51 protein-coding genes, 2 tRNA genes and 5 pseudogenes are annotated in these 57,671 nt (G+C 36.8%); 18 read left to right on the top strand and 40 right to left on the bottom strand.

Annotated features, from left to right (window positions below):
* The 6 genes and pseudogenes from FTT74_RS00005 to FTT74_RS00030 all read right to left on the bottom strand — a co-directional run.
* Window positions 1-407 (bottom strand): annotated as a pseudogene (locus FTT74_RS00005) (transposase); the annotation flags it as partial.
* Between the two features lie 56 nt (window positions 408-463).
* Window positions 464-763, bottom strand: a complete 300-nt coding sequence (locus FTT74_RS00010; RefSeq protein ID WP_179988450.1) for a hypothetical protein — start codon at window positions 761-763, stop codon at window positions 464-466.
* Window positions 764-825: 62 nt separating this feature from the next.
* The gene (locus tag FTT74_RS00015; protein ID WP_179988449.1) at window positions 826-4,209 is read right to left on the bottom strand and encodes an integrase; all 3,384 of its coding nucleotides are present in this window, start codon (window positions 4,207-4,209) and stop codon (window positions 826-828) included.
* Window positions 4,206-6,509 carry a hypothetical protein gene (locus tag FTT74_RS00020; protein ID WP_179988448.1) on the bottom strand — a complete coding sequence of 768 codons (2,304 nt, stop codon included), beginning with the start codon at window positions 6,507-6,509 and terminating at the stop codon, window positions 4,206-4,208. The genes FTT74_RS00015 and FTT74_RS00020 overlap by 4 nt, the downstream gene beginning before the upstream one ends.
* Window position 6,510: 1 nt before the next feature.
* Window positions 6,511-7,050: a hypothetical protein gene (locus FTT74_RS00025; RefSeq protein ID WP_136144442.1), complete on the bottom strand. Its 540-nt coding sequence runs from the start codon at window positions 7,048-7,050 to the stop codon at window positions 6,511-6,513.
* A gap of 217 nt (window positions 7,051-7,267) precedes the next feature.
* Entirely contained in the window at window positions 7,268-7,474 is a 207-nt protein-coding gene (locus tag FTT74_RS00030; protein WP_005399592.1) for a helix-turn-helix domain-containing protein, read from the bottom strand.
* Window positions 7,475-8,667: 1,193 nt separating this feature from the next.
* Here FTT74_RS00030 and FTT74_RS00035 point away from each other — a divergent pair.
* A pseudogene (locus tag FTT74_RS00035) lies at window positions 8,668-9,034 on the top strand (transposase domain-containing protein); the annotation flags it as partial.
* Between the two features lie 127 nt (window positions 9,035-9,161).
* Here the strand turns inward: FTT74_RS00035 and FTT74_RS00040 are convergent.
* A tRNA-Ile gene (locus tag FTT74_RS00040) sits at window positions 9,162-9,238 on the bottom strand.
* 138 nt (window positions 9,239-9,376) lie between these two features.
* On the bottom strand, window positions 9,377-9,520 hold the full coding sequence (locus FTT74_RS00045) for a hypothetical protein (RefSeq protein WP_154320842.1): 144 nt from the start codon (window positions 9,518-9,520) through the stop codon (window positions 9,377-9,379).
* Between the two features lie 306 nt (window positions 9,521-9,826).
* Here FTT74_RS00045 and FTT74_RS00050 point away from each other — a divergent pair, with 306 nt between their 5' ends.
* Together FTT74_RS00050 and FTT74_RS00055 are read left to right on the top strand one after the other, a co-directional pair.
* A complete protein-coding gene (locus FTT74_RS00050) occupies window positions 9,827-10,405 on the top strand; it encodes a 1-acyl-sn-glycerol-3-phosphate acyltransferase (protein WP_004971428.1) in 579 nt (192 codons plus the stop codon).
* A gap of 100 nt (window positions 10,406-10,505) precedes the next feature.
* A complete protein-coding gene (locus FTT74_RS00055; RefSeq protein WP_096902288.1) occupies window positions 10,506-11,255 on the top strand; it encodes a YebC/PmpR family DNA-binding transcriptional regulator in 750 nt (249 codons plus the stop codon).
* A gap of 85 nt (window positions 11,256-11,340) precedes the next feature.
* On the opposite strand, the gene FTT74_RS00060 is transcribed toward FTT74_RS00055, so the two are convergent.
* Window positions 11,341-11,811, bottom strand: coding sequence for an Lrp/AsnC family transcriptional regulator (locus FTT74_RS00060; RefSeq protein ID WP_004971430.1), 471 nt, complete (start codon window positions 11,809-11,811; stop codon window positions 11,341-11,343).
* Window positions 11,812-12,300: 489 nt separating this feature from the next.
* Here FTT74_RS00060 and FTT74_RS00065 point away from each other — a divergent pair, with 489 nt between their 5' ends.
* Window positions 12,301-13,305 carry a hypothetical protein gene (locus FTT74_RS00065; protein ID WP_218944555.1) on the top strand — a complete coding sequence of 335 codons (1,005 nt, stop codon included), beginning with the start codon at window positions 12,301-12,303 and terminating at the stop codon, window positions 13,303-13,305.
* Between the two features lie 79 nt (window positions 13,306-13,384).
* On the opposite strand, the gene FTT74_RS00070 is transcribed toward FTT74_RS00065, so the two are convergent.
* Window positions 13,385-14,149: a glutathione S-transferase family protein gene (locus FTT74_RS00070; protein WP_096902290.1), complete on the bottom strand. Its 765-nt coding sequence runs from the start codon at window positions 14,147-14,149 to the stop codon at window positions 13,385-13,387.
* 268 nt (window positions 14,150-14,417) lie between these two features.
* Between FTT74_RS00070 and ychF the strand changes: the two genes are divergently transcribed.
* Window positions 14,418-15,509 carry a redox-regulated ATPase YchF gene (gene ychF / locus FTT74_RS00075; protein WP_179988447.1) on the top strand — a complete coding sequence of 364 codons (1,092 nt, stop codon included), beginning with the start codon at window positions 14,418-14,420 and terminating at the stop codon, window positions 15,507-15,509.
* Between the two features lie 127 nt (window positions 15,510-15,636).
* Here ychF and FTT74_RS00080 read toward each other — a convergent pair whose 3' ends face one another.
* Window positions 15,637-16,128 (bottom strand): hypothetical protein, encoded by a 492-nt coding sequence (locus FTT74_RS00080; protein WP_026438320.1) that lies wholly within the window; start codon window positions 16,126-16,128, stop codon window positions 15,637-15,639.
* Window positions 16,129-16,247: 119 nt separating this feature from the next.
* Here FTT74_RS00080 and FTT74_RS00085 point away from each other — a divergent pair, with 119 nt between their 5' ends.
* The 5 genes from FTT74_RS00085 to dapC all read left to right on the top strand — a co-directional run bounded on the left by FTT74_RS00085 (window position 16,248) and on the right by dapC (window position 22,612).
* Window positions 16,248-16,985 carry an AzlC family ABC transporter permease gene (locus FTT74_RS00085; RefSeq protein ID WP_171062558.1) on the top strand — a complete coding sequence of 246 codons (738 nt, stop codon included), beginning with the start codon at window positions 16,248-16,250 and terminating at the stop codon, window positions 16,983-16,985.
* Window positions 16,982-17,329, top strand: a complete 348-nt coding sequence (gene ygaH / locus FTT74_RS00090) for an L-valine transporter subunit YgaH (RefSeq protein ID WP_179988446.1) — start codon at window positions 16,982-16,984, stop codon at window positions 17,327-17,329. Before FTT74_RS00085 ends, ygaH begins: the two co-directional genes overlap by 4 nt.
* Before the next feature lie 181 nt (window positions 17,330-17,510).
* Complete coding sequence (gene purT, locus FTT74_RS00095; protein ID WP_179988445.1) at window positions 17,511-18,728, top strand: formate-dependent phosphoribosylglycinamide formyltransferase; 1,218 nt, start codon at window positions 17,511-17,513, stop codon at window positions 18,726-18,728.
* Between the two features lie 27 nt (window positions 18,729-18,755).
* Window positions 18,756-21,422: a [protein-PII] uridylyltransferase gene (gene glnD / locus FTT74_RS00100; protein ID WP_004971443.1), complete on the top strand. Its 2,667-nt coding sequence runs from the start codon at window positions 18,756-18,758 to the stop codon at window positions 21,420-21,422.
* 20 nt (window positions 21,423-21,442) lie between these two features.
* Window positions 21,443-22,612: a succinyldiaminopimelate transaminase gene (gene dapC / locus FTT74_RS00105; RefSeq protein WP_096902293.1), complete on the top strand. Its 1,170-nt coding sequence runs from the start codon at window positions 21,443-21,445 to the stop codon at window positions 22,610-22,612.
* A gap of 73 nt (window positions 22,613-22,685) precedes the next feature.
* Here the strand turns inward: dapC and FTT74_RS00110 are convergent, their stop codons facing one another.
* A complete protein-coding gene (locus tag FTT74_RS00110) occupies window positions 22,686-23,165 on the bottom strand; it encodes a glutathione peroxidase (protein ID WP_096902294.1) in 480 nt (159 codons plus the stop codon).
* Window positions 23,162-23,581 (bottom strand): peptide-methionine (R)-S-oxide reductase MsrB, encoded by a 420-nt coding sequence (gene msrB / locus FTT74_RS00115; protein ID WP_096902313.1) that lies wholly within the window; start codon window positions 23,579-23,581, stop codon window positions 23,162-23,164. The genes FTT74_RS00110 and msrB overlap by 4 nt, the downstream gene beginning before the upstream one ends.
* Window positions 23,582-23,734: 153 nt before the next feature.
* On the opposite strand from msrB, the gene FTT74_RS00120 reads away from it, so the two are divergent.
* A complete protein-coding gene (locus FTT74_RS00120) occupies window positions 23,735-24,970 on the top strand; it encodes a pyridoxal phosphate-dependent aminotransferase (protein WP_004971448.1) in 1,236 nt (411 codons plus the stop codon).
* Between the two features lie 208 nt (window positions 24,971-25,178).
* Window positions 25,179-25,910: a hydroxyacylglutathione hydrolase gene (gloB, locus tag FTT74_RS00125; protein ID WP_167845939.1), complete on the top strand. Its 732-nt coding sequence runs from the start codon at window positions 25,179-25,181 to the stop codon at window positions 25,908-25,910.
* 41 nt (window positions 25,911-25,951) lie between these two features.
* On the opposite strand, the gene FTT74_RS00130 is transcribed toward gloB, so the two are convergent.
* Window positions 25,952-26,224: a hypothetical protein gene (locus FTT74_RS00130; RefSeq protein ID WP_167845938.1), complete on the bottom strand. Its 273-nt coding sequence runs from the start codon at window positions 26,222-26,224 to the stop codon at window positions 25,952-25,954.
* 418 nt (window positions 26,225-26,642) lie between these two features.
* On the opposite strand from FTT74_RS00130, the gene FTT74_RS00135 reads away from it, so the two are divergent.
* Entirely contained in the window at window positions 26,643-26,846 is a 204-nt protein-coding gene (locus FTT74_RS00135) for a hypothetical protein (protein WP_004971452.1), read from the top strand.
* Window positions 26,847-27,090: 244 nt separating this feature from the next.
* Here FTT74_RS00135 and FTT74_RS00140 read toward each other — a convergent pair.
* From FTT74_RS00140 to FTT74_RS00245, 22 genes are all read right to left on the bottom strand, one after another.
* Window positions 27,091-27,175: transfer RNA gene (locus FTT74_RS00140), tRNA-Leu, on the bottom strand.
* A gap of 357 nt (window positions 27,176-27,532) precedes the next feature.
* Window positions 27,533-28,069 (bottom strand): hypothetical protein, encoded by a 537-nt coding sequence (locus FTT74_RS00145; RefSeq protein ID WP_019836250.1) that lies wholly within the window; start codon window positions 28,067-28,069, stop codon window positions 27,533-27,535.
* A gap of 88 nt (window positions 28,070-28,157) precedes the next feature.
* Window positions 28,158-28,592, bottom strand: a complete 435-nt coding sequence (locus FTT74_RS00150; RefSeq protein WP_019836251.1) for a hypothetical protein — start codon at window positions 28,590-28,592, stop codon at window positions 28,158-28,160.
* 20 nt (window positions 28,593-28,612) lie between these two features.
* Complete coding sequence (locus FTT74_RS00155; RefSeq protein ID WP_019836252.1) at window positions 28,613-29,017, bottom strand: hypothetical protein; 405 nt, start codon at window positions 29,015-29,017, stop codon at window positions 28,613-28,615.
* An 18-nt stretch (window positions 29,018-29,035) separates the two neighbouring features.
* Window positions 29,036-30,262: a beta-ketoacyl-ACP synthase gene (locus tag FTT74_RS00160; RefSeq protein ID WP_019836253.1), complete on the bottom strand. Its 1,227-nt coding sequence runs from the start codon at window positions 30,260-30,262 to the stop codon at window positions 29,036-29,038.
* Window positions 30,262-30,987: a 3-ketoacyl-ACP reductase FabG2 gene (locus FTT74_RS00165; protein ID WP_019836254.1), complete on the bottom strand. Its 726-nt coding sequence runs from the start codon at window positions 30,985-30,987 to the stop codon at window positions 30,262-30,264. The genes FTT74_RS00160 and FTT74_RS00165 overlap by 1 nt, the downstream gene beginning before the upstream one ends.
* Window positions 30,984-31,421, bottom strand: a complete 438-nt coding sequence (locus tag FTT74_RS00170; protein ID WP_019836255.1) for a 3-hydroxylacyl-ACP dehydratase — start codon at window positions 31,419-31,421, stop codon at window positions 30,984-30,986. The genes FTT74_RS00165 and FTT74_RS00170 overlap by 4 nt, the downstream gene beginning before the upstream one ends.
* On the bottom strand, window positions 31,418-32,614 hold the full coding sequence (locus FTT74_RS00175) for a beta-ketoacyl-[acyl-carrier-protein] synthase family protein (RefSeq protein WP_136143697.1): 1,197 nt from the start codon (window positions 32,612-32,614) through the stop codon (window positions 31,418-31,420). Before FTT74_RS00175 ends, FTT74_RS00170 begins: the two co-directional genes overlap by 4 nt.
* On the bottom strand, window positions 32,607-33,164 hold the full coding sequence (locus FTT74_RS00180; protein ID WP_019836257.1) for a DUF3261 domain-containing protein: 558 nt from the start codon (window positions 33,162-33,164) through the stop codon (window positions 32,607-32,609). Before FTT74_RS00180 ends, FTT74_RS00175 begins: the two co-directional genes overlap by 8 nt.
* 3 nt (window positions 33,165-33,167) lie before the next feature.
* Complete coding sequence (locus FTT74_RS00185; RefSeq protein WP_019836258.1) at window positions 33,168-34,454, bottom strand: NAD(P)/FAD-dependent oxidoreductase; 1,287 nt, start codon at window positions 34,452-34,454, stop codon at window positions 33,168-33,170.
* An 18-nt stretch (window positions 34,455-34,472) separates the two neighbouring features.
* The gene (locus FTT74_RS00190) at window positions 34,473-36,797 is read right to left on the bottom strand and encodes an MMPL family transporter (protein ID WP_026438004.1); all 2,325 of its coding nucleotides are present in this window, start codon (window positions 36,795-36,797) and stop codon (window positions 34,473-34,475) included.
* Window positions 36,772-37,359, bottom strand: coding sequence for an outer membrane lipoprotein carrier protein LolA (locus FTT74_RS00195; RefSeq protein WP_227499376.1), 588 nt, complete (start codon window positions 37,357-37,359; stop codon window positions 36,772-36,774). The genes FTT74_RS00190 and FTT74_RS00195 overlap by 26 nt, the downstream gene beginning before the upstream one ends.
* Window positions 37,360-37,414: 55 nt before the next feature.
* Window positions 37,415-37,834 (bottom strand): thioesterase family protein, encoded by a 420-nt coding sequence (locus tag FTT74_RS00200; protein WP_019836261.1) that lies wholly within the window; start codon window positions 37,832-37,834, stop codon window positions 37,415-37,417.
* A 12-nt stretch (window positions 37,835-37,846) separates the two neighbouring features.
* Entirely contained in the window at window positions 37,847-39,382 is a 1,536-nt protein-coding gene (gene hutH / locus FTT74_RS00205; protein WP_136143696.1) for a histidine ammonia-lyase, read from the bottom strand.
* The gene (locus FTT74_RS00210; RefSeq protein WP_019836263.1) at window positions 39,382-40,296 is read right to left on the bottom strand and encodes an acyltransferase; all 915 of its coding nucleotides are present in this window, start codon (window positions 40,294-40,296) and stop codon (window positions 39,382-39,384) included. The genes hutH and FTT74_RS00210 overlap by 1 nt, the downstream gene beginning before the upstream one ends.
* 17 nt (window positions 40,297-40,313) lie before the next feature.
* Complete coding sequence (locus FTT74_RS00215) at window positions 40,314-41,048, bottom strand: glycosyltransferase family 2 protein (protein WP_019836264.1); 735 nt, start codon at window positions 41,046-41,048, stop codon at window positions 40,314-40,316.
* 15 nt (window positions 41,049-41,063) lie between these two features.
* On the bottom strand, window positions 41,064-42,725 hold the full coding sequence (locus tag FTT74_RS00220; protein WP_179988444.1) for an AMP-binding protein: 1,662 nt from the start codon (window positions 42,723-42,725) through the stop codon (window positions 41,064-41,066).
* Between the two features lie 74 nt (window positions 42,726-42,799).
* Entirely contained in the window at window positions 42,800-43,354 is a 555-nt protein-coding gene (locus FTT74_RS00225; RefSeq protein WP_019836266.1) for a hypothetical protein, read from the bottom strand.
* Window positions 43,351-43,599, bottom strand: coding sequence for an acyl carrier protein (locus FTT74_RS00230; protein ID WP_019836267.1), 249 nt, complete (start codon window positions 43,597-43,599; stop codon window positions 43,351-43,353). The genes FTT74_RS00225 and FTT74_RS00230 overlap by 4 nt, the downstream gene beginning before the upstream one ends.
* A 9-nt stretch (window positions 43,600-43,608) precedes the next feature.
* A complete protein-coding gene (locus FTT74_RS00235; protein ID WP_019836268.1) occupies window positions 43,609-43,869 on the bottom strand; it encodes a phosphopantetheine-binding protein in 261 nt (86 codons plus the stop codon).
* Window positions 43,862-44,665, bottom strand: coding sequence for a 1-acyl-sn-glycerol-3-phosphate acyltransferase (locus FTT74_RS00240; protein WP_019836269.1), 804 nt, complete (start codon window positions 44,663-44,665; stop codon window positions 43,862-43,864). The genes FTT74_RS00235 and FTT74_RS00240 overlap by 8 nt, the downstream gene beginning before the upstream one ends.
* On the bottom strand, window positions 44,659-45,279 hold the full coding sequence (locus FTT74_RS00245; RefSeq protein ID WP_019836270.1) for a beta-ketoacyl synthase chain length factor: 621 nt from the start codon (window positions 45,277-45,279) through the stop codon (window positions 44,659-44,661). Before FTT74_RS00245 ends, FTT74_RS00240 begins: the two co-directional genes overlap by 7 nt.
* A 677-nt stretch (window positions 45,280-45,956) precedes the next feature.
* Here FTT74_RS00245 and FTT74_RS00250 point away from each other — a divergent pair.
* Window positions 45,957-46,148: pseudogene (locus tag FTT74_RS00250) on the top strand (integrase core domain-containing protein); the annotation flags it as partial.
* 30 nt (window positions 46,149-46,178) lie between these two features.
* A pseudogene (locus FTT74_RS00255) lies at window positions 46,179-46,577 on the top strand (Fic family protein); the annotation flags it as partial.
* Window positions 46,578-47,556: 979 nt separating this feature from the next.
* Here FTT74_RS00255 and FTT74_RS00260 read toward each other — a convergent pair.
* Both FTT74_RS00260 and FTT74_RS13855 read right to left on the bottom strand, forming a co-directional pair.
* Window positions 47,557-48,839, bottom strand: a pseudogene (locus tag FTT74_RS00260) (McrC family protein).
* 12 nt (window positions 48,840-48,851) lie between these two features.
* A complete protein-coding gene (locus FTT74_RS13855; RefSeq protein ID WP_257221814.1) occupies window positions 48,852-51,026 on the bottom strand; it encodes an AAA family ATPase in 2,175 nt (724 codons plus the stop codon).
* Window positions 51,027-52,077: 1,051 nt separating this feature from the next.
* Here FTT74_RS13855 and FTT74_RS00270 point away from each other — a divergent pair.
* A complete protein-coding gene (locus FTT74_RS00270; RefSeq protein ID WP_179988443.1) occupies window positions 52,078-52,380 on the top strand; it encodes a hypothetical protein in 303 nt (100 codons plus the stop codon).
* Between the two features lie 13 nt (window positions 52,381-52,393).
* Window positions 52,394-53,191, top strand: a complete 798-nt coding sequence (locus FTT74_RS00275; protein WP_179988442.1) for a hypothetical protein — start codon at window positions 52,394-52,396, stop codon at window positions 53,189-53,191.
* A gap of 250 nt (window positions 53,192-53,441) precedes the next feature.
* Here FTT74_RS00275 and FTT74_RS00280 read toward each other — a convergent pair whose 3' ends face one another.
* The gene (locus FTT74_RS00280) at window positions 53,442-55,109 is read right to left on the bottom strand and encodes a hypothetical protein (RefSeq protein ID WP_179988441.1); all 1,668 of its coding nucleotides are present in this window, start codon (window positions 55,107-55,109) and stop codon (window positions 53,442-53,444) included.
* Window positions 55,106-56,839 carry a hypothetical protein gene (locus tag FTT74_RS00285; RefSeq protein ID WP_179988440.1) on the bottom strand — a complete coding sequence of 578 codons (1,734 nt, stop codon included), beginning with the start codon at window positions 56,837-56,839 and terminating at the stop codon, window positions 55,106-55,108. The genes FTT74_RS00280 and FTT74_RS00285 overlap by 4 nt, the downstream gene beginning before the upstream one ends.
* Window positions 56,840-57,262: 423 nt before the next feature.
* On the opposite strand from FTT74_RS00285, the gene FTT74_RS00290 reads away from it, so the two are divergent.
* A complete protein-coding gene (locus FTT74_RS00290; RefSeq protein WP_179988439.1) occupies window positions 57,263-57,508 on the top strand; it encodes an IS3 family transposase in 246 nt (81 codons plus the stop codon).
* Window positions 57,509-57,671 lie beyond the last annotated feature (163 nt).

Consider the following 57,671-nt stretch of genomic DNA (forward strand, 5'->3'; position numbering starts at 1 on the left):
AATGAGTGCATTGTCATCGCTGAGTTTGGCTTGATAGCGGTAGCAGGTTTCACTAATGCCAAATGCTTTACAAGCCAAACGAATACTAATGGCATGCTGGGCAACTGCCTGTTGTGCCATCTTACGCCGGCAAGATGGCTTTACCACTTTTTTGCCATCGCTTCCTGGGTGATTTCGGCCTTTAATCGCTCTTCCGCATACATCTTTTTAAGTCTGGTATTTTCGGCTTCTAGCTCTTTCAGTCGAGCCATTAATGATGTATCCATACCACCATATTTGGCACGCCATTTATAAAAGGTAGCATTACTCATGCCGTGTTCACGGCAAAGGGTCGCTACAGGTGTGCCAGATTCTGCCTGTTTCAAGATGGACATGATCTGACTGTCAGTAAATTTAGATGTTTTCATGCAGAATCTCCTGCTCGTATCTTAAGAGAAAATTCTACTTTTAGATCCTTTTATTTTTAGGGGGGATTACCGCCCCTAGGGTTAAACTCTTTAAATTCATCAGCATTGCTAGCAAATTCTGTAAAAAAGTTATGCCATGTAAATAATGACTCTAATTCCTGTTGGTTTTGAATCGGTTTAGGCAACTTATATCCAATGACCCAATATGGTGCTGTACAGCAAACATGCTCAGGTATAAGGACTTGCTGTAAGGCTGTTTCAGCACTTACTAAATATAAATTATCGTATAAATAAACGATATTTCCTTGTAAAGCTTCTTGAATACAATGATCTACATCTATATGGGTATCCTTCATGTAGTCCGTCTCCATTTTTTGAAATCACATTCTTAAACTTGTTAAATTATTTAACGCAGTAATTAATCATTAATCTGGGCTAAACTCCAACGGCGATAGATGACTGCTAAAAATAAATCACTAAAGATTTTTTGGCAGGTATTATATTTATAGTTGTAATTACTAATTACTATGCTTACCCCTTTCTTACTTTTAGCCGCTTCAAGTTCAGCTTTAATTTCCTTCCATGACAGTTTTGATATTTTAATTTTTTCTTTAAACTGCTTGTATATAAATTTTAACTCACGACAAAATTTATCAAACTCCTGATACTCTACTTCGCTTTGGATATACACCTCCATACGAGCATCTATAAGACGAATACGGCGCTCAAAATAATCTAACGTAAAGTTACTATCCAGCACAGCTGTGAAAATTTCAAAATCAGCTTCGCTAAATACATTTCCAGACTTATTTCTATTGATATGCTTTAACAGCATGTCTAAAGGATTACTTTTAGAAATATCGTTTTTTTGTTGATGGTGTCTATTTTTATACAGGTTTGAGGCCAAGTCTCTCCCAATTTCTTTCAACTTCAGATTTTCATTTTTTCCTGAAATTACATCTATAATATCATTCAATTCTGATTTCAGTTTGAGCCTTTCGGTTACATTATCAGTTTGCTCTACATCTTCACATTTTAATATCTGAGTATGCCACCGATCAGGAAATATTGCGTCTTGAATAATCTTTGAATTGGGAGCTATCTTCTCTAAGATTTCTTTTAATTCAAGCTTTTCTTTCATTTGAGACGTATTCAATTGTTTCTTGAATACTCTACAAGAGAGTAAAGCTCTTACAATATTTGCTGATATTTTACTTTCATCTGGACATAATGCATCCCCGACTAACATTGAACCAAAATGCAGGTAATAGTTGGCTGTCATCTCAATAGATGAATGGCCAATAAAATGTGCCAAAATCTTCCAAACATCCTGACGTCCAGCAATACTGTCCGTATTACCCAATAAATAATTTTTAATTTTGGCAATATGATCGGGTGAATAGCCGATCCAACTTTTAATTAATGTTTCACTGCCTTTCAAAATTAAAGCTAAATTGTTTGTCGCAGTATGCCTAAAGCTATGAAAGGAATAATCGTGTGGTTCGTTATTGAATAAAGTATCAAAAATTTCCTTTGTCTTAGCACTAATAAAACGAGATGAAAAAATTTGACCAAATTCATCTTGGAAGATAAAACAGTCTTCTCCCCCTAACCATTTTTGACCAACTTTTACATTAAGATGCTTTTTGATTAGGCCAATAAATTCATTCAATTCACATTCAGTCAGCAACTCATCAAGACAAATTCCTCGTTTTGCATTCGTCGTTTTAACCTGACGATGATAATTATTATGAATTAAGATTTTGATAAATTGAGGATTGCTTGCTGTTAAATAATAATATTCCTCATTGCCAATTGTTTTAGGATCTAGCTCAATCATGACTAAATCTCTTAACCGTAATCCAAGAATCTCACCAATCCTTAAACCTGTGCGGTAAGCAAGCATACAAATTATTTTGAATATACTTTTTTGTTCTTTACTCAGTTCAACTTGGCGACCAATCAAATTATTAAAATGCGCCCACATCACTGGGGTTATATATGATGATCTACACATCTGAAGATCATCAGATTTTAACTGGTCTAAATAATTTACTCGAGGAGCATCAAAATTATGCATTAAACTTTTATGAAATTTTTTTAAATTTTTTACAGCTTTACCATAGCTATTATATTTCACCTCCCTAACATTATTTTTAGATGCTTTATTTTGTCGTTGCTTATCAACAATAAATTTTTCACTTAAAATATACTCATATGCTCCCTCAAATTGTTCTTCATCCATCTTCAGAAGATCAAGGTCATGAGTAACAACATACATAAAAAGGTCTTCAGCGAATGAGGATTTATAAGTATCCAAGGAACTCAGCGCAATTCCGTCTTTTGCTCTAGAAACATTTGAAGATTGACCGCTCACGAGGTAATCCCGATACCATGTCATCAACGCAATCTGAACACTCACTAGCGCAATATCTTTAGCTATTTTATATGTCTGATTACTATAACTTTCTTTAAGTGACTGAATATCTTCTGACAATTGTTTAATGGTCTCGGGTTTTTTTCTACCTTGAAATTGCCCTATCAATCCTTTTTTAATTTCTGCGGCACAATGATATTCTGTGCTCAGTTTTTGTATATTTTCAGACTTAGGCTTTCGAAAACTCCCGTTCGGATCATCAAATGCATTTTCGGAAGTAATCAATTTCTTTTTTAAAGATTTATTGTCTTTAAATGCATCAAGTGTCTCAAGCATTTTTAAGGTTGACAATGATAGTGCAGCGCTGTCTAACGCCCCCTTAGATAATGCTGTTGTGAAACCATCAAGCGTATTCTTTTGACTAAAATACTGCACGTAATCGACATGCTCAAATAATTGATATTTTTCCTTTGCAAAATAATCACGTAAAACACTATTTTTATCGACATCCAATATAGCCAAATCAATATATTGATCAAAGCCTTCATCATTTTGAGCATCGATAGACTCTATAAGCTGAACGAGCCTTTTTTCTCCCTGACGCCTTTCACTTTGAGTTTCAAACTCAATTATATTGATGAGTCTCACCATCATTAACAAACTAATTGATGTAAGATAAATTTGTTTAATTTGGAATGAATTATCGAGATATACTAAATTCGCATATTTCTCATTTTCTACTGGATAATTATATAAATAACCCGTTTTTGATGAACCTTGACAATATAGGGATACAAGTCCACTCGACAATTCTGATGGTTTTAACTGATCATTTGAAAAATATGCTCTGAGTGATCTTAAAATCGCCATTAAGTCTTTTTTATGACTACACCCACAATCAATAATTAGTGCCATTAAAAATTGTCGAAGAAGTAATTCCTTTTGCTCATCCGTAAAATCAGCATTAAAAACATCAGTTTTAAGCCTTTTCGGTAATTCAGTCTCCCAAAAGAAATGCAACTTGAGCTTAAACTCATGTAACCTTTGCCCTCTAAGCAACTTCATTTGCGTTGATTCAATATCTTTAATATTTGGAGCTGAATATGCTCTTTGAATAAGCTTAATTTCATATTGATCCTTTAACCACGGTAATTGTGACTCTATTTCTTGCTTTTTTTTCACACATAATTCAGACCAAAATCCCCTTAATTCTTCCAAATCTTTTTTTGAGATTTTCCTATTGCGAAAGTATTTCTCTACTTTAGCTCGATTCGAATACATTTCGTTTTGAATAAGATCATCAAGTTTCTTTTTTTCACAAGATTCCGTGATCTCATGGATAAGAAATTCTGAGATTTTTTCAAATAAAAGATTCGTCGAAGACTCTAGCTTAGTTCGAATTTTTTGTAACTCTTCATCTTTCATGATTGGCTCACCACTGATTTTAATCCCAGTCTTTTAAACAGCTGATTTACTGCATCTTGAATTTCAATCATGTAGGTGTAGGGCTGTAAAGATGAATATTTTGAAAATCCGATCTCATTTTGTTGATCGTGCGCATACCAACTCTTAAAAATCGCATCAGGCAATTCCAGAAAATTCCTTACAAAATGGCGCGTCCAATTGGGATATAACTCATCCATTTCAGGAAAGTTTTCTGATAAATAAGATGCTATATGCTTTTGTGTAAGTGGCTCCAATGTGAAGCTCATGAATTCTGAACCTTTCTTCCAATAAGAAAGGTAATAGATATGATCTGCTGTATTAGCTAGCTCTAAGGCATTAATGTTTTTGATAAATTCATCATAATGCTGTAACTCATTAACAACGAATTCGATCAGAGGTGAATAACGACCATGTGGACGAGATCTACTGCTCTTATCATGGATATATGCAATATTAGTAATAAAATCAAAATTTTCTCTGATACTAGATGCACCTATAGCAGGACGTGCACCTGAAGACAATAAACAACAAAACCAAATCCAAACACTGAAAGCATTAAATTTTTCAGCAATGTCTTGTTCTTCTTTTAAAACTTGGACAACTTTCAAGTTTAATGTATTTAAGAATTTTTTCGCATTATCAAATGACCATACACGCTGACTTCCTACGCGGGCTTGCTCTTCTACTTGAATAAATTGCGGACGATCTAAAACATTTACCTCGTTTTTATTTTGAAACCATAGATATATATACTGCTCATATACCTCATTTAACTGTTTATAAGAAAATCCCCCATACGCTAGATCAGGTTGATGTGAAACCTGTCTACCGATTAAGAAATTTTTCGTAAGATCATCTTTACATATACGGTTCAAATGAAAGGAAAGTTGTAAAGCAATTGAAGTAACTGATATCGGGCCTATACGACGATGATAAAACCATTCTGATAAAGACTTTTCGAAATCTGTATTCGTTAGATTGGAAAGGTTAGCCTTTCTAATTCTATCAATCCACATAGCAGGAATTTGAAATGCCCAAGTTGTATGCTCGTTATATTTATTGTCTTTTTTAGCAATTTGACCTTTCAAATTTTTATTTACATTTGCATCAACGATCCACAAATAATAGGCACGATTGGGGCTACGTTTTAATTGCTTAGTTTTTAGCAACTGGTCGATATCTTGAAATATAACGGCACTCTGCCCGGTAAAGATTGACATCAAGCAACAAGCTGCTTTTGCAGATTCCATGATATCTTTGTTTTCATGAAGTTGGTCAAGTAAAACCTGGTTTACAATTTTTAATAAGGGTATGTCCAAATAGTAAATATTACTCACCGTTGGTTGCTGAGTTCTATCTATATGACGATTCAATCTTTGATTTGAGACAAATGGTGCTAGTCTACGCGTATCTTCATTTAGATTATAATCATACTGCTTAGAAGTCTTATCTTCATCGACTTCATCATCAATGTTATCTTTGTCATCTGAGTAATCAGACTGACTCTCGGTGACCAAAGGTGGATTATGATATGTCTGCGGATCAACGTCCAAATCCTCTATATTTTCAATCTCATCCGTCCTTTTAATTCTTACGTTGTGGCGATAACAGATATCCTCAACTGCGATTCTGTACTCGTCTAAATACCTTGTTAGAGATTTGATTATATTTTCTGAAACATTAGCATCAAAGCGCTTACAGAATTCTGTGACATGTACATTTTGGGCTTTTGCATAAGTATTGAATTCTTTAATGGTCTTAGCCGTATGATCGAACTCAATAAGATGATTAAAATATTGAGAAATTATAGGTAAAACTTCAGAAAGAAAACCTTTAAAACTTTTTTCCATCATTTTTAAAATTAGATAGAAATTATAGTTTAGCCTTTCAATTTTAGCTTGAGAGTTCTCCATATTGGACATCAACCCAATTAAAAAATTTACAACATTAAAAATTTTTAAAATATTTTGGTTAATCGAAATCTGTTTTTCTTTATTTACAACATCCAAATCTTCAACATTTTTATATAAAATGCAGATACTTGATGACCCTAAAATACTTTTATACTGGGTTTTAGATTTATTTATGTTTAAATATGAATATATACCTTCACATAAAACTTTTAATTCCCTCATAAATTCATCAGTCATATAAGTATTATGAAAATCTTTTAAATCACATGATTCTAATAGAAGCAAACCTTCTCTATATGAAGATAAAATTTCAGTTAAACAAGCACACCTTGATTTAAAAACTTCTAAATCTAATTTATTATTCATTTCAGCACTCCACAATATCAACTTTCGATTTTTCAAAAATATTTCTAGGTAATTTAAAATAATTTATAAAATCTGTTTTATAAATTTTACTAGGAACATGATATTTATTCCTCTTCAAGATTTCCTTATTAATTAAATAAAATAAATTTTCATCTTCTAATTTAGTTAAATAATCAAAAAGTTCCTTATAGAAGTTAATTCTATATTCACATTTTATTTTGTGACTTTGAAGATAAGTAAATAGCTCTAACCAAAAAATATAGTTAGCTTGATTCTTAAACCAATCTTCATTACTTTTAGCTTCAATAGATAAAAGATACGTATGTTGTGTAAGACTCAAATAGTCTTTCTTAACGCGAGTAATCATTGACTTTTTCAGTCGATCTTTTGCATTTTTTTGATCACCTACCTCAACATTAGTAAGCTTTATTGTCTGGTCGATTATGTCGGAGAATTTTCTTAGCGAACTTTCAGTTAATTTGGCTTGTTGCCGGTCCGATAGCTTAAAACTCTTCTTTGGTTTAGCTTGTTTTTTGGACATTATTAGCTCCAAATTCATCATTCTAAAAATTTCATAAAGGCTTTTTTTGAGCATGAGAAATCTTAGGACCTAAATCTCAATCAAATTTAAGCTAATGATATTTTTAAAAAATCGATTATAAATTTTTTCTGGATGAGCTAGCTTTTCTTGTTATTGCGTGTCTTTTTTATATCAAATGCAATAAGCCTTAATAACAAGAAAAACTGTCTCGATTTTTCTAGGCTTCTTCTTTGACACAAGCAAATTTGTAGACTTCCGCCTTACTCCAACGAAGACTACGTCCATGCCTAATAGGATTAATAGGCCCATTTTCGTACAATGCCCATTTACGCAGTGTTTGTTCTGCATACCCTAATAAACGAGCAGCTTCACTAGTAGATAGCAATAATCTATCTTCGGTAATTTGTTTAACTTTATGTTTCATGTTGATTAAGGTATCTGAATTAATATATTTATATAAAACTAAACTTTTTAAGTAATTCATATACATCTGAAACTTTTTTATGATTTCATAATACTAAAGAAGATTTAAAAAAACCCAGAATAAAAACCATGGCATTGATTTATATGAGATATTTTTGATGAAAATATGGAACCACAAAAGTAAAATGAGTACCTTCCAAGGGACTGTCAATCTCATTATCTTCAACAGCACTCAGTTCGGAAGAATCGGTCTAACAAACCAAAATTCTTTATATACTTTCTATTACTTAATTAAAAAATATAAAAATTATAATTTTACTGTTCAAATAGAACCTCATTAAAAACCATTAAACATAATAATTAGACCTCTTGCGAAAGTATTATTTTGACTATTTTAGACTTTGATATTTATTTAAAAATCAAAGCTTACCACTGATTAAATTTTGACTAACGCAAGATATCTATTATATTTATTATTTTTTTGAAATATATTATTTAACTATACTCCTTAAACATCATTATTTAAAATCACAATATACTAAAGAATAAGATTACAATTAAAAATTTATCATACAGTTGACCTACTTCATTACAATAACACAATAACAGGTTAAGTTAATATATCAATTGGGTTTAATTTTTATATTTTATCAGCAGTGTAAAATATCCCTATAGCAGTATTAAAAGTAACCCAATAGTTAATATAACTTCATTTTAAAATACTCAAAAATTTTATTTTTAGTGCAAGAAGTAACAGTCCACACACCGTATAAACAAGGTTTATTATTTTAATTTAATAAATCAAAAACTTGTAGTATCTAAAAATACAATGCGTAAATATTTACAGCTCAAGTTCACACTACAGTATCGGCTTATAACCTAGAATATGTATTCTTGACTTATATAAACTTTATTTGCTCGAACGCATAAATGCTGTTTATCCTGAATGGATTCCTGCCGTTGTGTTCTACCAAGAAGTTTTAGAGTTTGAATATCTAGAAACGGTCAGAATCTTAAGGGAATATCTTGCAACAATATAATCAGTCACCAAACTTGAACTCTAACAGCTCAACTGTGTTAAAAAAAATATGGTTTTTGCCCCCGCTATGTAAGCCCTACTATGTACAGACCAAAGGCAAAGTTGAACGCTTTAATGAATACCTCAAATCAAGACTATATTAATGGCTCAACTAACACCATCTGACGCTGCTATCGGATTCCCTAACCGCTCTGAGGATCAACTACAGCCTAAAAAACTGGCAAGCACTCTGGCCGCTATCTGGTTGATGGTAACTTACCAATCAACATAAGAAGCATTGCTTCATAAGGGATCTAAAATCAGATGTGTTCCAGGGCCTTGGGACGTAATAACTAGTTATTTGCTGGCTCGATGAGCAGTTGTCAGCGAGCAGCTAATATCATACACCTGATTCAGTCAGCAAAGCTGAATGGACTGGATCCGCATGCCCAATTAAGTGATGTGCCGAAAAGGTTGCCGATACATAAAGTGACCCAGATTGAAGAATTACTTCCACACCGATGGAAACCCAACTCAAATTAAAAAATAGCTATGGGGTTTAGCGAATGCTTACAGAATAATGTTGATTTAAGCTGCTTACCATTTGCTTACCAGAATCTAAAAACAAAAAAACCACTTACGATTAGTACACGTAAGTGGTTGTTTTATATGGTGGGCCCAGACAGACTTGAACTGTCGACCAACGGATTATGAGTCCGCTGCTCTAACCGACTGAGCTATAGGCCCTATAATTGAATTTGTTATATTTCAACAAGTTCAAGCGCAAAGAATACTAGCGAAGATTTTTTAAAAACACAAGCCATTTTCAGAAATTGCTGTATAGATAGTCAGCAGACGAATTTGATTATTATTGAAATATAAAAACTACACCTTCACTTTCCGAAACATTGCCCGATGCAACTTTAAACGCTTCTCTTTACGCACTTCTAAAAACAACTCAAACATTGACCATACCAAGACCAATAACAACACAGTCAATGCCACAAGAAAAGTCGTCAAATAAGCCACTTTAGTATCCTTCCATGATGCGTGGAATAGTGAAATGATGAATAGAATCATAGCTAATTACGACCAAAGTCTAATGATTTACAAATCATTTGAATAGTGCATTTTTGCTCAATTTAAGACTTAATTTCTCTCAATTCATATATTTTTAATATTAAAAACAAAGTATTTAGAGTTAAAACCAATAAAAGATATAACGCTATATCAACTGCATCACTTGAGATTGCTATATTTCAAACAATTTTCTGTTGACTCTTATATAAAACAAGCAGAAATTATGCATTTCCAGATTCATCAGCTGTTACATCTATGTTGAAAAAATTTATAGGCGAGTCCGCATTCAAACTTGCAGGATGGCAATATCAGGTAGAACCCAACATCCTCGAAAATAAACAAGTGATCGTCGGTTTTGAACACACCTCAATGATGGATGCAATCCTCTCGCTTGCTCTGTTCCAAATTTATGATATTAAAATTCATACTTTAATCAAAAAAGAGCTTTTTAAAGGGCCACTTAAACCTATTTTAGAAAAAGTCGGCGGTATTCCAGTAGACCGTAAATCTAACAAAGATATTGTGTCGCAAATGGTCGAACTTTTTGATCAAAATGAACATTTCAATTTGGTCATCGCACCCGAAGCAACTCGCGCAAAAACAGGTGAAGCCCGCAAGCCAATTCGTACAGGTTTTTGGCATATTGCCAAAGCAGCCAATGTGCCTATCGTTTTAATGTATGCCAACTCACAAACCAAACAAGGTGGGATTTTTGGCAAAATCTATCCGACAGATTTAGATCACGATATGGCACTTATCCAACAATTATATAAAGAACATGTGGGCTTAGATATTGTCATTCCTGAGCCTAAAACAACTCAAAGTAACACTTAAAAAAACCTAAAACTCTGCCCTTTATCTAAAAAAAGGGCTTATGTTAGAATGGGCGCAATTTTGATAGGCATACTGCCAATCTGTAAGGAGCATAGTTCGCATGGCGGGTCATTCCAAGTGGGCCAACATTAAGCATCGCAAAGCCAAACAAGATGCTAGTCGTGGTAAGTTGTTTACCAAATTTATTCGTGAATTAACAACTGCTGCAAAGCTCGGCGGTCCAGATGCGGCAAGTAACCCTCGTTTACGTGCTGTTGTGGAAAAAGCACTTTCAGTTAACATGACACGTGACGTCATTAACCGTGCCATCCAGCGTGGTGCAGGCGGTGACGATAACGACGATCTTAAAGAAGTAACCTATGAAGGTTATGGTGTAGGTGGTGTTGCGGTTATTGTAGAAACCATGACAGACAACTTAAACCGTACCGTGCCAGATGTACGTCACTGTTTCTCTAAAACTGACGGTAACTTAGGTACCAATGGTTCTGTAGCATTCCTGTTCACAAAACGTGGTGAAATTTCATTTGAAGATTCATCTTTAGAAGATCAAGTGATGGAAGTGGCTTTAGAAGCTGGCGCAGAAGATATTGAAGTGTCTGAAGATGGCATTTTGGTTATTACCACGCCAGAAGCTTTTGGTACAGTTCAAGATGCGCTCACAGCAGCAGGTTTGAAATCTGACAATGCTGAAGTGGTCATGAGCCCATCGACCAAAGCAGAAATTACAGACATCGATCAAGCGAAAAAAATTATGAAAATGATTGATATGCTTGAAGATTTAGATGATGTTCAAAACGTATATACCAACGTTGAATTCTCTGATGAAGTTTTAGCACAATTAGACGCATAATCGGTCTAACTGCAATTCCTAAAAACGCACGTTCTCGTGCGTTTTTTTATAGATCCAGTCAAAATAATTCTAAGATTCTAATAAATTAAACTTTATTTAATAAACCATGACAGTTTAAAACATCATATTCTTTAATCACAAAGCTAGAATGCAAACCTGCCACATGCTCAATTTTACCAATCCGTTTTAATAAAATTTCGCTGTAATTTTCCATATCTCGTGCCACAACCTCTACAATAAAATCTGCAGTCTGTCCCGTCACCAAAAATGCACGTATCACTTCAGGAATACTTTCCAATTCATCCAAAAATTTAGCAAAAATATCGGTATCGTGTTTGCTCAAAGACACCTGCAACAACACATGCAAACTAAAGCCCAGTTTTTGATAATTAATTTCACGCTTTAAACCTGAAATAATTTTATGATCGATCAGACTTTTAATACGGCGATGCACCGAACTTACCGACAGATTAACCCGCTCGGAAAGTTCATTCAAATTGACATCTTCATTGCTTAAAATTTCTAAAATATGCTTATCGTAGCGATCTAATTCCATTTTTCAAGCACTCAATCTAATCTGATAAAATTTAAACTCATGATGCCATTATACTTAAATTATTTTGCAGACTAAGCATCTTTATCGAAAATTATTTTCCATTATTAAAGCAAAATGTTTATGATTCAACAGATCACCGCTTATCGTTTTGAGCAACTTAACAGACAAACGGAACAGCTTTCTAATTTATTGATTTTCAAATTTTTAAATTTAAAAAACTCAACAAAACAACGATTCTACTCATAAATTTTCACAATCCCGACCGTCTATCTTTTACAAGTGTATAGAAATGTATTAAAACAGATGCGCTCGACAATAAGCACAATGCAGCACAACAAAACCAATAAAAATACAAGGAATCGTCATGGCTTTTAAATCTCTAAGCTTGCTGAAAATAAAATTAGCTCTGTATTTACCGTAGAAACTCAGACCAGCTCTTTATTCGATGGACTCTTAAGTGGTGGCTCTTTAAGCAATACCTTTTCTGGTTTGCTTGGCAGCCTGACTAGTTCGACCTCGACCACACCTACCCTAGATTCTTTATTAAAAAGTTTACTCTCTGGCAGCAGCTTAGATAGTTCTAGCCTAACCAATCTAATCAGCCAATTTTCAAGCTCGAATACCAACTTAGATATCACCAGTTTAATTAGCAAACTGACACAATCCAATGGCGGTAGCTTCGATATTGCTTCCATCACCAATTTACTCAGCGGCATGATTGACAGCAATGCAGGTGATTTAGATATTACGAAACTCACCCAATTAGTGAGTGGGTTAATCGGTGGTAATACGGGTAATCTTGATATTGCTCAAATTGCTCAACTGGTTAGTGGCTTGATTGGTGGCAACATCGGTGGAGGTTTAGGCGGTCTAGATATCGCAGTGATTGCTGAACTTGTAGGCGGTTTAATCCAAGGCAATGGCGATCTTGATATTGCGCAAATTGCTCAACTGGCAAGCGGCTTGATTGGCAGCAATATCGGTGGCGGTTTAGGCGGTATGGATATCGCGGTCATTGCTGAATTAGTAGGCGGTTTAATGCAAGGCAATGGCGATCTTGATATTGCACAAATTGCGCAACTGGCAAGCGGCTTAATTGGCGGTAACATCGGTGGTGATTTAGGTGGTCTAGATATCGCTGCTCTAGAACCAATTCTTGCGTTGCTTAATCCTGAAGGTCAGCTTGCAAGTGACTTTGATCTAGGTGGTTTATTAAATAATCTGACTGGAGATACAACTGGTGGTTTCAGCTTAGATGGCTTGAGTGATGGTTTTGACAACTTAATTTCTGGTTCAGATTTTAACATCAGCGACTTACTGCAAGGTGCGTCATCTACAACCAGTTCAGAGATCAATATTGATAGCTTAGTCCCTGCATTAGGCGATGCATTTGGCAATTTAACTGGTGGCACATCAGACACTCAATTTGATTTAGCTACCCTGCCAAATTTGGTACAGACTTTTGATTTGAATAACTTAAATTCTTTGTTCTAATCCTTGGTTTTAGGTTTTTATACATCAGTATCCAAAAAATACGCGCAGATTGCGCGTATTTTATCTGAGGCGATAACATTTAAATACCGCGCCAATCTACACGTGCATTACGCTCAGTTTGATAAATACGAGAAACATATTGCCCTAAAGGTAAATCCAGCAAATATTTTTTATAATCTTTAAATTCTTCAGAAATCACTTCATCATGTTCTTTTTCCCACGGCGTTCCAGAAATTTCCAAAATAGGTGCAAGCATCGAACACACTGAAATATCGGCTAAACCTAAACGCTCACCCACAAAATAACGCCCGTAATTATCAATCAAATGCTGATTTAAAATGACAATTAATTCATCCATCCGCTGTTTGGATTCTGCAACTTTATCTTGATCGAGCTGATAGCCCTTAGACACCAAGGCTTTAATAATTGGCTTGGAATATTTAGAAAATTGACGCAAATAGCCTTTTTCGCCAATTAAAATTTCCAAAGGTTCTTCACTTTCAGATAATGCATGCGCCAACCCCCATCGACGCACATGCTGCCCCAATTCATCAGCCAAAGTATTTATGGCCAACGCATGTTTATATTGTTCGGCATCACTGCGTAACAAGGCATGTTCGGGGTAAATATCATCTAGATATAAAGCAATTTGAGTCGAATCTGCTATCCAGCGGTCTTGATCACGTAAAATAGGTAATTTATTTTGCCCTGTTTTTAATTGGGCAAAAGCGCGATGCACGCCTGGAATTAAGTTTTGCGCATCATAATCTAACTCTTTATGATCCAATAACCAGCGAGCTTTCTCACAAAAATGAGACAAAGGAAACTGGTATAAGATGCGCATAAAATCTCCATATTTAAAATTTTGATATCCAAAGCAGTATCAATACTGTGCTTGTCATACTTTAGTCATAGCCTCTTATAATTACAATGTACTTTTTATTCAAAATTCAGGCGAAACAGTCAGCAATTCAAAATCAATTCCGAAAAGAAATTCAACGTACAGCATCAAGCACGCTAGATTGGAGAAACATCTGTCCGATGACCTGACTTTATCTGCCCTTTCATGTAAAATCGTGCCTAATTTTTAAATAACACGTTGTGAGTTATTCATGGGTTTTAATTGTGGTATTGTGGGCCTGCCAAACGTTGGTAAATCTACGCTTTTTAATGCTTTAACCAAAGCTGCAATTGCAGCGGAAAACTTCCCGTTCTGTACCATTGAGCCAAATACAGGCATTGTACCTGTGCCAGATTCACGTTTGGACAAATTGGCGGAAATCGTAAATCCGCAACGTGTATTACCAACCACGATGGAATTTGTGGATATTGCAGGTTTGGTTGCAGGTGCATCTAAAGGTGAAGGTTTAGGTAACCAATTCCTTGCCAACATTCGTGAAACCGATGCGATTGCGCATGTAGTTCGTTGCTTTGAAGATGAAAACGTCATTCACGTAAATGGTAAAATTGACCCATTAGATGACATTGCAACCATCAATACCGAACTTGCTTTGGCCGATTTAGAAACGGTAAGTAAAGCCATTACACGCTTAGCAAAATCTGCCAAAGGTGGCGATAAAGAAGCCGTAGCGACCAAAGCCGTTTTAGAAAAAATCCAACCTTTACTGGATGATGGCAAGCCTGCACGTGCAGCCAATTTAGATGACGATGAACGCAAATTGGTTCGTGGTTTTGGTTTATTAACCTTAAAACCAACCATGTATATTGCGAACGTGGCAGAAGATGGCTTTGAAAACAACCCACACTTAGATGCAGTCAAAAAACTTGCTGCAGAAGAAAATGCGATTGTGGTGCCTTTATGCAACCAAATTGAAGCCGAAATTTCATTACTTGAAGATGAAGACCGTGCAGAATTCCTAGAAGCTCTTGGTATGGAAGAACCAGGGCTGAACGTAGTGATTTGTGCAGGTTATGCGCTGTTAGGTCTGCAAACTTACTTTACTGCAGGCGTACAAGAAGTCCGCGCGTGGACAGTGAAAGTAGGTGCAACTGCACCACAAGCAGCAGGCGTAATTCACACTGACTTTGAAAAAGGCTTTATCCGCGCAGAATGTATTGCTTATGAGGATTTCGTACAATACAACGGCGAAGCAGGTGCAAAAGAAGCAGGTAAATGGCGCTTGGAAGGTAAAACTTATATCGTACAAGACGGTGATGTTTTACACTTCCGTTTTAATGTTTAATTGTTTTTATGTTTAGTTTTAGAACAATGCTTACAGCCGAGCATTGATTCAATAAAAAAACCTCGATGCTTACATCGAGGTTTTTTTATGGGCGATTCCGCATCACATTAATGCAGAACAACCTCAATTAAGACTGCACCACATTGCCCTTTTGTTTCGGGTCAGTATTGCCCAATTCAGGATGCGCCAAAGCATCAGCACATTGTTTTTTATCCCGTTCATAATCAGCTTGTTTTTGTGCAAGACTGCTTGAACTGTCAATCGTCGCACGTGCCCAAATTTCCAAACTGGTCAAAGCCTTACGACACAGCGCATATTTCCCTTCCGTTACAGAGTCGGTCATTTTGACATTAATACGCCAGTCGGTACTTAATTTACGGGCAGGTTTGCGGACTTTATCTTCAATTAAGTTACGCTGTTTACGATACACGTACGGCTCAACTTCATTCATTAATTCCCACGCGGCTTGCGCATACACAGTCGCATCATTGGTGAGTTTTGGCGCAGGCTTAATTTCTACTGTTTTTTGCGGGTTGTTGTCATTGCTACACGCTTGCAATAACAGGCTACTGCATAACATTGAAGCAAGCAGGATTACAGGTGTTTTCAATTTCAACATATCGGTTCGCCCATACAAACAATTCGGCATCATGCTAATGAATTCAAGTATAATACACAATCTTCATTTGACCCATCGTTCAACTTTCTCCCACAAGGTGTGTCGTGTCCGTACACAATATTCAAACTGCGCCCGCAGCAAGTTTTTGGCAAGGTGCAAAAGATAGTCAGGCGATTATTTTCACCTATCTGCCTGTTTCTTTTGCTTTTGGTGTTTCTGCAACTCAATTCGGCTTTAGCGCATGGGAAGCCTTATTTTTATCTTGCTCGATGTATGCAGGGGCGAGTCAATTTTTAGTCGTTGCCTTATTGGGCAGTGGAACTTCAATCTGGATGACCGCATTAACGGTAATCGCCTTGGATATTCGACATTTACTTTACGGCCCAGCCTTACAAAACCTGATTCAAGATCGTTTAAACCTCAAAAAAACTGCAATTTGGTCATGGGGTCTGACCGATGAAGTTTTTGCCTCAGGCATGATTAAACTGTCACAGCGCCGTCAGGAATGGTCTGAATCATGGATGCTTGGACTGAGTTTATTTAGTTGGTTGTCTTGGGCATTAGGCTCTTTGTTAGGCGGATTATTTGCCGATCAAGTCACTAAAATGCCACAGTTTTTGCAAGCGGCGCTCGACTTTTTATTGCCCGCTTTATTTCTTAGCTTCTTATTGGCAGCATTTGAAAAGAAACACACCTTTGTCGTGGGAATCACCATTCTAGTATCTGCCGTAGCTTGTTATTTTATTGACTTATCTGCTGCAATTTTTATTGGGATTTCTTCAGGTATTTTGGCGGGATTATTTAAACACTATGTTTTAAAACAACCCGACCCTGAACATACAGGAGCAAAATCATGAGTTTAGAAATTATTTTGGTCGGTATTATGGTCGGTATCGCAAACTTCGCCTCACGTTTTGGGCCATTTTTTGTGATTCAAAAGTTTCAACAAGGCTCACAGCAACGTGGTGCTTTATGGCTTAAAATCGCTTTGGGCAGCATTGGTATAGCCGCAATTAGCTCTATGCTCGTGGTTGCAACCTTGCCACCTTTGCTTGAAACACCCAATAAAAGTTTTGCGATGTTGATTGGCTTTTTAGTGCTGACAGGTTTGTATTTTAAGTTTAAGAAAATCGTCCCTGCCACGCTTATCGCAGCCATCACCTATGGTTTAATTTATACTTATGTGCCATTTTCGTTCTAATGTTGCTGAAATTTAGAGGTTGAATCGTCCAAATGATCTATTTCAGGATTCAGCCTTAACTGCTTTAAAGCACTGAATGCAATATAAGTAGATGACAAAATCATGATTTTGTTGCAAACAGGGCTTAACTCATGGAACAGTTCTGCTATGCTAAAAGCCCACTTTAGCAAGGACGATTCACATGAGCGTGACCATTGGTACTCCCCTTCAATCTTCTGCTTTTAAAGTTTTGCTATTGGGTTCAGGGGAACTCGGTAAAGAGGTGGTAATTTCACTGCAACGCTTAGGCGTAGAAGTACATGCCGCCGATCGCTACGACCATGCGCCAGCCATGCAAGTCGCACATTATGCTTATACTTTAAACATGGCAGATGCCACAGAATTAAAACAACTGATTGAAAAAATTCAACCCAATTTAATTGTGCCTGAAATTGAGGCCATTGCGACATCAGTTTTACTTGAAATTGAAGCGCAAAATATTGCAACAGTGATTCCATCTGCCAAAGCGGTAAATTTGACCATGAACCGTGAAGGCATTCGTCGTTTGGCTGCAGAAGAATTAGGTTTGCCGACATCCGCTTATCGCTTTGCCAATTCTCTCGAATCTTTCCGCGCTGCATGTGATGACATTGGTTATCCAAACTTTGTGAAGCCTGTGATGTCATCTTCAGGCAAGGGACAATCGCGTGTCACCTGCTTTGATGAAGTTGATGCAGCTTGGGAATATGCCCAGACTGGCGGACGCGTCAATCAAGGCACTGTGATTGTTGAATCACAAATTGACTTCGATTTTGAAATTACCTTATTAACCGTACGTGCTAAAAACCCAGAAACTGGTGCGATCGAAACTTCATATTGCGACCCAATTGGTCACCGTCAAGATGCAGGCGACTATGTAGAAAGCTGGCAACCTCAAGCCATGAGTGATGCTGCCTTGACTGAAGCCAAACGAATTGCACACAAAGTGACTACTGCCTTAGGTGGTTGCGGTATTTTTGGTGTAGAGCTGTTTGTGAAAGGCGATAAAGTCTGGTTCAGTGAAGTATCTCCACGTCCACACGACACAGGTTTGGTGACATTGGCTTCACAATTCCAAAGTGAATTTGAATTACATGCCCGCGCGATTTTAGGCTTACCTGTCAATACCACACGCCATAGCGTTGCAGCCAGTGCGGTGATTTATGCAGGTGTCGATGCAACGAATCTTTCATTTTCTGGCCTGAATCTTGCATTAGCACATCCCGATACAGATTTACGTTTATTTGGCAAACCTGAAGGTTTTGAGCGTCGTCGTATGGGCGTTGCCACTGCACGAGCAGAAACCACAGAGCAAGCGCGTGAGCTAGCTCAGCAGACTGCGGACACTGTTCGTGTTCATTTAAACGAAAATCAAAATTAAGCTCGTCATTGCATAACGGAATTGTCCATGATCATTACATTACCCTTGCTGAATTATGTAAAAAGCAACCATGACATTCAGGCCATTAACCAATGGCGCACCGATGTCGAAAATCAGCTACAACAATGTTTTGAAAATGGACAATCCATTCGTGAAGTGATTTTGGCGCGTTCTAACCTGATTGATGAAGCGCTCACTTTCTTATGGCAACATGCTGAATTAGACAAAACCGATTTGAGCCTATTTGCAGTGGGCGGCTATGGGCGTAAAGAAATGCTGCCCTATTCAGATGTCGATATTATGGTGTTGTCGGAAGATGCAATCACATCAGAACAAGAACAACTTATTTCGACCTTTATTTCGTCTTTATGGGATGTTGGCAATTTCAAACCTGCCACCAGCGTGCGGACTATTCAGGACTGTGTGATTCAGGCAACCAGTGATTTAACTGTTGCAACTGCCTTGATTGAAGCGCGTTTAATTACAGGAAATCAGCAGCTTGCCAAATGGCCGCGTCGTATTGTTTCGCAGACTTGGACAGATAAAACCTTTTTTGATGCCAAAATGGAGGAGCAAAGCAAGCGTTACGCGCAGCACAATGACACCGAAAGTAATTTAGAACCCGATATTAAAAATGCTCCAGGCGGTATTCGTGACATCAACCAAATTGGCTGGATTGCCAAACGCCATTTTCGCGTCAATCGTATTTACGACTTGGTGCATTTAGGTTTTATTTCAGAATTTGAATTGGGTGTACTCGAAGAAGCCGAAAGCTTTTTATGGGAAATCCGTCATCATCTCCATCGTTTAACCAAACGTGATGAAAACCGTTTATTGTTTGATTATCAACGAGATATTGCAGCAACTTTTGGCTATGTTCGAGAAGAAGGTAAACCGCAAAATTACCCGATTGAACAATTTATGAAGCGTTATTATCGCTCTGCACAGCAAGTTTCCACTTTAAATGAAATGTTGCTGGCCTATTTTAATGAGTCGGTCATTACCCCGCGTTTGCCTAATTATGAACGTAACATTGAAGAAATTAATGAAAATTTTAAACTGGTCGATGGCAAACTTGCCGTGCAGCACCACAAAATTTTCTCAGAAAAACCAAGCGCAATTTTAGAAATTTTCTATTTATTGGCCAATCGTCCTGAAATTGAAGGAATTCGCGCACGAACACTGCGCCTGCTGACACTTGCAGCCAAGCGTATTGACCAAAGTTTCCGTGATGATCCAACGCATCAAGCGCTGTTTATGGCAATTTTGCGCTCACCGCACCGCTTGTATAATACCTTGGTGACTATGAAACGCTTAGGTGTATTGGGCAATTACATCCCCGCTTTTGGTCAAATTACAGGTTTAATGCAATACGACTTATTCCATATTTATACAGTCGATGCGCACATTTTACTATTACTCCGCAATTTAAGCCGCTTCAAAGAACCTGAATTCGCGAAAGATTTTCCTGTGGTCAGTTCGGTATTTCAGCGTTTAGCCCGTCGTGACATTATTTATTTGGCTGCGATTTTCCATGATATTGCTAAAGGTCGTCGTGGTGATCACAGTGAACTTGGTGCGGTAGATGCGATTGAGTTTTGCCGTAAACACGGATTTACTGAACGTGAATGTAACCTTGTGGCATGGTTAGTCAAAAATCACTTGTTGATGTCAGTCACAGCACAGAAAAAAGATATTTCTGACCCCGATGTGGTCAAGGAATTTGCTGAAAAAATGGGAGATATGGAGCATTTAGATTATCTCTATACCTTAACGGTTGCTGATATTAATGCGACTAATCCAACACTCTGGAACTCATGGCGTGCATCCTTAATGCGCCAACTTTATACGCAAGCGCGTGATGTCATTCGCTCAGGACTTGGGCGTCCCGTCGATTATCAAATGCTGATTGAAGACACCAAATTTGCGGCAAGCGAGTTACTGGTTAAAGATTTTGAACTCAGTGCTGTTGAAAAAGTCTGGCAAGAACTGGGCGATGAATACTTTATTAAAGAATCTGCCGATGAAATTGCATGGCATACCCGCGCGATTTTGGAGCATGGCGATAATCCTGCACCATTAGTGCTCATGCGCGCGCACCGAAAATCAGCACAAGACGCAGTACAAATCTTTATTTACACGCAAGACCAACCTAACCTATTTGCCACAACTGTCGCTATTTTAGACCGCATGAACCTTGACGTTCAGGATGCACGAATTATTACTGCGACCAAAGCCTTTAGTTTGGATACTTACGTGGTCTTAGACCGTTTTGGCACACTCTTAACAGACCCTGAACGTGAAGAAATGGTGATTGAGGCTTTAGTGAATGCCTTGAGCCAGTCAGATAAATATCCGGGTTTGATGCAACGCCGCATTCCGCGTCAATTACGTCATTTTGACATTGAAAATACAGTAGAAGTGACTTTCAATGCAGCGCTGAATCAAAACATGGTCGAAATTGCCACACTAGATCATCCCGGGTTACTCGCCAAAATTGGCGGCTTGTTTATGATGCAAGGCTTAGATATTCACTCCGCCAAAATTGCCACCCTGGGCGAACGTGCCGAAGATATTTTCTTCGTCACCAAAAAAGATGGCAACCCAATGACAAAGTCTGAAGCAGATACCTTTGCCATCCAGCTCAAAGCTGCTTTAGATGAGGCCTCTAATCAGGTCTGTGGTCAACATTAACTTCAATTTACGGAACATCCATGAACTCAAGTTTGTCCTTATTACATCCTTACCCTTTTGAAAAGCTAAACAAACTATTTCAGGACGTACAACCTGCAAATTTGCCGTTAATTCCACTGTCTATTGGCGAACCTAAACATCCTGCACCTGAATTTGTCAAACAAGCCATTATTGATAATTTTCAGCATTTATCGACTTATCCGAACAGCAAAGGTCTGCCTGAATTACGTCACAGCATTGCCCATTGGCTGACACAACGCTTTCATTTAAAACAAGTTAACCCAGACACTCAAGTTCTCCCCGTTTCAGGTACACGTGAAGCGATTTTTTCCTTCGTACAAGCATTGATTCGACGTGAAGATGCACCCTATGTAGTGATGCCCAATCCGTTTTATCAAATTTATGAAGGGGCAACTTTATTGGCAGGTGCCCAACCTTATTTCATCAATTGCACCGAAGACAATAATTACTTGGGTGATTTTGATGCCGTACCTGCAGAAGTCTGGGAAAAAACCGCTTTATTATTTGTCTGCACACCAGGAAATCCAACGGGTGCTGTCCTTTCAAAAGAACAATTTAAAAAGCTAATAGCTTTGTCAGATCAATATAATTTTGTCATTGCATCTGATGAATGTTATTCGGAATTATGGTTTGACCAAGCTCCTACAGGTTTACTGGAAGTCTGTGCCGAACTTGGACGCGATGACTACAAAAACTGCATCGTATTCCATTCTTTGTCTAAACGCTCAAACTTACCCGGCATGCGTTCAGGCTTTGTTGCGGGCGATGCCAACTTATTAAAACCTTATTTGCAATATCGTACCTATCATGGTGCGGCAATGCCTGTTCAACATCAATTGGCATCTATTGCAGCTTGGGATGATGAACAGCACGTTGAAGATAATCGTCAACAATATCGCGCCAAGTTTGAATTATTTCAAATGGAACTTGGGCATTTACTGCCATTAAAAAAACCAGATGCAGGTTTTTATTACTGGCTCAAAGTCGATCATGATGAAAACTTTGCCAAAATGTTGATGGAAAAAACCCATATTAAAGTGCTACCAGGGCGATATTTATCTCGTGAAACCGCACAAGGTAACCCAGGTGAAAACCATGTTCGCTTGGCTTTGGTTGCAGATTTGGCACAATGTGAACAAGTAATTCAACGTCTTAAAGCGATTTTATAAGTTAATGATTTCAACTAAATTTAAGGCGATCATCTGATCGCCTTAATTATCTTACTTGCACAAGCGCAAGCCTTTATCGTAAAGCCTTTTCAATTTCCGCCTGCAAATCTTCAGGTTTTGTGGTCGGAGCAAAACGGTTCAACACCTTGCCATCTTTGCCAATTAAAAACTTGGTGAAATTCCATTTAATTCCGTTGCCCAAAATACCTTTACTGTTATTGGTCAGGTAACGGAAAATCGCATGTGCTTCAGGCCCTTTCACATCAATTTTGCTAAACATTGGAAAACTGACACCATAGTTTTTTTGGCAGAAGCTCCCAATTTGCTCATTGGAACCTGGATCTTGCCCACCAAACTGATTGCACGGAAAGCCCAAAACTTCAAGACCTTGGTCTTTATATTGTTGGTATAACTTTTCCAAACCCGCAAATTGAGGCGTAAAACCACACTTGCTGGCTGTATTTACAATCAACAAAACCTTCCCTTCATAATCGCTAAAGGCTTTATTTTGTCCATCTAACAACTCAGCTTCAAACTGATAAATGTTGGTCATGGATAATTTCCCTCATCATTTTTTTCTTGTGTTTTGAGTTCTAAAGAAGCCGAATTGACACAATAGCGCAATCCTGTTGGCTGTGGACCATCATCAAAAACATGCCCTAAATGTGCGTCACAATGATGACAAACAATCTCAGTACGCTGCATGCCGTGCGAACCATCCTGATGTTCTTCAATCACCCCAGGCTGGATTGGACGATAGAAACTTGGCCAACCGCTACCGCTGTCATATTTTGTTTCAGATGAGAATAGCGCTGTACCGCAACAACGACAGGTATAAATCCCCTCTTGTTTAGTATTCCAATATCTCCCCGTAAAAGCAGGCTCCGTGCCTTTTTGACGTGTAATCCGAAATTCCTCTGGTGATAACTCTCTTTGCCATTCTCGGTCTGTTTTATTGAGTTTTCCCATCACTAACTCCTTTAAATCTTTGACATTCAGTGTCATGCTTCAGTACTTCCATTTTTACGCTAGACCTTGCAAAATATCTAGCTAAATTTCAGCATAGATTGTGATATTTCAGTAATCTATAATTTATTTATCTTCTAATCATTGGATGGAACTATGTCCGTACTAGGTAACACGACTCCGCGCGAAATAAAAAAATCATCAAAACTTGAGCATGTATGCTACGACATTCGCGGACCTGTGTTACGAGCGGCCAATGAAATGGAAGAGGCCGGTCATAAAATTATTAAACTGAATATTGGCAACCCTGCCCCATTCGGTTTTGAAGCGCCACAGGAAATTATTAATGATGTCGCATTGAATTTGCCTAATGCGATTGGTTATACCGACTCCAAAGGGATTTTCCCTGCGCGTAAAGCGATTTGTCAGTACTATCAGCAAAAAGGCATTTTCGATATGCATGTCAATGATGTGTATATAGGCAACGGCGTGTCTGAACTGATTGTTATGGCGATGCAAGGCTTGTTGGACGATGGCGATGAAATGCTGGTACCAATGCCTGACTACCCGCTTTGGACTGCGGCAGTGAATTTATCGGGCGGTACTGCTATTCACTACAAATGTGATGAAGAAAACTTTTGGTATCCAGACATTGCCGATATGGAAAGCAAAATCACGCCAAATACGCGCGGTATTGTCATTATTAACCCGAATAACCCAACGGGTGCGGTTTATCCACGTCATGTGTTGGAACAAATTGTAGCATTGGCAAAAAAATATGACTTAATTTTATTTGCCGATGAGATTTACGACAAAATTATTTATGACGGCATTGAGCATGTTGCGGTTGCAGCTTTAGCGGGTGATCAACTCTGTATCTCATTTAATGGCTTGTCTAAATCGTATCGCATTGCGGGCTTCCGTTCAGGCTGGATGGCGATTACAGGCGATAAATCACGCGCTGCAGACTACATTGAAGGTTTAGACATGTTGGCGTCTATGCGCTTGTGTGCCAACCATCAGGCGCAGTACGCGATTCAAACAGCATTGGGTGGTTATCAGTCTATCAATGACTTGATTCGTCCGGGTGGTCGTTTATACGAACAACGTAACATTGCATGGGAAATGCTGAACGACATTCCTGGCGTGTCTTGTGTCAAACCTGAGGGTGCAATGTATTGCTTCCCGAAACTTGATCCAAACGTCTATCCAATTGAAGATGACGAAAAGTTAATGCTCGATTTACTCAAAGCAGAAAAAGTTTTATTGGTTCAAGGTACAGGTTTTAACTGGCCAACGCCTGATCATTTCCGTGTCGTGTTCTTGCCTGCAGAAAATGAATTACGTGAAGCAATGACACGTTTAGGCCGTTTCTTGGCAAAAATCCGCTAAGATCAAACCGAATCTCTGTTTTAAAATGCCGTGTTGATCACGGCATTTTTTATGGATTTGATTTTTATTTCTATTTTATCTTTCACCTATTGTTCATCACCAAGCAGTAACACAGCAAAGCGATACTCAGACACTTAGGGATACACTTTTACACGCCCGCAAAAGCATGCTGTAATAGCCACAAGCGATTAAGTTTCAGGAATTGAGCATGCACTACCAAGTCCATCTTATTGATGCGCAAAAACCATCACAAAATTATATTTGGTTGCTTGAACATTGTGCTAGCAAACAAGTGGTGGTGATCGACCCAACCGATGCCAAACCTGTTGAAGATTTTTGCCAAAATCATGGTTTAGAGATCGCGCAAATTTGGTTGACGCATTGGCATCAAGACCATATTGGCGGTGTGCCTGAACTCATTGCAGAACGTAATTTACCTGTTTATGGGCCACGTGAAGAATTGAGCAAAATTCCGTTTATCACGCATCCTTTACAAAACCAAGATCATATCAATTTTCATGATTTACAGGTCGATGTTATTGCCGTTCCGGGACATACCTTGGGGCATATTGTGTATTTTATAGATGCGTTGGATGTATTGTTCTGTGGCGACACTTTATTTGCGATGGGCTGTGGGCGTGTTTTTGAAGGTACATATTTGCAAATGTATCAATCTTTAAACCGCTTGGCAGCGCTGCCTCCGCGTACCCGAGTATATTGCACCCATGAATATACATTGGCGAATGCACAATTTGCACTGCATGTAGAACCCGACAATGTTGCCATTCAAGAGCGTTATCAACTAATTGAAAGTTTACGCATGCTTAATCAACCGACTTTGCCAAGCAGCATCGAACTAGAACTGGAAACCAATCCATTTTTAAGAGCCGAAAGTGTCGAAGAATTTCAGAAATTACGTGAACTCAAAGACAACTTTTAAATTGATGCTTTGATCATAAAGCATCTGATATTTCTCTCGGATTATAAAATCTGATTACTGGCAGCAAACTCATCTAATTGAGTTTGCGTCACCACACGCACAGCATTCATTTCATCGACCCGCACCAACAGCAAATTGAACAATGCAGGCTGATAACGGCGTGCGCTGCCAAAAGGCGTATAATCCACTTTGGATTGTAAGGAAAACAGTAACCAATCTTCATGCCCGAGCATCACAGCAACAGGCTCTAGTCCTTGATTTTGCATCTGCTTCACCATGCACTCCACCTGCTGTTGAATTGTTTGTGCGGTCATGTCTATTTCCCAAATCTTCAAACTCAACCATAGTATAAGCTAATGTCTATTAGGTACCGACATGCTCCATACTAATATCCATTGCATTAAATTAAAGCTTGGCATAAAAAATGGATAATCTTTATGTGTTAATGCTGAAAATAAATACAGCCTAAAATTAAAAATCATTAACAAAATATTTCTAAGTCATCTTTTGGCAATACATTTAAGAACTTAAAATTAATTATGCTACCTCAATTAAAACAATAAATATCAATAACTTAATATTCAATAATTCTTTTAAAATATTCTATTTGCTGAAAAGGACTTTAGATTTCTAAAAATCAGTGAAAAAAATGTCAAAGAAATACATTTCTGCCCTTTAAAAATTCAAGAAATATCCCTATTAATAATTAAATAAATGGATAGGAGTTCTCTCGTGAAAAAAGTTGTTAAAGCAAAAAATTTAATTGCGTTTCGTATTTGGTTAGAAAAATTAGGTTATTCAGTCAAAAATTTGGCGGATGGTCACGGTTTCACATTTAGCTTTCAAAAAGAATATGGTTTGGTCACTTGCGAGCTTTCTGGTAATGCTTTAGCAATGAAATTAGGCGAGGAATTTGAAGACCATTTAAAAGCATAAGTACTTATACAATATAGATAAGTATGCGATAACGGTTGAACTTGATAGGATGCAAAAATAAAAATTCAAATCGTATTTCATCAACACTTAAAGATGATCTTGCCCATAACCTGTTTATGGGCTTTTTTTTATACTGAACTTTAAATCTTAAAATACATCTAAGCCTTGTCAAAGAGATGCAATGATTTAAAGCTAAAATAACAGGCAATAAAAAAGCAAGGTCATTGCCTTGCTCTTTAATGTATGGTGGGGACGGAGAGACTCGAACTCTCACACCTCGCGGCGCTGGAACCTAAATCCAGTGCGTCTACCAATTTCGCCACGTCCCCAACATCGGGTACCAACTGAGTTGTTGGATTTTAATTTGGCAGAGGATCAAGGATTCGAACCTTTTGCCAGTAGCGTCTTGCTACGCTACGAAACGAATATTAGACGTAATCAATGGCTTATGCAATCCCTTTTCTATACTGTTTGATTAGAATTTAAACTTATGTGGCAAAAAATGTGGCAGAGATTTTAGTTTGATTACGCTTTCGCCAAAAATAAAGATAGAATTTATCTAGTGCGTTCCGAATTCAATGTTAGGATTATTTTTTAAATCTTAGAATTAATATAACTCGAATCCTGCTTAAGCCATTAATTTTATAATTTGAATTAAAGGTTAAGCAGGGTTCAGTTTAAGTACTTTATTTTCTTAGAACAGTTTCAAGTTTGCCTACAAACTCATTCACATTAAGGGCAATATTTCTAGCACGTGAACGTGTATGCCGAGCAACACCAGGAGCTAATGGATTTAAGTCACTACCTGCTATCGTATTGATAGTATCTTGGAAAATTTGTTGGCCCTTATCATCAAATACAGTGTACTTAATTCCTAACTTACCTTCAAAATTACCAAAGCTTACAGCCGCCTGACTTGCAACAAGTACTTGAGCAGTAATTTTGTATGGATGTTGAGCATCCGTACCAAAAAGATTCGAGTTTTTTAAGGCTAACTCTAAAGAATCTTTGACTTTTATATCAATTTTTTCTCTATTGTTAATTTTAGGATCAATATCCACTTCAACTAGGTTTGAATTTTTCAAATATGGACTTTCAACTTTTTTTACATTCTCAATAATATCTGGAGCAATAAGAGGAGTTGCACAACCCACCAAAATTATAGTCGAAGCTATTAAAGAAGCCTGAATAATTTTCTTCAAATCAATACCCTTTAAAATCATATAATTATCAATGGTAAAATATTAGTTAAAGTAATATTTTAAAGCCCACAATTAATAATATTGAGGGCTTTTGTAACGTCTATTTAAATTAAAATTTTACAAGATCACCTTTTAATGCGACGCCTGCAATTGCTGTGCCTTTAGCACATTGATAAGTTTTAGTACTTTTGGTCTCATTAGCTTTATAATAACTCACCAAATTTGTTACAGCATTTGCACCACGCACTTTTGCGGTTTTCTCGAATTGAATTAGAGCTGATCTTAATACATGATCACATGAAGATTCAGCTGATTTAGCAAAACCATTGGTTTTCTTATTCGTTACCAAACCACGTTCAATAACACGTCCCCCTGATTTAGTTCCCGCTAGATAAAATTTAACTGAGCCGTCAAGAACTCCATCAGCAACAGCACGATTAACCGCCTCCTGAAAGTCAAAATCATGCATTTGATCTGCTGCTTGGACAGCCGTAAAGCTACCAAAACCAAGCACACTCGCTAAAACCAATTGTTTAATATTCATCATTCCACCCTCTTAAAAAGTTAATTTAAAGACTTTGATAATTGTATAAAAACTGAATTATCCAAACGCATTTTCCAACTCATGGCATTTTTATGGATTTTATTTCCTTTTTGATCTAGATTACGACTACTCGTTATCTGAGAAGATACTTGTTGTCCATTAATACTGTAGGTTACTTGTAAATAGTGACTTCGACGTGTCAAACCAGCAATGACTTTACTCGAGTCAGACTGTTCTACGACCCACCCCACACGTGCTTGTTGCGTAATGGCTTGTTTAATATTATTTAACACATCTTTAGTTGTAACGTTTTCAGGTACATTGTATTGGCGTTGTGGATAGTCAGAAATTTTCACTGTACTACAAGCAGTTAAACTTAATGTGCTTACAATGGCTAATATAACCAAGTATTTTTTAAGATTCATATTCCCTCTATATATCATCTAGACCTTAAAATTTTTAAAAATCAATGAAGTATTAATCCCACCAAAGGCAAAGTTATTACTCATAATTATTTCAGCAGGCATATTTCGTATTTCCCCACGAATATAGTCCAATTCTGCACAAGATGGATCAACACTATCCAAATTCAAAGTAGGGATAAACTGTTCACGTTGCATCATCTCAATACTAAGCCATGCCTCAATCGCACCACAGGCTCCTAAAGTATGACCAAAATAACTTTTTAACGAGCTAATTGGTTTTTTTCCTAAAATACGTAAGGTAGCCTGAGTTTCAGCAATATCACCTTGATCTGTTGATGTACCATGCGCACATACATAATCAATATCTTCAGCAGAAACATGAGCATCTTTGAGTGCTAAGCCCATACAATGCCCCATCATTTCGGAATCAGGTCGAGTTACATGCTGACCATCAGTGTTACTACCATAACCTAAAACTTCTGCGTAAATGGTTGCACCACGTGCTTTAGCATGTTCATATTCTTCCAATATTAAACACCCAGCCCCTTCCCCGACCACTAAGCCATCACGATCACTGTCAAAAGGACGTGGTGTAGCTTCAGGCTGACTGTTTTTCATACTGGTTGCTAAAAGCACATCAAACACAGCTGAACCCGCTGCACTAAGTTCCTCTGCTCCACCTGCAATCATCACCGTTTGTTTACCATATTTAATGGCTTCATAAGCCTGCCCAATTGCCATAGAGCCTGAAGTGCAAGCACTAGAAGTTGGCAAGGTTAAACCTTTTAAGCCAAAATAGATCGTCATATTGACCGCACTAGTATGAGACATCATACGAATATAAGTTGTTGCATTAAGCTGACTCATATTGTGATCAAGTAACATAGACCCAAATTCGCGCACAGCATCAACACTACCTGCAGATGAGCCAAATGCTACTCCAGCTTCACCGTTTTTCAATATATTTGCATTGAGTAAACCAGCATTCTCTAATGCTTTTTCTGCACACACTACAGACATTAAAGCAACCCGCCCCATGCCTCTGGTAACTTTTCGATTAAAATGCTTTGGCACTGTAAAAGACTCAACTGGACCTGCCAATTTACTCCGTAAATCTGTATAGATTTCCCAGTCTGGCATATAGCGAATGCCACTTCTACCTTGTGCAAATTGTTCAAAAACTTGGTCTGCTGATTCTCCTAAAGAGGTAATCCCTGACATACCTGTAACCACAACGCGTTTCATCAAATCAAGCCTCCATTGATTGAAATTACTTGGCGTGTGATGTAACTTGCATCATCACTGCATAAAAACTTAACCGCTTTAGCAACTTCCTCTACCCGACCCATACGTTGCAATGGAATCATTTTCAAAGCATGTTCTTTTACTTCTTCTGTTACCATTTCTGTTTCAATCAAGCCTGGAGCAACACAATTCACTGTTATTTTTCTTTTTGCCAATTCTAAAGCTAAAGCTTTAGTTGCACCAATTAACCCTGCTTTAGCAGCACTATAATTAACTTGACCACGATTCCCCATAATCCCCGATACAGAAGACAAGGTCACAATACGCCCGCCTTTCTTTAAACGAATCATTGGCATAATCAAAGGTTTAAGTACATTATAAAAACCATTTAATGAAGTTGAAACCACTTGATCCCAGTCATCATCGGTTAATGCAGGGAAAGCCCCATCTCTTGTAAGCCCCGCATTTACAACGACACCATAAAAAGCACCATGCTTCGCGATATCTTGTTCCAAAACTTCTGCTATATGTTCACGATCATTTACATCAAACATTAATACATGGCTAGCTTGTCCAATTTCTTGGATTTCCTTCACCACCGCTTCAGCTTCTGCTTGTCTTGAACGCGCATGTACTGTTACATCAAAACCTGCTTTTGCTAATTCCAAAGCAATTGCCTTACCAATTCCACGACTAGAACCCGTTACTAAAATTCGTCTTTTCACACTAGTTTCCCACTAATTTCATTTATATTTTCAGGCTCAAACACACTAAGCATGGCACTGAACTTATACTCTTGATATTCAATTTCACAATTAAACTGCCCCAAACCCTCATGCAGATAACTTTGTTCCACACGAATTCTTACTGTTGTCCCCTCAGTAAAAAAAGCACATGGAAATTGGATTTTTCGTGTCCCTAATAAAAAACCAATTTTCGGAAGCATGCCCTTGCTTTGTCCTTTATAACCAGCATAAGCACTAATGGTCTGCGCCATCAATTCAATACTGCTCCATGTTGGTAAGCCCTTTTCTTCAAAAAACATTAAATCAGGAGTGATTCTAAGCTCAGCAATTGCAAATATATCATTTACCTCAATTAGATGACTCACAAAAACCATTGGCTTTTCATGCGGAATAAACGTAATAGCATCCATCATGGTGAAACTGCTCCCATAATTAAACTGATATTGCTACCACCAAAAGCAAATGAATTACTCATTACATACCGGATTGGTGCTTCTAAATGGCTATTTCGCACATAGTTTTTCGTGATCAATTCAAAGTCTAACTCTCCAGAATGATGTAAAGGTAACCATGCTTGATCTAACAAAACTTGCTGACAAATAAATGCCTCAATTGCACCAGCCGCCCCCAAACAATGCCCTGTCTTATGCTTGGTGCTACTCAATGCCACTTGTTGATCTGCAAATACAGCTTGAACAGCTTTAATTTCCATCGAATCATTTTGTGGCGTAGATGTCCCATGCAAATTTAGATAATCAATATCACTCGAATGAAGTCCAGCCCCCTCTAAAGCTTTTCTCATTGCTTCTATTGCACCCAATCCTTCTGGATGTGGGGCAGAAATATGCCATGCATCCATCGACTCTCCAGTCGACAACAAACAGACAGGAGCAGACTCTTTAGAGAGTAAAAATAATCCCGCCGCCTCACCTATATTAATGCCATCTCGGCTAGCTCCACAGGGCTGACAAATATCAGTAGAAAGACTCTCTAAGCTATCAAAACCATTTAAAGTTAATTTACATAAAGTATCCACTCCACCCACTAGCACAGCATCAACTAAATTTGCATTGAGCATTCGTTGACCTGCTGCCATAGCTTTTGCAGCGGAAGAACATGCTGTTGAGATAGTATATGCAGGCCCACTCCAGCCTAAATATTGCTGTAATGCCTTTGCTAGACAACCCATTTCCTGCTTTTTATGCCAAACACCTTGTAATATTTTTTTCTGAAAACATGCTTTTAATACAGGCTCATTGTCAGCAACACCAGATGTAGATGTGCCGATAATTACAGCCAAACGATGTTTTGGGAACTGTGCTGTATAATTGTGAACTTCTGCTTCAATTCGCATTAAAGCTGTTAATGCAAAACGTAAATTGCGTGAGTCTGCCCCACTCAAATCCTCTGGTACTTCTTGAATCAAAGGATGATTATACGCCCCAACCCAAACTTTACGCCCTGCAATTAAATCATCACGTAAGGACAAAGAGTTTTCTTCAGAAGTCAAAGTACGTCGAATATTATCTACATTCTGCCCCAAAGCAGACAACGCCACACTGCATTGAATTCCGACAGCTGAAGAGTGCTGCATTTTTTTAGTCATCATTACCGCCTGAATCAGCTTCCAATGTATTACTAACCGTACTAATTACCATCTCATAAGGTACTTGTAGGTTTTCCAGTTCAATAACTCCCTCTTGATGATCTATTTTCAAGACAGGTTGTTGCTGAATATAAATTATGCCTTCCTTTTGCAAGACAGTAGTTTTCCCGACATGCAGCGATATAAAGTTGGGATATGTTGCATATAAAATATCCCGCACTACATAATCAAAAGGTAAGAATCTCAATTGCTCAATACGTTGCTCAACCTTAACTTTTTGACCATCAAAATTAAGTTTAAACAATTGCTGTCCTGTCAGGCTGAGTGCCAACATTTCAAGAGTCTGCCCTTTCTGTTCTTGATACATTAAAAAGCTAAAACCTTGCTGTCTCCAATGTACCTCCATTTGATCCTGTCGCTGAAAGCTTCGTTCGCCCCACTGTTGGGTTACTAGTCCTTGAGCTTTAGGAATCCATGTTTGACAAGCACTAAACAATAAAGAGCTAGCTAAAATCAAGCTAATGACATTAAAACGTAACTTAGATTTCATCCATCAACAGCTCTTGGTTGCTTTCTCTTCTCGGCAATATTCAGCCAAAGTACTCAGACGTTGCTTAGCATTACGATGAATTGGGTTACTCTCATCCCACGCATAACCTGCTAACAATGAAGAAATCATACGACGGATCTTTTCATCTTGATGGGTCGAAAAAACTACATCCTGGAATTCACCTGAATACCATGACTCAACATAAGCACGAAAAACTTGAATGCCTTTGCGTAACGGCTTTTCATACTCCTTCATCCAATCAACTGACTGTCCTTGAAGAACTCGATCTACCAAAGGAATGGCTAAGCTCGATGATTTCAACGCAATCGTTACACCTGATGAAAATACAGGGTCTAAAAACTCACCTGCATTGCCCAAAAGTGCATAGTTATGTGATGCCAAATGTTTAACATCTGCCGAGTAGCCAACTAAAGTTCGCATAGGAGTGTCATGCTTAGCATTACGTAATACATGTGACAAACTAGGATCATCTGCCAAAATGCGCTTCTGTAAAGCCTCTAAATCATAATCTACACTACCGTCATAACCATATTTTTCAAAAAAATCTTCCTCTGCTACCACACCAAATGATGCGCGTCCATCTGCAAAGGGAATCAACCAATACCAAGCACGATGATCTTTTTCATGTACAGTGATTAATATTTTCTCCCGATCAAATTCTGGATCATCTTGTAAGCCATCTTCAATATGGGTAAATACAGCACGACGCACAGGAAAATCTGATGGACTTTCCAAATCCAAGAATTTCGGTAAAATTCGACCGAAACCGCTCGCATCCAATAAAAATTTTCCTTGAATTTGGTAACTATTGTCTTGCTCATCTTTCACAGTCAAAATTGGCTGTTCAGATACAACATCTACCCCTAGTACTTCATGACCATAGCGAACATCTGCCCCCATGTTAGCTGCTTGCTGTGCCAAAAGATGGTCAAAGTTAGCACGGCGTATCTGCCACGTTGTACCTGGGCCTTCACTAAACTTTTGAGTAAAATCATAAAAGTTACGCTGCTTTCCTTTTAAAAAAGCAGCACCATTTTTGAACTGGAAAGCATATTCATCAACATGTGCATGAATCGTGTCTAACAAGCCAGCTTCTTCCAAAAAAACCATACATTGAGGCAATAAAGACTCACCTATGGAAAAACGAGGAAAATATTGCTTTTCAATTACTGTGACTTGATAGCCTTTTTGACAAAGTAAAGCTGCCGCTGAACTACCTGACGGCCCCGCACCAATGATTAAAACATCTGTATATTGCATTGTGCTCATTGCACTGTATCCTTTAACTCAACTCTTTGGCTGATATTGCTGAACCACAACATGCTTTACATCGGATGATGTAAAAAGTGTTGCATAAATAAATGAAAAAATAACACCGAGTAAAACTGTTAACCCAAAACTATGAATCGCATAGGTATGACTAAAAGAAAGCAAGCCAAATCCAAAAAATGTAGACATCATGCACAAAAATAAGGCCATACCTACGACCTGTGGATGGTCGTGCCCATGATGATAAAAAATTGCATAATCCACCCCAATCCCAATAATTAGGAAAGTTCCCATAATACTAAACAAATTAATTTCAATACCCATCCATGCTTGGGTTGCAAAGGTTGTCATAAGTGCCATGCTGACAGGTAATATCAAAGGAAGGATGGATTTTTTACCGTAAAGTATTCCTAAACCAATAGCTAGAATCATCAAAGCACTAATTAGTAATGACTGCGCATGCTCTCGATGTTGCTTAAATAGTTCAGATAATTGATTGACTGGACGCAGTAACTGTATATTAGTATTTGTTAATTGCTGCAATGCATTTACATCATGTATGTTTTCGAGCATGACTAAACGTTGTGTTGAACTCATTTGCAAAAAATAAAGTGGATGATCCTTAAAAGAAGCCGCTGTTAATATTGGTCGCTCATGCAAGCCTGCCTGCCAATTCAAAACGTCTTCAATGTTTAGTTGCAACGCCTGGACATACTCACTCAATATAGGCTTCGGAATTTCCTTTAGCATCGCAATATTCTGCTTCTGCTGTTCAAGTGAAGGTATCCATTGACCCAAAGCTTGCACACCACCTAATTTCCCTGTTTCCTGTAAACTTGTTAGTTTTACCAACAACTCTTGTTCACGTTGTTCGACCTCTGCAGAGGTTCGACCTTGTATTACAAAATAATCACTGCTTTGTTGTTGCATAAAACGAGAACGGACATATTGATCTTCCTGCTTGAGCGCTACATCCATACTTTGTAAATTGCGAATATCATCATTACTTTTTAGAAAAAATAAACTAGTACCCGTCACGAATACAATCAATAAAATCAAGGTATGACGTAGAGTCTTATGAAGTTGCACGTAGCTACGCACTTTACCTATAAAACTTAATCTACGGATGGCAGGTTCAGCATTTAATGCGGGCAAGCGTGGAAGTAATAAAATACTGGTAATCCATGCTGCACTCAGCCCAACCATTGAAAAAACTGCAATCTGCTTAAAACCAGGGAAAGGTGTAAAACTAAGTACCACATAAGCCAGAAGTGTTGTCATGAGTCCAACAAACAAACTAGGCAATAAAGGTTTAAGCACATCAAATCCATTCATCATTCTGTGCTGAGATTGCATTGCCATAAAGTAAAATGAAAAATCAACACAAACCCCTATTAGGCTTGCCCCGAAGACCAAAGTCATCAGATGTATTTCACCAAAAATCCAATAAGTCACAGCAAAAGCCACTAAACAACCTGCCCCAACTGCAACCATTTCAGTCAGCATTGGACGTAGTGAACGGAAGCCAAACCAAACTAAAAGTAAAATACCAATCGTTGACCCAACCCCAATAGTCGATATTTCCTCTTTGGCAGAAAAAGTCCCAAACTGTGCAAACAACAATGTCCCCGTCCAATGTGGCTTAACCTGCAATTGGCTAAACTGCTGATTCATATTTTGAATAAAGGCTGCGGTCTGATCTTGATAGGCAATGTTATAAGGACTATTGTTAAGTTGGAGCACTATTAAACGGGATATACCATGTTCATCACGCAGGGTCGCAAAACCTTGCTCAAGATTGATATCAGTATTATTTTGTAAATTACTTAAACTTAATACATAGCGTGAAAACAACATCAACGGATCTTGCTTAAGCATGTCAGCCGTAATTGGCATACCAGGACTCATCAACTGCAATAAACTTTGTTCCATTAATGCAGCATAGTCTTTTTCCTGCAAAATCTGCCGATCAGTTTTGGAAAGTAATCCTGTTTTATGTTGATATAGCACTTGAGCAAAGCGATCAGGATCGACTTGTGAGCGGAGAGGATGAAAAAAACCACTTTTATTTGCTTGAGTTTTAAGTACTTGTGTTGCCTGCTCTAACTGCTGATCATTTTTTGCATCCAATACCACAAAAACTTTATCATTTAGCTGCTGATTAATATATTGTTGTGCATGTTTCAAATTTGCATCTTGATGTGACTCTGGCAATAAAGAAAAAATATTAGTGTCTATACTAATACCTTTATTTAACCAAGCCATTCCTAGTGCTAAAGCAATAACACATAGAATACATAGCCAAAGGGCTGTTAATTTATTTTGCCAATTGGAAAAGCGCATTTTCAGCAGCCGTTAAAGTTTGAGGTTGAGATGTCTGCTGACTGAAGTTAATAATTGTACGATTGCTCGCTTGCTCTTCAATTAGAATACGATCAACATAACGTTGACCTTGTGCATCGACACGTACAAATAATTTTTTAAATAAACTACTTTTAGGTGTCAAACTGACATTCCACTGCGTTGGACTGTAGCTTGCAGAAACCACATGAAAGTTTTTGTTTAATGCTGCCTCATTGCCTGACATTAATTGCAAAAACATAGTCGCCACAGAACCATATGGTGTTTTATTTATTTCTATTTGACTTGATGTACGCAAGGTTTTTTGTACTAGCTTATGCGGTGTCACAACCAAATCAGCTTTTACTGGACTTTGAATTTGCCATAGCACACCTTGACTTTTACTAAATAAGACAACACCTTTAGACACATAAGTTTTATTCAAAGATGTTAGCTTTTTTTGTTGCTCAAATTGAGCACGTACAATAGGTGTTGAACCCAGTTGCTCAAACACTTGTTTCATTTGAACACTCTGTGCCTTTGCTGTTGGGGCAAGAAAGATCATAATACAACTTAAAGTAACGACCTTCTTGGCAAACTTATAACGAGTCATAATTGTACTACTCTGCTTTAAATTCGGACCAGGCTTTTAAGCAATCCAATAGAATTTGGGGAGACTGAAAACACATTTCACGCTTTTCGATTTGTACCGCCACTTGTGTTGTATAACCTTTGGTCAGTTTTTTTCCCGAAGCTGCGTCAAAAATCAAATATTCAATTTTCAGTCGATTTTCCCATTCTTTTAAAATTGCACGCACTCTAATTTTTTGTTCGAACTCAATACCTTGAACATAACGCACATGGCTTTCAATTACTGGCCACGCATAACCTGAATCACGCATTTGATTATAGTTATAATTAAATTGATCCAATAATTTACAGCGTGCGATTTCAAAATATTTCAAATAATGTCCATGCCAAACAACATGCATAGTATCAACATCATGAAATGGAACTTCTATTATTACATCTGCATACATAGTGATGTCCTATCAATATTTAACAACAATATGGCTCAACAACTCTAAGTCTTCAAAGCGATTTACCAATGATTGAAGTTCATGTTGCAAAGCACGGTCCTCTTCTACATAGTTAAAGCTCTGAAGCACCCACTGTTGAAACATATTTAAAACGGGACTTAAATCATTATCCATTTTTTTTAATTTAATTGCCTGAATAGCAGCACAGCTTAATGCTGCAACTACTTGCTCAGTGAGTAAAATTACTCGACTTGCATCACGGGCTGCAATAGTCCCCATACTGACTTTATCTTGGTTATGACACTCGGTAGAGCGTGAAAAAATAGATGCGGCCAAAGTCTGTTTTAATGCTTCTGCAGTCCACGCTGAAACCCCTATTTGTACTGCTTTAAAGCCATGATTTAATGGTAAACGCTCAAGACTCGAACCTGTTAAATTACGTGGTAGCCCATTATTCATTTTATAATCAACTAACTGTGCTAACTGACGATCCATAAGATCTGCAATATTAGCAATCATGACTTTTAGACTGTCCATCGCTTGAGCAATATGCCCCCCATAGAAATGACCACCATGCAATACACGTAAGTTGACTGGATCGATCAATGGATTGTCATTACTTGAATTTAACTCATTTTCAATAAATTGACGTAACCATACTTTTGAATCTTCAAAAACACCTATTACATGTGGTGCACAACGTAGTGAATAACGGTCTTGTAAACGTGAACTTTGATGCGCGGTCTGTACCTCACTGTTTAACCAGTCACGTAATTGAGCAGCAATGGTCTGTTGACCCTGATGTGGCTTTTGAGCAAAAAGCACCTCATCAAAATGACTAGGATTCCCCTCTAAAGCCAAAACATTCAATGCAGTAATTAAAGTACTCGCAAAAGATATTTGTTCTGCTTTTTTATAGTTGAGGCAAGCAATTGCTGTCATGACTGCTGTGCCATTCATGAGAGCCAAACCTTCTTTAGGACGCATAACTAAAGGCTGTACACCTTTTTCAACATATACCTCAGAAACAGGAACGATTCTGCCTTGATAGTACACGTCGCGCTCACCAACTACAGCACCCGCAATGTAAGATAAAGGTGTTAGGTCGCCACTAGCACCAACAGAGCCCTCAGATGGAATCACAGGAATTACATCTTCATTCAACATCCAAACTAAACGCTGTAATAAAGCATGCGAAACACCAGAATAACCTCGCGCCAACGAGCACAAACGTACAGTCAACACCGCACGTGCCGTAATAAGGTCTAAATTTTGCCCCATACCACAGCCATGAAAACGCGATAAATGCAATGGAAGTTCGTGCACTTGATGTGCTGGGACTCCAACTAAACAAGAATCTCCATAGCCTGTAGTAACACCATAAATCACCCCTTCATCTTGCAAAAGTTGATCCAGAAAATCTGCACCACGTTGAATTAACGCTATCCATTCTACAGATGAAGGCAAACTGACCTGTTTTTCTTTACGTGCGATAGCAACAACATCTTCAATACTAAGTGGATTTTCCCCAACAATTAACACAAGAATTACCCTTTATCCCAAAAATTAAAAAAATTAAACCATTGATAAGGCGCACGTATACAATGCTGCTCCAATAGTTCTACATATACCTGAATGGTCTGATGCATAGCCTGTAAACGATCTTTACGTGGCCAAGTTAATTGCTTAGCCATTTGATGAATATGTACCTCAAAATGTTTCTCTATCCGATAACAGAACACGGCTAACACTGGTGCTTTCAATAAATTGGCAAGTATCCAAGCCCCTTGTGGCCACAAAGCATCTTCACCCAAAAAAGAAACAGACTGTACCCGATCTGATTGTACGGGTACACGGTCTGCAGCTAAAATAATCCACTCACCCCGATCTAACTTATCTTGTAGAATCAATGCAGTTTCTATACCTAATTCATCTACTGACACTAGATTAACATCGGCATGTTTATTCAGTTTTTTTAAAAACTCATTAAATTTTGTGGCATGCTTTTGATACACCAATACATTAATTTTCTGCGGATGTTCTGCTTTAATAGCCCTCAGTAATTCAATATTCCCAAAGTGGGATACCACAATCACTGCACCTTTTTGATAATGAGAACGAAAGTGCGCATGACCATGTAACTTTAATTCCTGTTCAGGAATATGCCCAAGCCATCCTTCAATTTTATCTAAAATGCATTCACCAAAATGCATCAAATGCTTATAGCTATGCCAAAGTTGAGGCTCTGTTTTAAATGGAGAGTTGTCACCTGCAAAGTGATGCAACCTTTTTAAATATAATAAAGATGCTTGACGAGCAGTATTTGAAAAAAGCCAATACCACAAAATAACAAAGTACAAAACAATTCTACATAGCCAACGCCCGCCTAAACGGTAAAAGCCTAGCATCAACATGAGTGGCAACATACCACCCCGCTCTTTGACTGTACTCCATTTTTGCATTTGCTTGTTCGACTCGCTTAGTCTTTGATTTTTTTATAAATCAATTGAGGTAAACGAATCAACATTCCACAAAATAATCGGCTATGTGCACGTGCCAAACCGATGTTGTCACGCCAAATATCAAAATGTGAAATGCCATTTTCTGGATAAATAACATGTGTTGGTATATTAATAAAAGGAACATTTTTCCATTTTAACCGTACCAAAATCTCAGAATCAAAACCCATCCGCGGTTGAAATTTTGCAGTATTCAAAATATGAACTGTTTGGACCAAAGGATAAATACGAAAACCACACATACTGTCTTTGATTTCCAAAGACAGGCTATTAATCCACACCCAAATATGCGTTAAATATCGACCATATAAGCGCTTTTTTGGTACAGTTTCATCAAATATTGGTTGGCCAATAACCATAGCCTCTGGATGCTTGTACGAGGTCTCTAAGAAGTTTTTCACATCCTGCCAATCATGTTGACCATCAGCATCAAGTTGTAAAGCATGACTAAAACCACATTCAAAAGCATGTTTTAAGCCAGTCATTACAGCTTGTCCTTTCCCCATATTATGAGTATGTTCTACCAAATCCACGAGGGGATAATCCATCGCGAGTTGATGTAGAACTTCTGTACAAGCTATGTCACTACCATCATTAATCATAATGATCGGCAACTCAAAAACACTCAAATGCGACAATAATGCAGCCAAATGATGAGGGTGATTAAAAACAGGAACCACAAAGCAATATTTCATATCCCTTACCCCAATTTAAGACTCTGAAGTAACAGCAAATAATAAACGTCCTGAAGCTAATATTTTTTCATCATTTTTTAATTCAAAGCTAACTTTATTTGCTTTACGACTAAATACCAATTCCACCACTTGATAAGGTTGAATAAGCTCTTGAAATTTTAGCTGTTCAAAGCCATTACACCACAGTAAATCGCCCCAATTCTGTTTAGCCAAATATTGAATAAAACCAATTTGCCCTACACCTGGATAAATTGGGAAATTTGGGAAATGGCCCTTAAAGCATTCAAGTTCTGGTATGAACTCTAAACTATAAGTAATATATGTATCGCAAGACTGTTGTGTTAGAACTACAGGCAAGCGCATTGGCTGAAATAAAGACTTTAAATACTGCTTATTCAGTTTTGATTGTGAATTTTGTGGCATTTGCATTAAGAAACGCCACTGTCTTGGAATTGCGATGCTTTCTAGCTTTTTTTGCAACTGCTTTTTTAGCTGCGCAATGAACGTAACTTTTCCGACCTCCTTCAATCTATCACGTGCATCTTCTGTTAATACAGCTACCGCTGCTAAAATTTGACGATGCTCTTTTTCATTGACTAAGACATGACATTGTTGAATTTCATCAAGTTGTACAATTTTTTCTTCAATTGCATCCAAACTTAAACGCTTTTCTTCTAGCTTTACAATACGATCTAAACGCCCCATTAATCTGAATGAGCTTTTAGAGTCTTCAACATCTATTACCTGAACCTTATCCCCAGTCAAAATCCAATCTAGATTAAAAGCATGATTAGTTTTTACAGCTAGTTCTTGCTGCTCTGCGCTCTTAATTTCAACATTAGCAAAAGGTGTCCATAGAGCACCATCTTCCCGACGATGAGCAATCCCTCCTGTTTCCGAACTTCCAAAAACTTCAGTAACCAGACAATTCAGAAAAGGACGTACTCCGTCATCCAACTTTCCACCTGAAGAATAGACCATATTGCAATCTTGCAATAAAACATCTGTGGTCCAACGCTTCAATAAAGCAGGACTAGAAGTTAAATAGTTTGGTAAATTCAGATGCGCTATTTTCTTTTGAATAGCAACTACGTCTTCAGGGAAAGCTACTTGTTTTTGGTAGAAACTACGTCCGCTCGCTAACGGCCATAACAACTTAAAAAGTAAGCCATAAATATGTTGATGGCTGACCGTAGCAATCGCCACGACTTGTTCTGGTAAATCGAAGCTAGCATCTAAACCACAGACCTCATTGAATAGTTGTTTTAATGTGCGTGGAATTTTTTTAGGTTGCCCTGTCGAACCAGAGGTATAAAAATATAGCTGCGCCTGTTTTAAAAACTCATCATCAAATCGGAGTTTAGCAATTGGAATAGCTGTTGGAAGCTGACGCTTCAAAAAGTAAATTTGTTGAGAAGCCAATTCATTTTCTAAATCACTAACTCGATGAGGAGTTAACAACACACTCTTGCCAGCTTGTAATGCAGCAAACAACAACACTAAAAATTCGTAGCTATCTTGCTCCCATAGAGCCCATGTTGACTCCTTCAATTGTTCAATTTGAGCTGCTTGCTCAGCCACGTCTGACCAAAACTCTTGAAAAGATATCAAACTCAGATCTGCTTGTATGCACAGTACATGAGAGGAATGAAGATGATGTTGAAAATGACAAGACATAAAATAAAATTTAAACCGTATTTCTAGTCGCTATCCGTATTCTTAGATAACTCACTTAACGCAATTATAAAAAACTACTTCCTTGTTTGATGTCGTTGCTGATGACGTTTACGCAATATAAACTCAGCAATTAACAAAATACCCATCAACAAATAAGAAATTAATCCATTATACAACACCCAAATTTCCATAGGAGCAAAGAAAACTGTGATTAGTGCAATTACAGCATTAATGCCAAAAAAAACACACCAAACCTTTGTCACTTGATAAGTCCACCTCACTCCTTCGGAGGGTAACTCAGGCTCCACTAAACGCGCAAAACGCTCAATCATAGAAGGTGGTTTAATCAAAGTTCCTGCAAAGATGAATAATGCCCCTAAACTCATAAAAACAGGATATAACTTCAACCATATATGCTCTTTTAGAGTTAAGCTAAGTGCGCCGCATAAAATAGCAAACCCTGTCAAAGGCCACAGTAAAGTATTGCCTTTACTTAATAAGCGAAGAAATCCAAGAGCGATCAACAATACACTGACCCAAATGAACAACTCATTGGTTAAAGCATAAGCTACAAAAAAAGGATAGAGGGTTAATCCAACCACAACTACCCCTTTTAAAATATTTTTCATGCAGCAGACATATTCTGAATTACAACCACAACATCCTGCACAGTACGTACATTTTTAAAATCTTCTGGATTAACTTGACGACCTGTCAACTCTTTAATCTTTACAACCAAATCAATAGCATCAATACTATCAACATCTAAATCTGAAGCTAAATTTGACTCCAACTGAACATCCTCAGGTGAAATTTCAAACAATTCTTCCATCCATTCACGTAATTTTTCTAATACAGTTTCTTGTGTAAGCATAGCAACCTCTTATGCTGTTTTTTGTGCTTCAACTAAAGCAACTAAGCTTTGAATTGATTTGAAATGTTCTTTGGTTTCTGCAGACTCTGCATTCAAATGAATACCATAGCGCTTTTTTAAAGCCAAACCTAATTCTAAAGCATCAATTGAATCTAATCCCAAACCATCACCAAATAAAGGTGCATTTGTATCAATATCATCAATACTGATGTCCTCAAGAACAAGAACATCAATAATCATTTGCTTTAACTCATTAGCAAGATTACTCATTTACGGATAACTCTTGGTTAAAAAACCACTGTAATTGTTGATTTAATTGACGTACATTTTTTGGATTAACTGCTACATCATCCAGCACGTCCTCCACTCGGATCGCATCCAAAACTTTTACATGTATATGAAAAGGTCGTTCAGGAATGTGATGCCATTTTTCGTTTTTGGTGAGTGTCGATGGCGTACATGTAATAAGTACAGGTCGAATCGGCACACCAGCCCTTAACGCAATATTGGCTGCACCACGTTGAAACTCATTTAATTGCTCCCCTTTAGCTGTGCGTGTACCTTCTGGAAAAATCAACAATGATGCAGCATTATCTTGCTGTAGTTTCTGAACGCAGTCTTGAATAAATTGTTCAGAACCCGCATTTAAAATATAACCTGCATTTTGTACAGGTCCTTTAGTAAATGGATTTGACCACAATGCCTGTTTCACGACACAGTTTGCTTGCTCCATTAAACCAATCAATACAACTACATCTATCAGAGTTGGATGATTAGCAATTACTAGTTCTTGCTGACTTTGTTGAAGTTTTTCCAAACCTTCCACGCTATAGGTCATAATTCCAAGCTTTACCATCATTTCAGTAAAGCCCTTAAAACTATATTTAATGACCTTTTGTGTACGTTGTTTGCGTACATCAGGATCTTGTGAACTCAATTTCACCATTGGAGCAATAACACCGCCAATGGCCATTCCACCTAAACCAAAGCTAGCAAAACTCAATCCTGTAGCACCAATGCGCCATACATAATTAGCTTTTTGCTTCATCCGATTTAATTTCAGCATTTTTCCCACATATCAAATTCAGTTTGTTCTTTATTTTTCCAAAAATTATTAAATGCTAAAGCTTGTTCATAAGCAGGATTATCAGTAAGGATGTTTGATTTCAATACCAGATTTGCTGATTCCAATGATATAAGAGCTGCCATTGCAAGAGAGGTAAATGATTGATGTTCCATATATATTTCAGGCAAGGCTTCATCGTAATAAACAACCAAAACATTCCGAGCGCTAGCTGTTGTTTTTAGCCAAATATACGCCTCGATTAACCCATCAGCCCATGTTCCTGCCAAACTAGTTGCAGGTGTAGAATCCTGACATAAAATAGAATATAAACCCGAAATCGCATTATGAACTGAAGTTGAAAATTGGGTTGGGGATGGAGTTTGATCACTTAAAACATCTTCTAAAATTTTCAATGTTTTATGCTCATCACCATACTGAGACACCCATACTATAAAATCTGCTTTATGGCCATTTAAAGCTTCAATAGCACTATTTATTGAAAGTTTTGCTAATGGGGATAGACGTCTGCGTTGCATGGCAGGAATATAATCCAAGGCACAATATGTTGTATCTCCTTGACTACATATTAAGTCTGCTACATGTAATCTGATCATGCCCACCCAAACCCCACAAAAACAATCAACATAAACTTTTAAAATTTTTCAAAATTATAACATCTAATATATTCACTTACAAAAAAATACATTCCTTATTAGGATGCATTGATTTTTAATAAAAGCAATCTATAAAGAATGCAAGTTAAGTCAGCTACTCTTTGAAAATTTTGCTTTAGTGCTAGATCTAACCATCACTTTATTTAAAACCCGTTCTTATAATGTTTATCATCCAACGACTTTGTTGCATAAATATGTAAGCATCTGATTTAAATAAATTTAATTTTGGATCAAAAAATAATCAAAACTTTTAAAATCATATAGTTATGAAATCTTTGTGCAACAAAGCCTCATCCAACTAATGATAATTGGATCCAATAAGTTATTTAAAACAAATAACAGAGTTAACTATTGGTTTTTATTAAAATAAATCTAATCCAATCGACATAGATATCTAAAAATATTTATTAAAATTACTTGGTGGTAATCCCCCTAAAAAATAATAGGATGCAAAAGCAGAGTTTTCTCTTAAGATACAAGCATGAGATTATACATAAACATCTAAATTCACTGACAGCTAGATCATGTCCACCTTGAAACAATCGGAGTCTAGTACAATTGTTGCAGCCCTTTGCCGTGAACATGGCATAAATCCTTGAACAGCAGTGCTGCTTGAACCAGAATTTATTAGTCACGAATTTGTACGCTGTACAACTGAACAAGGTATTCCTATTGAATATATTTAACCTGATCAACCACAGTAGAATGCATATATTGAACGTTTTAACCACACCATACGTTATATTTGGCTAAGCAAACATTTATTTAATACTCTGGATGAAGTACAAAATTATGCGATAAATTGGCTGTAGCATTACAACCATGAAAGACTACATCGAGCCAAACATTATCGTCATCAAAACGTCCTAATATCAGGCGCAAGCACTACTCTACCTGACTATACTTTGTTAAATGACAAAATGGCTCAATTGGTAGACTGGTATAACAGTGAAGCACACAAGCTTCATCCTATTGAGCGTGCTGCTAAAGTACATGCCGATTTTGTTGGTATTCATCCCTTCATTGATGGAAATGGTCGCACATCTCGTCTTTTGATGAATTTAGAATTGCTTAAAGCAGGCTATCCACCTTGTGTCATTACTGTTGATAATCGACTGGCTTACTATGAAGCTTTGGATCAATGGATGACTTATGGGAAAACTGAAACATTTATTCAATTGGTTTCAAATGCAGTACTCGACGGATTTAAACCATATAAAGTAGTTTTAGGAATTTAAGACTAGAGAAATATACATCCATCTCAGAAAAAGGATAGTTGTAGGGCGCAGGTACTGCGTTTTTTAAAGTGTACTAGCTTAAAGCCTGATCTGACAGTTACCCGTTTTAATCCGCACCCTCGTATCAGGGTGAAAATTATATGGCACAGAAATTTCCAAATTGATCACCCATCGGTATTTCAGTTTTCAAGGCTAAATGTGGTTTTATCTAATGATAGTAATGCCGCCATTCAACCCATCTGTCTTGGATATCCCCCAACTCAATAATCATAATTAAATTAATATTAATCAACATCTTAACCACAAATTACTATATTTTTTAAATATAGAAATGCGTACTACCTCCAGAAACTAGGAAATAATTTAAAAAAATAAAATACAACTTTTCATCAAAATCCCTACTTTTGAAAAATAATTTTTTTTATTTTGCTAGCCTCCACTCATCGTTAAAGATCGCACTTTCTTTACGATTGCAAGATGGGTGGAGGAATAAGTGACGCTAGCGTCTTGTAGTATGTCAAATGACATTAAGTTGCTACTAGGGGAAGTCGACAAAGCAACAACGTGATGAGTAGTTTAGTGATGCTTTAAATTGTATGTTGGGGAAACCCTCGCAGAGAAAAGTGATCTAATCGGTTTGAGAACGTGTCGATGCGGTGTGTGAATCGTAATCTCAGCCTATAAGGGAAAGCACAATTACCCTTTGCATAGATACGACCGATGCGTGGCTCCGTCAGCCCAAATTTGGTGTATGGCAATACTTTAAGGGCGAGCAGTTTTTTGCAAGCTCTTAGGGTGAGTATTGCCGAAACTCTCTCAACGTTCACCATCAGCCCAAAGGGCTGATGGTGAATTTAAAAAGGTAAGAAACTTTAAAATAAGTGAAATCAATACTTGGGCTTAAGTACAAAAAATTGTACTTAAGCCCCATAAAAATGACTATAGTACAAAAAATTGTACCTAACACACGGACTTCACTTTAAATAATTTTAAAACTTTCTGGTTCATCTAAATTGAACGGCACCACTCGAAGCTTTGCAACATTTGTATGTCTAAAGCAAAAATCATCCAAAGGTCGATCAAACTTATCCTTTCGATATGGATACACTAAAATCACTTCACTTTCATGTTTCAGGTAATAGTGGCTATATGCAAACATCTGCTGAATATCACTGTCTTTTAAACCATAACGTCCGCGACGGTCATTCTGATCAATGAGCTTCCACTTAGTATCTAACACGATGTTATTTGCATTCGCTTGAGAACAATCAATAAAAATATCAGGCTTTAACTTAAATATTTTAGACTGCTGATGCTCACAGATATGCTCTGTCGCATGCTGTGTTTTAACCTCATATTCAGACAATCCACGGCGCAAATGATAAGCTACAAAGTGCTCAAACAGCTTTTCCATTGGGAACAATAAACTCATACCACGCCAGTCACCTTGTGTAGACACAGGCATATATTCACCCAATACCAATTCCGTCCAAGGTTTGATCTCAGCATATAAAGCAAGTAAACGCCCTGACTGCCATTGTCTAAAATCTTGCTGAACCTTTTGGCTTCGTGGTATTTCACTGGTCATCAACCGTAATTCTTATGCTAATTTCCAGTTGTTCGGATCTTTGGTCTTTTTACACACCACTTCTAATGCTGTACGAATCAAACGGTTTTCAGGACGATTGACTTCATAAACATCATGTTCAATTGGAAAAATATGTTTTTTGCAGGTGACTGACGCATATATTTCACGTGCTGTAATTGCCCACGTAAGAATTTTTGTTCTTCTTGCACACGATTATAGTCAAAACGTAGACCACGTTGCACCAAGCGCTCAAATGACGCAAGAAACTGCGTCATAATCCATTCATGCAATGGCTGTCTAAAGTGATTTAAACTCGCGATTCCTGCTTCCCTATATGGTAAATGCAGAGAAACACTTAGCATTTTTTGAAGAAGTCTGCGCTCTTGTAAAATAATCTCTTGATCACTTGTGCCATTTAGCTCTACATGCTTCGGTAAAATTTCTAAACGCGTACCACACGGCGTTTCAATCACCCCTACATATTGGTCTAGCTTAAGCTTCCTACGTCCTGCCAATTCAAATACTTTTGCGCCGTGCTTAGAAAAAGAAGCTGAAAGCTCACAAAGATGTTCAAATGCTTTTTCAGGAATAAAGGCATGGTCTAAGCTTGAGTCAGGACAACCCTCATTAGCAACGCTAATGAAGGCATATTCGCGGATGGTAAAATCAGGCATATCTATCCCCGATTAATGCTTGATAATCTTGTGAAAGCTATCAATCGAATCAAACGCCGTCTCTACCAAGTGCCATGTTTTTTGTTCTTCAAAGAAATTTTCTGAATCTGTATTGACGTTTGGAAAGAGCGATGAGCGTACAACAGCTTGAGGTTTTAACATCCCATTAGCATTTAACACCATATTAATCTTAGCCCAATCATCAAAAAAGTATTCTTGAAGTTGCGGAATGATTTTCTGTTTGAATATCTTCGCTAAATGATCAAGCGTAGGCTTCGTTTTTAAACTCATAAAGTTGGCATGACCAATACAATGGTCTCGGTCTAAAAGCACTTCGATACGCTGGTTAATAACTTCTAATAGCTTTCCAATATTCAAACCTTCTACCACGACCTCATTTAACAACTCTAGCTTAGGTGGCATTTCAATAAAGGTAAATCGACGCCGCAACGCAATATCTAAACCTGTGAGTGAACGGTCAGATGAGTTCATCGTGCCGATAATGCAGACATTATCTGGTACTGAAAATTCTTCTTTGGAATATGGCAAGGTCACTGATAAGGCTTCGTCTGCACCTGCCCGTTTTGATTCTTCAATTAAGGTAATCAATTCACCAAAGATACGTGAAATATTGCCTCGGTTGATTTCATCGATGATGAGAACATAAGGTTTTACTTTTTCAATAGAATTTGCATATTCAACTTCTGAACGTAATGAATTTGCAATTGCCCATTCATAACTTTTTTGATCCACAATAATGTCACTTTGTTTCTTCAAATAGTTACGAATATGCCTAATAGATAAAGTGATATTACTACCCGTAGATGTAAGAGCGAATAACGTACCTGCTGAATTACTTGATACTTTAATTTCTGCACCACGTTTAGTATGAAAAATCATTTCCTCTGTTTTAGCCTGAGAAATGAGTTTATCGATTGCCTGATTTATACTCGCTTCAATCGGTGCTAGAACATTATTTTGCTTCGCATCTATTTCTGTTTGGGCATCTTCACAAACTTCCTTAAATATACCCGGCTTTACCTCATAGCGTAACTGCCCTGCATCATCAGTTTCGGCACGTATACCTTCTACAAAATCTTCATAGCTAAAACTTTGATGAAAAGTGACAAACTTAATTTGACCTTGTTCTTTGTATTGATCAAAACGTAATTTCAGCGCCGTGCGATCTTCTTGTTCTAAAACTTCGAGAGATATGTTTTCAATAATAGATAAGGCATGATTAATGCTGTGATAAGTTTTACCTGTTCCTGCTGCGCCAAATAGAATACGGTTTAATTCTTTGTTCTCTTCGGAAGTTCCGTTCATTTTATTTTTGTTCATCTCTATTTCTACATAATCATTCGGTAGATAACCTACATAAGGCTCTCGTGCTTTATCAATTGCTATAAAATCGCCTTTTATTAACTCATTAAATAATTCAGGTGTTAACTGAATTCGTTCTTGTGCAGAGAAAAAATCATCTTGATTCGATGTCAAAAACAAGCCTTCAGGCTTGAAATCTAAGAAGCCCAAAATACGATTTGTGCTATGTACACCGTTATAGCTTTTATTTTCTCCGAAACGAATTTGATGCTGGCTATCATTTTGTGTAATCCACCAATCAAGCGGAATACGGTGCATAAAACGAACCAGATTTAAAAAGAGCGTTTTATGTTCTTCATTTTGGACAACATATATATAATTATCGACTGTTTTAAAGTGATTTAATATTTGTTCATCTGACAATTCATCTCCCACGATCCCCGCTCTTTTCTTATAAATATCTTCTAATTCTGTATAGTCTTGTGGAACTTCATCAAATATCCACTCTTTTACGAATGGGCGAGCAACTCGCATGATGGTATGCCAATAAGTATATAGATAGATATATCGTTCTTTTTCTAAAGTTTGCCATTTAACTTTTAAATTTCGTCCATCACCTGGATTTTCAGTCACCTCGCCAATGCCTTTGATTTTCATACAACTGACATCACAGCCGTAGTTGTTAAAGGGCAAGCCATTCTTCTGTACATAAACTGTTTTAATTGCGACTTTATCGCCAACTTTGACGCGATTAACTGTGTTTAAAAATTTATCGGTATATCCGTTTTGCCAAATCCCTTGCTGAATGAAATTTTGCGTTTGATCATCACCATCCCAGTCAGCTCCTAACATCCAATAATTCATTTTTACCCTCTATTTCGTATATACGACAAAAAAACGTGCCCACGCATGAGAACGTTGCAATTTTTAAACTTCTTTCTTCGCCCGTGTTTTTTTCACCTAAAAAAATTACTCAGCACCACCCAAGCACATCGATGATCCAATTTATCAGCCTTATTTACGCTGAATTTCATTATATAGAATAATTTCCAGACGATACGGGTAACGAGTGCCAATGATCAATTGAATTTCAGTTTTCATCAAAGCATCTCAATTGATATACCCACTATCTGATTTATATAAAGTAGTTCCTATCAGCAACTAATTGAGGTCCCTAAAGTTAGATTTTTATTTGTTATTTATTAAAAATTAGCGTGTAGCAAATGCGAGAAACAAGCGAGTGTTCTCACATGGATACTAGATTTACACTAAGATGACGTTTTGATTTATAAAGGTGCTGTGTTGAAATATGCTTCATGAGGAATTCCTTTAAATTAAAGAAATTCTGCCGCTTGACTGTCAATTAATGGTGGCAGAACAAGTAAGCATGTATTTAAATAGAATCACATCGTAAACCATCACTGCTCTGCATTAGCTCAAATTAAACTCATCAATTATTCCATATCAACCCGATCCATGTGTCCAAAACGAACGGGTCATCTATATTAAAATTAAACATTAAAATAAATAATAAATTTCTATCTAAGCGCTCCAACTCTCATGCTTTATACAGCCTTGCAATGCAATTTTATTTTAAAAATCAAAAAACTATACTATTGATTACTTTTTAGTCAGTTAAATAAATGGGCCTTGACCCACACTTTAATCCAGTCTAATCTAACTACAACGCAGCAAAATCTGCGTTCAGGCGTGAGAACCTGATATAATCTAGGTGCAATTAAATGTCGCACTTGCGGCTATTTTTTTGCCTACTGTTAAGCAGTCGTTATGGCAGCTTGGCAGGGCAACCGAAAGGTTGGCTGATCCTAGATTCAGTATTCTCACCCCTGTTAAGCTGCCACCATCATAGTGAGATGTGATGTTGGTAAGTAAAAAACTTATCTAGGAAACGACTATGAAAACTCAATTCAATGGTACAAACACACGCACGCCAAAAAATCTTGCACAACAACTCATTGTTGAACTTGGCAAGAATCTTTCCGTACAACAACGTCAATCTTTGCTTGATATTTATATCGCACTTGATCGTGCTGAAAACACCAATTATGACCTCAACCAACAACGACTGTTAGAAGCACAAGAACAGGCTTTCTGGTCTGCAAATGACGCTGATATTCAGCAGGAATATCCTGAAGAATGGACTCGACGTACCTCTCGCAGTCAGGCACAAGCTTATACACACCAAACTTTTAAATAAGTGGTTATAACCAATGTCTAAGACAAACAAACTGCTTGTTCAAGGTGATTATCCACTGATTGCTAGCCCTACGCTTGCTCAAGCGTACGGCATGGCAGCCGCTACTTTTTTACAAAAGCTACATTACTGTTTGCAAAACAGTGAGACAAAAACTCATCAAAGTAAAAAATATTTTTTTCACAGTTATGAACAATGGGTGGAAACATTGGGCTTTTATAGTGTTTCCACAATCAAACGTGTAATCAGTAAATTAAAACAGGATGGAATATTATTAGTTAAAAAACTCTCAAAAAATAAATGGTTGCAAACAAACTACTATGCGATTGACTATAAGAAGTTAAAACAGCAACTTAGCCCTAAAATCGGTCAAGTAGAAGATGTATCTACTGAGTCTATGACACAAAGCTTAGAATGCTCGAAACAGACCGCAAACCATGTTGTACAGACGGTTAGCCCTGCTATCCCCTCTACTTCCAAATCAAAAATGAAAATTGGGATAGCAGCCGAGACTTATCCTTTCACCCAGACACAAACAATTGCTATTGAGAGTCAGTCTTGCAAAGGACTTCCCCATCCTTTGCAAACCATGCCACCGCAAATTGTTTTACAAACGATGCCGCGTGATGTCCGAGTGTTTTACCATGAGCTATTACAACAACGGGTTGATATACATCATGACGATATGCGCTTACTCAAATGGTTAGATCGTAAAAGCTATATATTGCGCCATATCGCATACATCAAAGAATCATTCGGACATCATAAATATAATTGGCATAGCCCTGAGCAGCTGAACTTAAATGACTTATAATAACCCTAACTCACAGTTGCTTTAACATGCTTTTGAGATAAAACGACTTTCCTTGTGGCTTATCCAAAGTTAATGAAAGATAGAAAAGTATAAGTCTTTTTAGGTTATTACTAGTTAAGTAATATATATAAATCATGTAAAAAAGATCCTTTTTGGATCTTTTTTATTTTTTTCAAAATGATTTAAATAAATAATATTAGTAAATAATATATAAATTATAAAAAAGATAGATTAAAGTGCATGTTCAAACTTAAATTATGAAATTCAAAGGAATAGGTTGGCGATAATGTCTGCAGGCAACTAAAAATATAGGATCTAAATTATTTTTCAAAAGTGAAAAAAATTTCAAATGTTCATTTTGAGATAACATGGTTTGAATCTCTTGCAGAAATTCAGGCATGTTTTTTTGAATTGGTACACTTGACCAACAAGCACCATGAAACCGATCAGGTGATCTTAACATGATGTTTTCTGATTTTTCTCTTGGAAACCAAAATTGAAAATTACAATGGGAAAGCTTTTCCTTTTGTATTTCTTGAATTATTTTGAAAGAGAATTCATCTTCAAACATAGCCGAAATTAAAGCTAAAGTTGAAAGTAGTAAGCTACCAGATGTTGCCTCTTTAAAATAATTATCATCATGTTGTGATGAATGATTTAACAACTTATCAAAATCTTCATATATAACAGGATACAAGTAATTTATACCATATGACGTTTTTAATGCATTTATTAAATTAGTTACATAGAGTTTAAGGAATTTAATATGTTCTTCTTCATTACTCAGGTTAAATGCTATAAGAAATAATGAAATTTCTATAATTTGAGAATCCTTTATTGGTGTAAAAAGAATTGAGTTATTCAATATCAATGATTGTAAATCATCAAGATGATCACAAAGCTTATCAGTTAATTTCTGCTTAAGATTCTTATCATCTTCATTCTGTATATCTGAATATAACCAATATGCATAAACCGAAAATCTACTCAAAATATCAAATAGTTTTATATTCGTATTTGCATTGCTACCATAATGTGCATTAGCAGATATTGCATAGGGTTTGTCGCAAAAATGCTTAAATTTATCTATAAAATTTTCAGTAATTTGTCTATAAACTCTAACTATATTTTCAAAAGAATTTTTCACTTCTTTGGCTTCTTTATTTTTATTCGCATAAATATCTTTGATAATCAACCAAGATATAAAGAGAGCTTTTTCAGAACATTGATAGATACTTTCTAAATTATCTAAGTTTCTTGACCATGAATACAAAACCCATAAACATAAATTTATTAAGCGAATTTTGCGTAAGTTATTTAGCTGAGATTCTTCTATAAGTTTTAACAGAGAGTGAAAATATTGTATAGAAGCTTCAGGTTCTTCAATCATTGCAATAGAGCGTCTTAATTCCTCGCGAAAACCGACCGGTAAAAGAGATTCTTTAAGTAAATGTTGAACAATTAATTCTGCTATTTTATCTCCATTCCATTCTTCGAATGAGATATGCTCAGTTGTTTTTTGACTAGTGTAGCTTGAAACATTTTCTCGAACTTGCTCTAAAATATTTCCACCAAAGCATAGGCATATCACAACCTTTTTATTTTTATGTTCTTGAGGAATTCTATTGGGTATATATACATCAATAATTTCTTCAATTGATGGTCTTAGAGCTTGGTCGCTATCACCATTCCAATGTGTACGGTTTAAGTCCCCATCTTTTACTGAAAATAAAAAGACCGTATCTTCCTGATTAGTATTTTTACCTACCGCCATTATGTCTACACCATTTTGACGTGTTCCTCTTTGAGGCAAAGATGTTACAATCATTCCCATTTCTGTTAATAGGTCAGGTAGGAGAGCATCTAATTCATTACGCTCTTTTAATGATCTTAAGTATTCTTTCAATATTAATTTCATTTTTCCATACCCTCATTCATAAAAATTCGTCTTTGATATTCTAATAATATGGGATCGGTGAAATATTGTAGAGGTAAAGTCATATTGTAAGAAAAAGAACTGAGTGCATCCTCTTGAAGAGCTATCTCATTGTTTCCAGTATTCGCAATGTGGATATGAGTTTCACCATATAACATAATTCTTTTAGTAAATAGATCAGCAAATACTGACTGGGCATCAGCTGATTTGTTGATTTTTTCATTTTGATGATGTCTTTTATATTGTATTAGTCTTGAGTGTTCTAAGGGGCATGCTAACTCTTTTAAATCATTTGCTTGTTTTATATCTTTATAAATAGCCTCATGTTGGATTTTTAATCTTATAATTTTATTTTTCGTTTCTTCCTCAGTGTAATTCTTTAAATCAAAAAAGAAGGCAACGTGTTGAGGCTCATAATTGATAACTACATGTTGGAAAGCTAAATCTAAAATTTGGAAAACTATTTCTGTCTTTTTTATGTAATTTAAAATGTCGACAATAAAGTTAAGAATGAGATCTTCATATATATGAAACCATCCAATTATTTTCTTTACTAAAAAAATAGAATCTTCTTCTTTGAAATTATCGACCCATGAAATATCTACGTGCAATGACTTAATTTGATTAGATGTAATTAAATCCGATGCAGATGCCCATAAATTTCGCTTTTTGGAGAGAAACCATCGTGTAACTATTTTATTCAGTAAGTCTGAATTTTCACAAATATAATAGGCATGAAAATCTCTAATGGAAATATTTTCGTGTCTAAGTAAAAGTTGTTCAATAATCCCTATTAGCTCTTTAAGATCTTCGTCAGTGTTTTGATTTGACACAGTCAAACCTAAGTAATCACAGATTTGATGAGAAATATTTTCTGCATTTATGATAATTTGATAAAAATATTGCTTTAAGCTTTTTGAAATTTTAGCTTTTTCAAAAAACAATAAGTTGGCAGATTTTTCTGAAATATCAGCGGAGCTAATCTTAGTAAGAATTAGCTCTATTGTATTTATAACATTATTTTCTAGATTGCTATGTTGCAGGGTAATGTAAGTAATAATTTCTAAAATTTGAGAAAATTGAGAGCTATTTAGCTGATCTTTGTTTATTAAATTATCAATTTTATCTAATACTTGATGCGCTTCTGTAGTTGAAGAGTACTCTAAGTATCGAACTCCATTTAATAATGAATCTATATTCTTTTCCTCTAGGTCAAAGTGATTCAAAATAAAGTCTTTTGTTTTGATAGGGTCAAAAATGGTTAAGCATTCTACTGCTAGACCTAACTTATCATAATGTACATCTAATCTAGTAACTATGAAATTAAATAAATATTCTGCGTAACTAATATTTTTTTGTGCTACTTTTTTTAAATAGTGAAACCTCATGGAGTCATGTTTGAATATTTTTTCAAAATTTAAAACAATATTTATGAGTTCAGGGAAATCTAATCTATTCGTTAAAACTACTAAGTTGAAAAAAACGTGTTCAAATTGATCTATATTAATAGATTTATTTTTATTTAACTTATCAATAACTTGATTAGCAAGGCTGATTAAATTAATTTGATTATTATCATGTGCATTTGCTATTATTTTAGCATTTTCTTGAGAGGATCTAGAATCAAAATAGAAATCACATAAAGAACAGATTTTTATTTCCAAATCTAACTTATCATTTTTCAAATTACTAATTAAATCTTCTAGAGTCATAATTTTACAAATATTCCTAAGTCCTATTAATATTTCTGGTATAAAATAGCGATAAAGTAAAATTCAATAGCCAACCAAATTCACTTTTTACTAAGCCTCATATTATGCTGATTGATCAACAATGGTCAAGGTTAAAAACAATTTCAGCATCTATTTAAAACAGAATTTGAAATTATTTTTTAGTTGACTTAATCGAGCTGTCCTTGCTCTTCTTAATCTGATTATTTTGTATAATTTGTACCTCACAGAAAATTCCGTTTTCAACCATTTTAAAATACTTTATTGGTCTTTGCTCTAATGCCGCAATTGCTTTGCAAGCCTGCCCGAGTAAAGTATCAGTTTATCTTGGAATACAGCCATCAATTTAAGATTAAAACGATGTGTCGGGTTCTTAAGATTGCTCGTGCTGGCTACTATGCTTAGTTGCATGAACCTGAATCAGGCAGGACTATTGAAGATAAGCGGTTATTACAGCTCATCCGTTCTTCTTATGTTGCCAGTTATGGCATCTACGGTTATCGTCGCATTATGCTGGATATTAAAGAGCTAGGTGAAAGCTGTGGACCTAATCGTATGCTGAAGATCATGAAGCACAATGGTATTGCCACTGTTCGAGGATATAAGAAGCATAAAAACTATGGCCGTGGTCGCTCAGATTGTGCCACCTAACCATTTAAATCGAGAGTTTATTGTAAACACACCTGATACCTCTTGGGTGACTGATATAACTTACATTCGCACATGGCAAGACTAGTTATATCTGGCTGTAGTTCTTGATATATATTCGAGAAAAGTCATCGGTTGGTCAATGAAACCTACGCTTGCCAAGGAT

The organism is Acinetobacter sp. YH01007 (assembly GCF_013420425.1).
GTDB lineage: Bacteria > Pseudomonadota > Gammaproteobacteria > Pseudomonadales > Moraxellaceae > Acinetobacter > Acinetobacter towneri.

Bases quoted from the DNA above. Each gene is read 5' to 3' on its own strand.
- FTT74_RS00010 (WP_179988450.1), bottom strand. From the start codon at position 763: ATGAAGGATACCCATATAGATGTAGATCATTGTATTCAAGAAGCTTTA.
- FTT74_RS00015 (WP_179988449.1), bottom strand. From the start codon at position 4,209: ATGAAAGATGAAGAGTTACAAAAAATTCGAACTAAGCTAGAGTCTTCG.
- FTT74_RS00020 (WP_179988448.1), bottom strand. From the start codon at position 6,509: ATGAATAATAAATTAGATTTAGAAGTTTTTAAATCAAGGTGTGCTTGT.
- FTT74_RS00025 (WP_136144442.1), bottom strand. From the start codon at position 7,050: ATGTCCAAAAAACAAGCTAAACCAAAGAAGAGTTTTAAGCTATCGGAC.
- FTT74_RS00030 (WP_005399592.1), bottom strand. From the start codon at position 7,474: ATGAAACATAAAGTTAAACAAATTACCGAAGATAGATTATTGCTATCT.
- FTT74_RS00050 (WP_004971428.1), top strand. From the start codon at position 9,827: ATGTTGAAAAAATTTATAGGCGAGTCCGCATTCAAACTTGCAGGATGG.
- FTT74_RS00055 (WP_096902288.1), top strand. From the start codon at position 10,506: ATGGCGGGTCATTCCAAGTGGGCCAACATTAAGCATCGCAAAGCCAAA.
- FTT74_RS00060 (WP_004971430.1), bottom strand. From the start codon at position 11,811: ATGGAATTAGATCGCTACGATAAGCATATTTTAGAAATTTTAAGCAAT.
- FTT74_RS00070 (WP_096902290.1), bottom strand. From the start codon at position 14,149: ATGCGCATCTTATACCAGTTTCCTTTGTCTCATTTTTGTGAGAAAGCT.
- ychF (WP_179988447.1), top strand. From the start codon at position 14,418: ATGGGTTTTAATTGTGGTATTGTGGGCCTGCCAAACGTTGGTAAATCT.
- FTT74_RS00080 (WP_026438320.1), bottom strand. From the start codon at position 16,128: ATGTTGAAATTGAAAACACCTGTAATCCTGCTTGCTTCAATGTTATGC.
- ygaH (WP_179988446.1), top strand. From the start codon at position 16,982: ATGAGTTTAGAAATTATTTTGGTCGGTATTATGGTCGGTATCGCAAAC.
- purT (WP_179988445.1), top strand. From the start codon at position 17,511: ATGAGCGTGACCATTGGTACTCCCCTTCAATCTTCTGCTTTTAAAGTT.
- glnD (WP_004971443.1), top strand. From the start codon at position 18,756: ATGATCATTACATTACCCTTGCTGAATTATGTAAAAAGCAACCATGAC.
- dapC (WP_096902293.1), top strand. From the start codon at position 21,443: ATGAACTCAAGTTTGTCCTTATTACATCCTTACCCTTTTGAAAAGCTA.
- FTT74_RS00110 (WP_096902294.1), bottom strand. From the start codon at position 23,165: ATGACCAACATTTATCAGTTTGAAGCTGAGTTGTTAGATGGACAAAAT.
- msrB (WP_096902313.1), bottom strand. From the start codon at position 23,581: ATGGGAAAACTCAATAAAACAGACCGAGAATGGCAAAGAGAGTTATCA.
- FTT74_RS00120 (WP_004971448.1), top strand. From the start codon at position 23,735: ATGTCCGTACTAGGTAACACGACTCCGCGCGAAATAAAAAAATCATCA.
- gloB (WP_167845939.1), top strand. From the start codon at position 25,179: ATGCACTACCAAGTCCATCTTATTGATGCGCAAAAACCATCACAAAAT.
- FTT74_RS00130 (WP_167845938.1), bottom strand. From the start codon at position 26,224: ATGACCGCACAAACAATTCAACAGCAGGTGGAGTGCATGGTGAAGCAG.
- FTT74_RS00145 (WP_019836250.1), bottom strand. From the start codon at position 28,069: ATGATTTTAAAGGGTATTGATTTGAAGAAAATTATTCAGGCTTCTTTA.
- FTT74_RS00150 (WP_019836251.1), bottom strand. From the start codon at position 28,592: ATGAATATTAAACAATTGGTTTTAGCGAGTGTGCTTGGTTTTGGTAGC.
- FTT74_RS00155 (WP_019836252.1), bottom strand. From the start codon at position 29,017: ATGAATCTTAAAAAATACTTGGTTATATTAGCCATTGTAAGCACATTA.
- FTT74_RS00160 (WP_019836253.1), bottom strand. From the start codon at position 30,262: ATGAAACGCGTTGTGGTTACAGGTATGTCAGGGATTACCTCTTTAGGA.
- FTT74_RS00170 (WP_019836255.1), bottom strand. From the start codon at position 31,421: ATGATGGATGCTATTACGTTTATTCCGCATGAAAAGCCAATGGTTTTT.
- FTT74_RS00175 (WP_136143697.1), bottom strand. From the start codon at position 32,614: ATGACTAAAAAAATGCAGCACTCTTCAGCTGTCGGAATTCAATGCAGT.
- FTT74_RS00180 (WP_019836257.1), bottom strand. From the start codon at position 33,164: ATGAAATCTAAGTTACGTTTTAATGTCATTAGCTTGATTTTAGCTAGC.
- FTT74_RS00185 (WP_019836258.1), bottom strand. From the start codon at position 34,454: ATGAGCACAATGCAATATACAGATGTTTTAATCATTGGTGCGGGGCCG.
- FTT74_RS00190 (WP_026438004.1), bottom strand. From the start codon at position 36,797: ATGCGCTTTTCCAATTGGCAAAATAAATTAACAGCCCTTTGGCTATGT.
- FTT74_RS00195 (WP_227499376.1), bottom strand. From the start codon at position 37,359: ATGATCTTTCTTGCCCCAACAGCAAAGGCACAGAGTGTTCAAATGAAA.
- FTT74_RS00200 (WP_019836261.1), bottom strand. From the start codon at position 37,834: ATGTATGCAGATGTAATAATAGAAGTTCCATTTCATGATGTTGATACT.
- FTT74_RS00210 (WP_019836263.1), bottom strand. From the start codon at position 40,296: ATGCAAAAATGGAGTACAGTCAAAGAGCGGGGTGGTATGTTGCCACTC.
- FTT74_RS00215 (WP_019836264.1), bottom strand. From the start codon at position 41,048: ATGAAATATTGCTTTGTGGTTCCTGTTTTTAATCACCCTCATCATTTG.
- FTT74_RS00220 (WP_179988444.1), bottom strand. From the start codon at position 42,725: ATGTCTTGTCATTTTCAACATCATCTTCATTCCTCTCATGTACTGTGC.
- FTT74_RS00225 (WP_019836266.1), bottom strand. From the start codon at position 43,354: ATGAAAAATATTTTAAAAGGGGTAGTTGTGGTTGGATTAACCCTCTAT.
- FTT74_RS00230 (WP_019836267.1), bottom strand. From the start codon at position 43,599: ATGCTTACACAAGAAACTGTATTAGAAAAATTACGTGAATGGATGGAA.
- FTT74_RS00235 (WP_019836268.1), bottom strand. From the start codon at position 43,869: ATGAGTAATCTTGCTAATGAGTTAAAGCAAATGATTATTGATGTTCTT.
- FTT74_RS00240 (WP_019836269.1), bottom strand. From the start codon at position 44,665: ATGCTGAAATTAAATCGGATGAAGCAAAAAGCTAATTATGTATGGCGC.
- FTT74_RS00245 (WP_019836270.1), bottom strand. From the start codon at position 45,279: ATGATCAGATTACATGTAGCAGACTTAATATGTAGTCAAGGAGATACA.
- FTT74_RS13855 (WP_257221814.1), bottom strand. From the start codon at position 51,026: ATGAATTATTGGATGTTAGGAGCTGACTGGGATGGTGATGATCAAACG.
- FTT74_RS00270 (WP_179988443.1), top strand. From the start codon at position 52,078: ATGAAAACTCAATTCAATGGTACAAACACACGCACGCCAAAAAATCTT.
- FTT74_RS00275 (WP_179988442.1), top strand. From the start codon at position 52,394: ATGTCTAAGACAAACAAACTGCTTGTTCAAGGTGATTATCCACTGATT.
- FTT74_RS00280 (WP_179988441.1), bottom strand. From the start codon at position 55,109: ATGAAATTAATATTGAAAGAATACTTAAGATCATTAAAAGAGCGTAAT.
- FTT74_RS00285 (WP_179988440.1), bottom strand. From the start codon at position 56,839: ATGACTCTAGAAGATTTAATTAGTAATTTGAAAAATGATAAGTTAGAT.